Origin of the sequence: Ensifer sp. B1-9 (assembly GCF_050474445.1) — a bacterium.
Classification (GTDB): domain Bacteria; phylum Pseudomonadota; class Alphaproteobacteria; order Rhizobiales; family Rhizobiaceae; genus Ensifer.
Genome location: NZ_JBCHVG010000005.1, coordinates 219,483 through 274,947, shown reverse-complemented (window position 1 = coordinate 274,947; position 55,465 = coordinate 219,483). Strand labels below are relative to the sequence as shown.

At 63.7% G+C, this 55,465-nt stretch carries 56 protein-coding genes (1 of these 56 running past the window's edge); 35 read left to right on the top strand and 21 right to left on the bottom strand.

Annotated features, from left to right (window positions below):
- Positions 1–17: 17 nt before the first annotated feature.
- From cysG to ACQ5BM_RS11270, 9 genes are all read right to left on the bottom strand, one after another.
- Positions 18–1,520, bottom strand: coding sequence for a siroheme synthase CysG (gene cysG / locus ACQ5BM_RS11310; protein WP_429810925.1), 1,503 nt, complete (start codon positions 1,518–1,520; stop codon positions 18–20).
- The gene (locus ACQ5BM_RS11305; RefSeq protein WP_429810923.1) at positions 1,492–4,149 is read right to left on the bottom strand and encodes a molybdopterin-dependent oxidoreductase; all 2,658 of its coding nucleotides are present in this window, start codon (positions 4,147–4,149) and stop codon (positions 1,492–1,494) included. Before ACQ5BM_RS11305 ends, cysG begins: the two co-directional genes overlap by 29 nt.
- Before the next feature lie 2 nt (positions 4,150–4,151).
- Positions 4,152–4,487, bottom strand: coding sequence for a nitrite reductase small subunit NirD (gene nirD, locus ACQ5BM_RS11300; protein ID WP_429810922.1), 336 nt, complete (start codon positions 4,485–4,487; stop codon positions 4,152–4,154).
- A 4-nt stretch (positions 4,488–4,491) separates the two neighbouring features.
- Entirely contained in the window at positions 4,492–6,954 is a 2,463-nt protein-coding gene (gene nirB / locus ACQ5BM_RS11295; RefSeq protein ID WP_429810920.1) for a nitrite reductase large subunit NirB, read from the bottom strand.
- A 4-nt stretch (positions 6,955–6,958) separates the two neighbouring features.
- Positions 6,959–7,759, bottom strand: coding sequence for an ABC transporter ATP-binding protein (locus ACQ5BM_RS11290; protein ID WP_429810918.1), 801 nt, complete (start codon positions 7,757–7,759; stop codon positions 6,959–6,961).
- 14 nt (positions 7,760–7,773) lie between these two features.
- Positions 7,774–8,667 (bottom strand): nitrate ABC transporter permease, encoded by an 894-nt coding sequence (gene ntrB, locus ACQ5BM_RS11285; RefSeq protein WP_429810916.1) that lies wholly within the window; start codon positions 8,665–8,667, stop codon positions 7,774–7,776.
- A gap of 64 nt (positions 8,668–8,731) precedes the next feature.
- The gene (locus tag ACQ5BM_RS11280; protein WP_429810914.1) at positions 8,732–10,024 is read right to left on the bottom strand and encodes a CmpA/NrtA family ABC transporter substrate-binding protein; all 1,293 of its coding nucleotides are present in this window, start codon (positions 10,022–10,024) and stop codon (positions 8,732–8,734) included.
- Between the two features lie 345 nt (positions 10,025–10,369).
- Entirely contained in the window at positions 10,370–11,665 is a 1,296-nt protein-coding gene (locus ACQ5BM_RS11275) for a CmpA/NrtA family ABC transporter substrate-binding protein (protein WP_429811159.1), read from the bottom strand.
- 47 nt (positions 11,666–11,712) lie between these two features.
- A complete protein-coding gene (locus ACQ5BM_RS11270) occupies positions 11,713–12,300 on the bottom strand; it encodes an ANTAR domain-containing response regulator (protein WP_429810912.1) in 588 nt (195 codons plus the stop codon).
- A gap of 175 nt (positions 12,301–12,475) precedes the next feature.
- On the opposite strand from ACQ5BM_RS11270, the gene ACQ5BM_RS11265 reads away from it, so the two are divergent.
- The 3 genes from ACQ5BM_RS11265 to ACQ5BM_RS11255 all read left to right on the top strand — a co-directional run bounded on the left by ACQ5BM_RS11265 (position 12,476) and on the right by ACQ5BM_RS11255 (position 15,026).
- A complete protein-coding gene (locus tag ACQ5BM_RS11265; RefSeq protein ID WP_429810910.1) occupies positions 12,476–13,282 on the top strand; it encodes an AraC family transcriptional regulator in 807 nt (268 codons plus the stop codon).
- A 94-nt stretch (positions 13,283–13,376) separates the two neighbouring features.
- Positions 13,377–14,294, top strand: a complete 918-nt coding sequence (locus tag ACQ5BM_RS11260; RefSeq protein WP_429810908.1) for a DMT family transporter — start codon at positions 13,377–13,379, stop codon at positions 14,292–14,294.
- Positions 14,295–14,327: 33 nt separating this feature from the next.
- The gene (locus tag ACQ5BM_RS11255) at positions 14,328–15,026 is read left to right on the top strand and encodes a B3/B4 domain-containing protein (protein ID WP_429810906.1); all 699 of its coding nucleotides are present in this window, start codon (positions 14,328–14,330) and stop codon (positions 15,024–15,026) included.
- Positions 15,027–15,097: 71 nt separating this feature from the next.
- On the opposite strand, the gene ACQ5BM_RS11250 is transcribed toward ACQ5BM_RS11255, so the two are convergent.
- Positions 15,098–16,681 carry a peptide chain release factor 3 gene (locus ACQ5BM_RS11250; protein ID WP_429810904.1) on the bottom strand — a complete coding sequence of 528 codons (1,584 nt, stop codon included), beginning with the start codon at positions 16,679–16,681 and terminating at the stop codon, positions 15,098–15,100.
- A gap of 91 nt (positions 16,682–16,772) precedes the next feature.
- On the opposite strand from ACQ5BM_RS11250, the gene dut reads away from it, so the two are divergent.
- Positions 16,773–17,246: a dUTP diphosphatase gene (gene dut / locus ACQ5BM_RS11245; RefSeq protein WP_429810902.1), complete on the top strand. Its 474-nt coding sequence runs from the start codon at positions 16,773–16,775 to the stop codon at positions 17,244–17,246.
- A gap of 12 nt (positions 17,247–17,258) precedes the next feature.
- Here the strand turns inward: dut and ACQ5BM_RS11240 are convergent, their stop codons facing one another.
- The gene (locus tag ACQ5BM_RS11240; RefSeq protein WP_429810900.1) at positions 17,259–17,696 is read right to left on the bottom strand and encodes an Lrp/AsnC family transcriptional regulator; all 438 of its coding nucleotides are present in this window, start codon (positions 17,694–17,696) and stop codon (positions 17,259–17,261) included.
- Between the two features lie 131 nt (positions 17,697–17,827).
- Here ACQ5BM_RS11240 and ACQ5BM_RS11235 point away from each other — a divergent pair, with 131 nt between their 5' ends.
- Both ACQ5BM_RS11235 and ACQ5BM_RS11230 read left to right on the top strand, forming a co-directional pair.
- Positions 17,828–18,742, top strand: a complete 915-nt coding sequence (locus ACQ5BM_RS11235; RefSeq protein WP_429810897.1) for a DMT family transporter — start codon at positions 17,828–17,830, stop codon at positions 18,740–18,742.
- Complete coding sequence (locus ACQ5BM_RS11230; RefSeq protein ID WP_429810895.1) at positions 18,739–19,044, top strand: NIPSNAP family protein; 306 nt, start codon at positions 18,739–18,741, stop codon at positions 19,042–19,044. Before ACQ5BM_RS11235 ends, ACQ5BM_RS11230 begins: the two co-directional genes overlap by 4 nt.
- 27 nt (positions 19,045–19,071) lie before the next feature.
- Here the strand turns inward: ACQ5BM_RS11230 and ACQ5BM_RS11225 are convergent, their stop codons facing one another.
- A complete protein-coding gene (locus tag ACQ5BM_RS11225; protein WP_429810893.1) occupies positions 19,072–19,704 on the bottom strand; it encodes a LysE family translocator in 633 nt (210 codons plus the stop codon).
- Between the two features lie 177 nt (positions 19,705–19,881).
- Here ACQ5BM_RS11225 and ACQ5BM_RS11220 point away from each other — a divergent pair, with 177 nt between their 5' ends.
- Complete coding sequence (locus tag ACQ5BM_RS11220; protein WP_429810891.1) at positions 19,882–20,499, top strand: LysE family translocator; 618 nt, start codon at positions 19,882–19,884, stop codon at positions 20,497–20,499.
- 137 nt (positions 20,500–20,636) lie between these two features.
- Positions 20,637–21,605 (top strand): cysteine synthase A, encoded by a 969-nt coding sequence (gene cysK, locus ACQ5BM_RS11215; protein WP_429810889.1) that lies wholly within the window; start codon positions 20,637–20,639, stop codon positions 21,603–21,605.
- Between the two features lie 174 nt (positions 21,606–21,779).
- Here cysK and ACQ5BM_RS11210 read toward each other — a convergent pair whose 3' ends face one another.
- The 5 genes from ACQ5BM_RS11210 to rsmI all read right to left on the bottom strand — a co-directional run bounded on the left by ACQ5BM_RS11210 (position 21,780) and on the right by rsmI (position 26,291).
- Positions 21,780–23,312, bottom strand: coding sequence for a YifB family Mg chelatase-like AAA ATPase (locus tag ACQ5BM_RS11210; RefSeq protein ID WP_429810887.1), 1,533 nt, complete (start codon positions 23,310–23,312; stop codon positions 21,780–21,782).
- Between the two features lie 283 nt (positions 23,313–23,595).
- Positions 23,596–24,543 (bottom strand): glutathione synthase, encoded by a 948-nt coding sequence (gshB, locus tag ACQ5BM_RS11205; RefSeq protein ID WP_429810885.1) that lies wholly within the window; start codon positions 24,541–24,543, stop codon positions 23,596–23,598.
- 145 nt (positions 24,544–24,688) lie between these two features.
- The gene (locus tag ACQ5BM_RS11200) at positions 24,689–24,982 is read right to left on the bottom strand and encodes a hypothetical protein (RefSeq protein WP_429810883.1); all 294 of its coding nucleotides are present in this window, start codon (positions 24,980–24,982) and stop codon (positions 24,689–24,691) included.
- Between the two features lie 21 nt (positions 24,983–25,003).
- Positions 25,004–25,372 carry a YraN family protein gene (locus tag ACQ5BM_RS11195; RefSeq protein WP_429810881.1) on the bottom strand — a complete coding sequence of 123 codons (369 nt, stop codon included), beginning with the start codon at positions 25,370–25,372 and terminating at the stop codon, positions 25,004–25,006.
- On the bottom strand, positions 25,362–26,291 hold the full coding sequence (gene rsmI / locus ACQ5BM_RS11190) for a 16S rRNA (cytidine(1402)-2'-O)-methyltransferase (RefSeq protein ID WP_429810879.1): 930 nt from the start codon (positions 26,289–26,291) through the stop codon (positions 25,362–25,364). The genes ACQ5BM_RS11195 and rsmI overlap by 11 nt, the downstream gene beginning before the upstream one ends.
- A gap of 369 nt (positions 26,292–26,660) precedes the next feature.
- Here rsmI and dnaN point away from each other — a divergent pair, with 369 nt between their 5' ends.
- From dnaN to ACQ5BM_RS11155, 7 genes are all read left to right on the top strand, one after another.
- The gene (gene dnaN / locus ACQ5BM_RS11185; protein WP_173515276.1) at positions 26,661–27,779 is read left to right on the top strand and encodes a DNA polymerase III subunit beta; all 1,119 of its coding nucleotides are present in this window, start codon (positions 26,661–26,663) and stop codon (positions 27,777–27,779) included.
- A gap of 235 nt (positions 27,780–28,014) precedes the next feature.
- Positions 28,015–28,617 (top strand): phospholipid N-methyltransferase PmtA, encoded by a 603-nt coding sequence (pmtA, locus tag ACQ5BM_RS11180; RefSeq protein ID WP_429810876.1) that lies wholly within the window; start codon positions 28,015–28,017, stop codon positions 28,615–28,617.
- A gap of 4 nt (positions 28,618–28,621) precedes the next feature.
- Positions 28,622–29,209, top strand: a complete 588-nt coding sequence (locus ACQ5BM_RS11175) for a histidine phosphatase family protein (RefSeq protein ID WP_429810874.1) — start codon at positions 28,622–28,624, stop codon at positions 29,207–29,209.
- Between the two features lie 3 nt (positions 29,210–29,212).
- Positions 29,213–29,917: an orotidine-5'-phosphate decarboxylase gene (pyrF, locus tag ACQ5BM_RS11170; RefSeq protein ID WP_429810872.1), complete on the top strand. Its 705-nt coding sequence runs from the start codon at positions 29,213–29,215 to the stop codon at positions 29,915–29,917.
- Between the two features lie 114 nt (positions 29,918–30,031).
- The gene (locus ACQ5BM_RS11165) at positions 30,032–30,319 is read left to right on the top strand and encodes a DUF1330 domain-containing protein (RefSeq protein ID WP_247960856.1); all 288 of its coding nucleotides are present in this window, start codon (positions 30,032–30,034) and stop codon (positions 30,317–30,319) included.
- A 121-nt stretch (positions 30,320–30,440) separates the two neighbouring features.
- Complete coding sequence (locus ACQ5BM_RS11160; RefSeq protein WP_429810870.1) at positions 30,441–31,421, top strand: complex I NDUFA9 subunit family protein; 981 nt, start codon at positions 30,441–30,443, stop codon at positions 31,419–31,421.
- 236 nt (positions 31,422–31,657) lie between these two features.
- Positions 31,658–31,819, top strand: coding sequence for a hypothetical protein (locus ACQ5BM_RS11155; protein ID WP_173515271.1), 162 nt, complete (start codon positions 31,658–31,660; stop codon positions 31,817–31,819).
- 236 nt (positions 31,820–32,055) lie between these two features.
- Here ACQ5BM_RS11155 and ACQ5BM_RS11150 read toward each other — a convergent pair whose 3' ends face one another.
- The gene (locus tag ACQ5BM_RS11150) at positions 32,056–32,862 is read right to left on the bottom strand and encodes an undecaprenyl-diphosphate phosphatase (protein WP_429810867.1); all 807 of its coding nucleotides are present in this window, start codon (positions 32,860–32,862) and stop codon (positions 32,056–32,058) included.
- Positions 32,863–33,044: 182 nt separating this feature from the next.
- On the opposite strand from ACQ5BM_RS11150, the gene ACQ5BM_RS11145 reads away from it, so the two are divergent.
- From ACQ5BM_RS11145 to ACQ5BM_RS11100, 10 genes are all read left to right on the top strand, one after another.
- Positions 33,045–33,737, top strand: a complete 693-nt coding sequence (locus ACQ5BM_RS11145) for a glutathione S-transferase family protein (protein WP_173515269.1) — start codon at positions 33,045–33,047, stop codon at positions 33,735–33,737.
- The gene (gene queG, locus ACQ5BM_RS11140) at positions 33,718–34,920 is read left to right on the top strand and encodes a tRNA epoxyqueuosine(34) reductase QueG (protein WP_429810865.1); all 1,203 of its coding nucleotides are present in this window, start codon (positions 33,718–33,720) and stop codon (positions 34,918–34,920) included. The genes ACQ5BM_RS11145 and queG overlap by 20 nt, the downstream gene beginning before the upstream one ends.
- A complete protein-coding gene (locus tag ACQ5BM_RS11135) occupies positions 34,908–35,783 on the top strand; it encodes an SDR family oxidoreductase (RefSeq protein ID WP_429810863.1) in 876 nt (291 codons plus the stop codon). Before queG ends, ACQ5BM_RS11135 begins: the two co-directional genes overlap by 13 nt.
- Before the next feature lie 460 nt (positions 35,784–36,243).
- Positions 36,244–36,618 carry a septal ring lytic transglycosylase RlpA family protein gene (locus tag ACQ5BM_RS11130; RefSeq protein ID WP_429810861.1) on the top strand — a complete coding sequence of 125 codons (375 nt, stop codon included), beginning with the start codon at positions 36,244–36,246 and terminating at the stop codon, positions 36,616–36,618.
- Positions 36,619–36,754: 136 nt separating this feature from the next.
- Positions 36,755–38,044 carry an RsmB/NOP family class I SAM-dependent RNA methyltransferase gene (locus ACQ5BM_RS11125; RefSeq protein ID WP_429810859.1) on the top strand — a complete coding sequence of 430 codons (1,290 nt, stop codon included), beginning with the start codon at positions 36,755–36,757 and terminating at the stop codon, positions 38,042–38,044.
- A 189-nt stretch (positions 38,045–38,233) separates the two neighbouring features.
- Positions 38,234–39,514 carry an imelysin family protein gene (locus ACQ5BM_RS11120; protein ID WP_429810857.1) on the top strand — a complete coding sequence of 427 codons (1,281 nt, stop codon included), beginning with the start codon at positions 38,234–38,236 and terminating at the stop codon, positions 39,512–39,514.
- Between the two features lie 48 nt (positions 39,515–39,562).
- Entirely contained in the window at positions 39,563–41,092 is a 1,530-nt protein-coding gene (locus ACQ5BM_RS11115) for a di-heme oxidoredictase family protein (RefSeq protein WP_429810855.1), read from the top strand.
- Positions 41,089–42,207 (top strand): imelysin family protein, encoded by a 1,119-nt coding sequence (locus ACQ5BM_RS11110; protein ID WP_429811157.1) that lies wholly within the window; start codon positions 41,089–41,091, stop codon positions 42,205–42,207. The genes ACQ5BM_RS11115 and ACQ5BM_RS11110 overlap by 4 nt, the downstream gene beginning before the upstream one ends.
- Before the next feature lie 208 nt (positions 42,208–42,415).
- Complete coding sequence (locus ACQ5BM_RS11105) at positions 42,416–43,405, top strand: magnesium transporter CorA family protein (RefSeq protein ID WP_429810853.1); 990 nt, start codon at positions 42,416–42,418, stop codon at positions 43,403–43,405.
- 78 nt (positions 43,406–43,483) lie between these two features.
- A complete protein-coding gene (locus ACQ5BM_RS11100) occupies positions 43,484–44,569 on the top strand; it encodes a DUF1513 domain-containing protein (protein ID WP_429810852.1) in 1,086 nt (361 codons plus the stop codon).
- Positions 44,570–44,674: 105 nt separating this feature from the next.
- Here the strand turns inward: ACQ5BM_RS11100 and ACQ5BM_RS11095 are convergent, their stop codons facing one another.
- On the bottom strand, positions 44,675–45,229 hold the full coding sequence (locus tag ACQ5BM_RS11095) for an N-acetyltransferase family protein (protein WP_429811155.1): 555 nt from the start codon (positions 45,227–45,229) through the stop codon (positions 44,675–44,677).
- A 196-nt stretch (positions 45,230–45,425) separates the two neighbouring features.
- Here ACQ5BM_RS11095 and ACQ5BM_RS11090 point away from each other — a divergent pair, with 196 nt between their 5' ends.
- The 8 genes from ACQ5BM_RS11090 (at position 45,426) to ACQ5BM_RS11055 (ending at position 52,059) form a co-directional block, all read left to right on the top strand.
- On the top strand, positions 45,426–45,878 hold the full coding sequence (locus tag ACQ5BM_RS11090; RefSeq protein WP_247960846.1) for a PaaI family thioesterase: 453 nt from the start codon (positions 45,426–45,428) through the stop codon (positions 45,876–45,878).
- Positions 45,875–46,513, top strand: coding sequence for a 5'-methylthioadenosine/S-adenosylhomocysteine nucleosidase (locus ACQ5BM_RS11085; protein ID WP_429810850.1), 639 nt, complete (start codon positions 45,875–45,877; stop codon positions 46,511–46,513). The genes ACQ5BM_RS11090 and ACQ5BM_RS11085 overlap by 4 nt, the downstream gene beginning before the upstream one ends.
- 112 nt (positions 46,514–46,625) lie before the next feature.
- Positions 46,626–48,188, top strand: a complete 1,563-nt coding sequence (gene guaA / locus ACQ5BM_RS11080; RefSeq protein WP_429810848.1) for a glutamine-hydrolyzing GMP synthase — start codon at positions 46,626–46,628, stop codon at positions 48,186–48,188.
- Between the two features lie 12 nt (positions 48,189–48,200).
- On the top strand, positions 48,201–48,944 hold the full coding sequence (locus ACQ5BM_RS11075) for a class I SAM-dependent methyltransferase (RefSeq protein ID WP_429810846.1): 744 nt from the start codon (positions 48,201–48,203) through the stop codon (positions 48,942–48,944).
- A gap of 551 nt (positions 48,945–49,495) precedes the next feature.
- Positions 49,496–49,825 carry an ArsR/SmtB family transcription factor gene (locus ACQ5BM_RS11070; protein ID WP_429811153.1) on the top strand — a complete coding sequence of 110 codons (330 nt, stop codon included), beginning with the start codon at positions 49,496–49,498 and terminating at the stop codon, positions 49,823–49,825.
- Positions 49,822–50,289 (top strand): SRPBCC family protein, encoded by a 468-nt coding sequence (locus tag ACQ5BM_RS11065; RefSeq protein WP_429810844.1) that lies wholly within the window; start codon positions 49,822–49,824, stop codon positions 50,287–50,289. Before ACQ5BM_RS11070 ends, ACQ5BM_RS11065 begins: the two co-directional genes overlap by 4 nt.
- A gap of 127 nt (positions 50,290–50,416) precedes the next feature.
- A complete protein-coding gene (locus ACQ5BM_RS11060; RefSeq protein ID WP_429810842.1) occupies positions 50,417–50,827 on the top strand; it encodes a GFA family protein in 411 nt (136 codons plus the stop codon).
- 320 nt (positions 50,828–51,147) lie between these two features.
- A complete protein-coding gene (locus ACQ5BM_RS11055; RefSeq protein ID WP_429810840.1) occupies positions 51,148–52,059 on the top strand; it encodes an alpha/beta fold hydrolase in 912 nt (303 codons plus the stop codon).
- 110 nt (positions 52,060–52,169) lie between these two features.
- On the opposite strand, the gene ACQ5BM_RS11050 is transcribed toward ACQ5BM_RS11055, so the two are convergent.
- Positions 52,170–52,634, bottom strand: coding sequence for a hypothetical protein (locus ACQ5BM_RS11050; protein WP_429810838.1), 465 nt, complete (start codon positions 52,632–52,634; stop codon positions 52,170–52,172).
- A 346-nt stretch (positions 52,635–52,980) separates the two neighbouring features.
- Between ACQ5BM_RS11050 and ACQ5BM_RS11045 the strand changes: the two genes are divergently transcribed.
- On the top strand, positions 52,981–54,039 hold the full coding sequence (locus ACQ5BM_RS11045) for a peptidase M14 (RefSeq protein ID WP_429810836.1): 1,059 nt from the start codon (positions 52,981–52,983) through the stop codon (positions 54,037–54,039).
- A 43-nt stretch (positions 54,040–54,082) separates the two neighbouring features.
- On the opposite strand, the gene ACQ5BM_RS11040 is transcribed toward ACQ5BM_RS11045, so the two are convergent.
- A complete protein-coding gene (locus tag ACQ5BM_RS11040; RefSeq protein ID WP_429810834.1) occupies positions 54,083–54,580 on the bottom strand; it encodes an Lrp/AsnC family transcriptional regulator in 498 nt (165 codons plus the stop codon).
- Positions 54,581–54,774: 194 nt separating this feature from the next.
- Here ACQ5BM_RS11040 and tatA point away from each other — a divergent pair, with 194 nt between their 5' ends.
- On the top strand, positions 54,775–55,465 hold the 5' portion of the coding sequence (tatA, locus tag ACQ5BM_RS11035) for a tyrosine aminotransferase (RefSeq protein WP_429810832.1). The gene runs 479 nt beyond the window's last position; the window shows 691 of its 1,170 coding nt (coding positions 1–691); the start codon lies at positions 54,775–54,777; its stop codon lies off the right edge, out of view.

Below are 55,465 nucleotides of genomic sequence, written 5' to 3'. Positions count from 1 at the left end.
CCGGGCAAGGGAAAACTTCAACTGGCAAGCGAACCTGCGGCAAAAGGTGTAGGCCGGACAGTGACCATCGGCACCCGCCTGACGCCGAAAGCAGCGCCGATGCCGATCAAAACCGGATCATCATAGCCGATCACGGCGATGCCGGCGGCAAGGTCGCGCAAGGTGCCCTGCCAGCGCCGCTCGTTGCCGCGGCTGACATTGGCCGAGATGACGACCGGGGTCTCGCCGGATAACCCCTCCTCCTGGAGGTGCGCGGCGATGGCGGGTGCGGTGCGTCCGCCCATGTAGAAGACCGTCGTGGTCCTCGGGTCGGCAATGGCGCGCCAATCCATATCGGCGGGCAGGCCGCCATGGCGGGAGTGGCCGGTGACGAAGCGCACCGCCTGGGCATGGTCGCGATGGGTGAGCGAAAGACCGAGACGCGCGGCCATGGCGCTCGCGGCGGTGATGCCGGGCACGACATCGACCGGGATGCCTTCCTCTTCCAGCCGCGCGATCTCCTCGCCGGCCCGGCCGAAGATCATGGGATCGCCAGCCTTCAGGCGAACGACGCGTTTGCCGGCGCGCGCCAGCGCCACCATCATGTCGTTGATGTCCTCCTGCCGGCAGCTTTCGCGCCCGCCGCGCTTGCCGACCAGCATACGCTTGGCCTCCCGCCGCGCGAGTTCCAGAACCTCGCTCGATACCAGATCGTCGAACAGAATGACGTCGGCCGCCTGCAGCGCCCGTACCGCCTTCAGCGTCAGATACTCGCTGTCGCCGGGGCCGGCGCCGACAAGCGTCACGCGGCCGGTGGCGGCATGGTTTGCCGACAGGCGCTCCATCTCCGCCACCAGCCGCGTATCGACACCCTCCTCCGGTGTCGCCTGAAAAGCGAGATCGACGAAACGCTCCCAGAAGGCGCGGCGCGGCGCACCGGGCTTCAGCCGTGCGTTGACCTTGTCCCTTAGCGTCTGCGCCAGCGCCGCCCAATCCTTCAGCACCGGCGGCAGCAGCGTCTCGATACGGCGGCGGATCGCCTGGGCGAGGATGGGTGCTGCACCATCGGTCGAGATCGACACGACGACCGGCGAGCGGTTGACGATCGAGCCGAACTGGAACTGGCAGAAGGCGGGCTTGTCGATGACGTTGACCAGCACACCGGCCTGCTGGGCAGCCGCGAAGAAGGTCCGTGCCTCCTCGTCGCTCCCACAATCGGCGATCGCGAGCGCGGCACCGGCCAGCGCATCCGCCTGCCAAGGCTCGCGGTGATGAATGAGGCGACCGGAGGGATGAGCAGCACCTTTCTCGATCAATGCGGTGCAGACTTCGCCGAGCTCTTCCGCCGGCGCATGGATATGTACTTCGGCACCACAGGCGGCCAGCAGCTCCGCCTTCCAGGCGGCGGCGTCGCTGCCGCCTGACACCACGGCACGCTTGCCTTCGAGCGACCAGAAGACCGGCAGCTTGGCGAGCGCGGCCATGCGCGTCGGTTCGGCGCGCGATCGCTCTTCATTCCGCAGCGGCAGCAAGGCATCCATCAATGATCCCCCTGATCTCGGCGCGGCAAGAGCCGCAGTTGGTTCCGGCACTCACGGCCTGTCCGACCGCTTCGACCGAGCGACAGCCGCCGCGGACGGCGGCGACGATCTGGTTGACGCCGAGGTTGAAGCAGGAGCAGACGGTCGCGCCCGGATCCGGCCTGTCGGCACCGGGCCGGCCGGCAACGAGCGCAAAGCGCATGCGCAAATCCGCATGCGAGACGCTGAGCTGCTCGACCGCCCAATTGCGGGCAACCGCCACGGGCTCGGGCGCGAGAAAAAGCGCCAGCAGCAGACGATCGCCGTCGAAGAAGGCAAGGCGGCGCTGACCGGAAAGACCGTCGGCATAACCGATCGGCTCGATGTCTTGCGCAAGGCCAAAGGTCCCGCGGCACCAGCCGATCCAATCCTCCGGCGCCTCTGCCGTGGCAAGCTCCAGGCGCCAACCGCCCTTCGCCTTGGCGACCGCCCAGTAGCCGAGATCAAGACCCGAGGGTTTCGCTGCGCTGACCGCGAAGCCATAGGTCGAGGCGGAAAAGCGGCTGATCGCGACGGCGACATTCTTGGAGGCCGGCTGGCCGGAGACCGGATCGGTTATCGGCGGGACCAGGGCATCGACGCGCGCCTTCGCGGCGAACTGATCATTCCAGTGCATGGGCACGAAGAGATTGCCGCGCGCCTGACGTTCGGTGATAAGCGCGCGGATGATCGCCGAACCGTGGGGGCCTTCGAGCGCGACGAGATCGGCCGGCGCGATTCCGAGGTCCATCGCGTCGCGCGGGTGGATCTCGGCAAAAGGTTCGGCGAGGTGAGCCGAGAGCCGCGCGCTCTTTCCGGTGCGGGTCATCGTATGCCAGTGGTCACGCACGCGGCCGGTATTCAAGGTGAAGGGAAAGGCGTCGCTGACGCGGACCGGAACGCTGCTTGCGACCGCCACGAAGCGGGCGTGCCCATCCGCGTGGAAGAAGCCGCCATCGGCAAAGTAGCGGGTCTCAGCCTTCGGTTTCCCCTGTGGCTGCGGCCACTGGAACGGCGCGAGCGCGTCATAGCCGGCAGCGTCGATCTCAGCATGGGCGCCGATATCGAAATCCCGCCGTCCGTCATTCTCAAAGCCCGAAAGGCCGGCATGCTCGGCAAAAATCTCGGCCGGCGAGGTAAAGGCAAAGGCGCCCTGGAAGCCCATGCGGCGGGCTACCTCGGCAAGCTGCCACCAGTCGGCGCGGGCTGCGCCGGGAGCCGCAAGGAAACCGCGCTGGCGGGAGATGCGGCGCTCGGAGTTGGTGACGGTGCCGTCCTTCTCGCCCCAGCCGAGCGAGGGCAGCAGCACGTGGGCGTGGCGGGTGGTGTCGGTTTCTCGGAGCACATCGGAGACGACCACGAAGGGACAGGCCCTGAGGGCGGCCTCGACGGCATCGGCATCCGGCATGGAGACCACAGGATTGGTCGCCATGATCCAGATCGCTTTGATGCGGCCGTCGGCGACGGCGTCAAACATGTCGACGGCCTTCAGCCCCGGCTTTGCGGCGATCGACGGCGCGCCCCAGAAACGGCGCACCTGATCGCGATGCCCGGCCTTCTCGATATCCATGTGCGCGGCGAGCATGTTGGCGAGGCCGCCGACCTCGCGGCCGCCCATGGCATTGGGCTGGCCGGTGAGCGAAAACGGCCCCATGCCCGGCCGGCCGATGCGGCCGGTGGCGAGGTGACAGTTGATGATCGCATTGACCTTGTCCGTGCCGGAGGAAGACTGGTTGACGCCCTGACTATAGCAGGTGACGACCTTTTCCGTCGTTTCGAACAGGCGGAAGAAGGCGGCGATTTCCGAGACTTCCAGCCCTGTTGCCTGCACCAAAGTGGCCTGGTCGAGCGCATCTGCTGCGGCGAGGGCTTCAGCGAAACCGCTGGTGTGGGCGGCGACGTAGGACTGATCGACAGCAGGGCTTGCCGCCAGATGGGCGAAGAGCGCGTTGAACAGCGCCACGTCGCCATCGGGACGGATTGCCAGATGCAGGTCGGCGATATCGGCAGTCATCGTGCGGCGCGGATCGATCACCACCACCCGCATCTCGGGTCGCGCGGCCTTGGCGGCAGCGAGGCGCTGATAGAGCACCGGGTGGCACCAGGCGAGATTGGAGCCGGTGAGCACCACGAGGTCGGCGAGTTCCAAGTCCTCATAGCAGCCAGGAACCGTATCCGAGCCGAAGGCGCGGCGGTGGCCGGCAACGGACGAGGACATGCAGAGCCGCGAATTGGTGTCGATATTGGCCGAGCCGATGAAGCCCTTCATCAGCTTATTGGCGACGTAATAGTCTTCGGTCAGCAACTGCCCGGAGACATAGAAGGCGACCGAGTCCGATCCGTGTTCGGCGATCGTCTGGGCGAAGCGCGCGGCGACGAGATCGAGCGCCTCGTCCCAGCCGGCCTGCTTGCCGCCGATCTCCGGATGCAGCAGCCGGCCGTCGAGGTCGAGGGTCTCGGCCAGCGCCGAGCCCTTGGAGCAGAGCCTGCCAAAGTTGGCGGGATGATCGGTGTCACCGCGAACAGAGACGGCGCCATCCTCGGTGACCGTTGCGATCACGCCGCAGCCGACGCCGCAATAGGGACAGGTGGTCTTGACCTCCCGCTCCATGGCTATTCCGCCGCAATCAGCAGGCTTTCGAGCGCGATGTAGAGCGCGCCGCTGTCGATGCGCACCGGGACGGTGCGCACCGCGCCCTCGTCCGCCCCAAGCGCCTTGCCGGTTTCGAGCGAGATCACCCAGTTATGCAGGGGGCAGGTCACGGCCGCGCCGTGGACGATGCCCTGCGACAGCGGCCCGCCCTTGTGCGGGCAATGGTCCTCGATGGCGAAGACCTCGTTTTCGGCGGTGCGGAACACGGCGATCTTGCCCTGGGGCGTCTTCACGCAGCGCGCGCCCCTCAGCGGAATGTCGGAGATATCGCCGATTGGATGCCAATTCATATCCATCACCTCACTCTGCAGCTTCAGAAAAACCGACCGTCGCCATCGGCCGGAATTCGTGCTTGTCCTTGCCGGAGACGCGCTCCGACCAAGGGTCGACCTGGGCGAATTTCTGACTGAAGACGAAGCGGTCGAAATAGGCCTTGCGCTTGTCGGCATCACCGATGATCTGGCGGCGGATTTCGTCGAGGCCGACGCGTTTCGCCCATTTGTAGATGCGCTCGAGGTAGCGTGCCTGCTCGCGATACATCTGCGTCAGCGCCACGATATGCTCCAGCGCCTCGTCCTCGGTCTTCACCAGGCCAAGAACTTCCGTGCCCTTGATGTCGAGCCCGGCCGCCCCGGCGAAATGAATCTCGAAGCCCGAATCGACGCAGATGACGCCGATGTCCTTGCAGGTGGCTTCCGCGCAGTTGCGTGGACAGCCGGAGACCGCCATCTTCAGCTTGGCCGGCGTCCAGGAACCCCACATGAACTTCTCGATGCGGATGCCGAGGCCGGTCGAATCCTGGGTGCCGAAGCGGCACCAGTCGGAGCCGACGCAGGTCTTCACCGTGCGCAGCCCCTTGGCATAGGCCTGACCAGAAACGAAGCCCGCCTTGCCGAGATCGGCCCAAACCGCCGGCAGGTTTTCCTTCTCGATGCCGAGCAGGTCGATGCGCTGGCCGCCGGTCACCTTGACCAGCGGGATCTCGAACTTGTCGACGACATCGGCAATGGCGCGCAATTCCTGCGCATTGGTGACGCCGCCCCACATGCGCGGCACGACCGAATAGGTGCCGTCCTTCTGGATATTGGCGTGGACGCGCTCATTGATGAAACGCGACTGGTAGTCGTCGGCATATTCGTCCGGCCAGTCACAGACGAGGTAGTAGTTGAGCGCCGGACGGCATTTGGCGCAGCCGCAAGAGGTCTTCCATTCCAGCTCTTGCATGACGGCGGGAATGGTCTTCAGGCCCTTGGCCTTGATCAGCCGGCGCACGTCGTCATGGCCGAACTCGGTGCAGGTGCACATCGGCTGGACGGCCGCGGGATTGTAGCTGTCGCCGAGTGTCAGCGACATCAGTTGCTCGACAAGGCCGGTGCAGGAGCCGCAGGAGGCGGACGCCTTGGTATGAGCCCGCACGTCATCGAGCGAGCTCAGGCCCTTGGTGCCAATGGTCTCGACGATCTTGCCCTTGCAGACGCCGTTGCAGCCGCAGATCTCCGCATCATCCGGCAAGGCTGCAACGGCCGCCATAGGGTCCAGGGGCGACCCTCCCTGATAGGCCTGGCCGAAGATCAGCGTGTCGCGCATTTCCGAGATGTCGGTGCCACGCTTCATCAGATCGTTGAACCAGGCCCCGTCGGCCGTCTCCCCGTAGAGCACCGTGCCGATGATGCGGTTCTCCTTGAGCACCAGGCGCTTGTAGACGCCGGCGGTCGCGTCGCGCAGCACAATCTCCTCGCGCCCTTCGCCATCAGCGAAATCACCGACCGAATAGAGGTTGATGCCGGTCACCTTCAGTTTTGTCGGTGTATCGGAATGAACAAAAGCACCACTGCGATCGCCGGCCAGGTGGCGGGCGGCAACCCGCGCCATCTCATAGAGCGGCGCCACAAGGCCGTAGACCATGCCGCCGACCTCGGCACATTCGCCAAGCGCCATGATGTGCCCGTCGGAGGTCTGCATGCCGGCGTCGACGACGATGCCGCGGTTGGTGGCAAGTCCGGCCTCCCTGGCAAGGCCGACATTCGGTCGGATGCCGACCGCCATCACGACCAGTGTCGCCGGGATGATGCGGCCGTCATCGAGTTCGATGCCCTCGACTTTTTCTTCGCCGATGATCCGCTTGGTGTTCGCCTTGGTGATGACCTTGATGCCACGCTCTTCGACCGCCTTCTGCAGCAGGTAACCGGCGGCGGGGTCGAGCTGCCGCTCCATCAAGGTCGGCATGACGTGCAGCACGGTAACGTCCATGCCGCGTGCATTGAGGCCGGCCGCCGCTTCGAGGCCGAGAAGACCGCCGCCGATGACGACAGCCTTTTCGCGCGACTGGGCCGCAAGCAACATCGCCTGCACGTCGTCGAGGTCGCGATAGGTGATGACGCCGCGCAGGTCCTTGCCCGGCACAGGAATGATGAAGGGCACCGAGCCCGTCGCGATCACCAGCTTGTCGTAGCTCTCGGTGACGCCATAGTCGGACGTGACGGTCTTGGCGTCACGGTCGATGGCGATGATCTTGTGGCCCTTGTAGAGCGTGATGCCGTGCTTGATGTACCAACCATCGCCATGGATGATGATCTGCTCGTAATCCTTTTCCCCCGACAGCACCGGCGACAGCATGATGCGGTCGTAATTAACGCGCGGCTCGGCGTTGAAGATCGTCACCGCGTAGCGGCCCGGTGCCTTCTCGAAGAGCTCCTCCAGCATGCGGCCCGGCGCCATGCCGTTGCCGATGATCACGAGCTTTTCAGTGGTGTGTTCGGCCATGGGATCACTCCGCAGCTTCGACGAAGCGGTGGCGCTCATAGAGAAATTTGAGCACGGCTTCGCGGCATTTGAGGTAGGTTCGGTCGCCGGCAAGCTCGATGCGCCGGCGCGGGCGGGCGAGCGGCACGTCGAGGATCTCGCCAATGCGGGCCGACGGCCCGTTGGTCATCATCACGATGCGATCGGAGAGCAGCACCGCCTCGTCGACATCGTGCGTGATCATCAACACGGTATTGCCGAGTTCGGCATGGATCTGCATCACCTGGTCCTGCAAATGTGCCCGCGTCAGCGCGTCGAGAGCGCCGAAGGGCTCGTCGAGCAGCAGCACCTTCGGCTCCATCGCAAGCGCGCGGGCGATGCCGACGCGCTGCTTCATGCCGCCGGAGATTTCAGAGGGTCGCTTGTCGGCCGCATGCGCCATCTGCACCAGTTCCAGGTTGCGCATCGTCCAGTCGTGGCGCTCGGCCTTGCTCTTGCTGCCCGCGAAGACCTTGTCGACGCCGAGGCGGACGTTTTCGTAGACCGTCAGCCAGGGCAGCAGAGAATGGTTCTGGAAGACGACGGCGCGATCCGGCCCCGGCTCGTCGGCAACCCGGCCGTCGAGCAGGACGACGCCGGTCGTCGCCTGTGTCAAGCCGGCAACGATGTTGAGCAGGGTCGACTTGCCGCAGCCGGAATGGCCGATGATCGAAATGAACTCGCCCTTGTCGACCGACAGCGAAACCTGCTTCAGCACCTCGGTGCGGCTACCACCGCGCTCGAAGCTCTTATCGATCAGTTCCAGCGAAAGATAGCTCTTGGTCATGGCTTTCCCCTCTCTCAGGCGGTTGCAGTGCCGCGTGTGACGACGCGGCCGACGAGGGCGATGAGGCGATCGAGCAGAAAGCCAACGATGCCGACATAGATGAGCGCAACGATGATGTCGCTGATCAGCGAGGAGTTCCAGGCATCCCAGATGAAGAAGCCGATGCCGACGCCGCCGATCAGCATTTCGGCCGCGACGATCGCGAGCCAGGAAAGGCCGATACCGATGCGCAGGCCGGTGAAGATGTAGGGGGCTGCGGCCGGCAGCATGATCTTGGCGAAATACTCGAGGGCGTTAAGGCGCAGCACCTTGGCGACGTTCTGGTAGTCCTGCGGAATGTTGCGAATGCCGACGGCGGTGTTGATGATGATCGGCCAGATGGCGGTGATGAAGATCACGAAGATCGCCGACGGGTTGCCGTCCTGGAAGGCAGCCAGCGACAGGGGCAGCCAGGCCAGCGGCGGCACGGTGCGCAGCACCTGGAAGATCGGATCGAGGCCACGCATGGCAAGCTGGCTCTGGCCGACCAGCGCGCCGAGCGCGATGCCGACGACGGCGGCGAGCGCATAGCCGATTGCGACGCGCTGCAGGCTCGCCGCTATGTGCCAGAAGAGCCCCTGGTCGACGCCCTGGCCGGCATAGAAGGGATGGGCGATCAGGTCCCAGCTTTCCTCCAGCACCCGCGTCGGCGACGGCAGGCTGGAATCAGGCGCCGAACAGGCGACCTGCCAGGCGACGAGGATCAGCGCCAGCGTGACGAGAAGCGGCAAGACGTTCGTGGCTGCAGCAACGAGCCTCGCGGTAAGCGGCCGGCTACTGCCGACGCTCGCCGAGCGGGTGAAGGCGATGACGCGCGCGGCTGGTCGAGGCATAGCGTCCCGCTTGAGTTTGAGATTGGTGACGGTCATGCCGTTCTCCTTGGAATTCGGAACGGATGGTCGCGAAGCACTCTGGCCGCGACCATCGCAATGGTCAGGCGACGCGCGAGATCGAAAGGCTCTTGAGGTAGGCCAGCGGATCCGCGGGATCGAAAACCTTGCCGTCGAAGAAGTTTTCGACGCCGCGCGAGGTGGATGCCGGCATGTCGGTCACCCCCAGATCCTTGGCGGCCTCGCGCCAGATATCCTCACGGTTGACCTTGGCGACGAGTGCCTTGATGTCGGTATCGGGCGCGAACTTGCCCCAGCGGATGTTCTCGGTGAGGAACCAGGCGTCGTGGCTCTGGAACGGATAGGAGGCGTGATCGCGCCAGAACTTCATGAAGTGCGGGCTCTGCTCGACGACCTTGCCGTTGCCGTAGTCGTATTCGCCCTTGAGACGATCGACGATGTCCTTTGGCGGCACATTGAACCAGCTGCGCTTGCCGACGATCCTCGCCAGCTCGTCCTTGTTGGCCATGTCGTCGCACCATTGCGCCGCTTCCTGGATCGCCATGGTGAGCGCCTTGGCCGCGCGCGGGTTTTTCTCCACCCAATCGGCGCGCATGGCGAAGGACTTTTCCGGATGCTCGTTCCAGATCTCGGCGGTGTTGGCGGCGGTGTAACCGATCTTCTGATTGACGAGCTGCTCGTTCCAGGGCTCGCCGACGCAGAAACAGTCCATGGTGCCGACCTTCATGTTGGCGACCATCTGCGGCGGCGGCACGACGATGGTTTCGACATCCGTGTCCGGATCGATGCCGCCGGCGGCGAGCCAATAGCGGATCCAGAGATCATGGGTGCCGCCGGGGAAGGTCATCGCCACCTTGGCGGCGGCACCTTCGGCCTTCTTTTTGGCGAACGCTTCCTTGAGCGCCGATGCATCGAGGCCGACCTTGAGATCGGCATAGGCCTGGCCGACCGAGATCGCCTGCGCATCGAGATTGAGGCGGGCAAGAATTGCCATCGGCAGCGGCTGGTTGTTCTGAGTGACCTTGCCGGTCGAGATCAGATAGGGCATCGGCGTCAGGATATGGGCGCCATCGATGCCGGAACCGGCGGAACCCAGCACCAGGTTGTCGCGTGTCGTACCCCAGGAGGCCTGCTTGACGACCTCGACTTCGGTCATCCCGTATTTGTCGAAGAGACCCTTTTCCTTGGCGATGATCAGCGGTGCCGAGTCGGTGAGCGCGATGAAGCCGAGCACGGCCTTGGTGGTTTCCGGACCGGAGCTTTGCGCGAAGGCACCGGATGGGAAGGCCGACTTGACCGCGCCAAACAGGGCGGCGGTTGCCGTGGTCTTCAGCAGGCTGCGGCGGGTCAGGCCGCCGGTCGAAAACTTGGTCATGCGCAGGTTCCTCTGCTGGCCGGATAACCGGACATAAAAAAACGCCGCTCGGTGATTGCGTCCGGGATCGGGAGGAATCCTCGGAACAAAAACCTTGCGACGTCGGTGTCTTCGGCAAACGCGATCTGGCGTTTGATCTCGCTTCGATCGCCATTGACCGAAGCATTTCTAGAAAAGCAAAGGCCGTGCCAGTTCGCTGACTTGACCTTTAGATACTTGAATTCAAAACGTAATTTTCGGACTCAGGTGCAGCGCACATAAATTCGCCTATTGTAGAGTCTGCTGAATTATTGTGCGGCGCACATATTTCGCATCCGGAGTCTGCACAAACATGGTGCGTCATCCTCAGCTCTCCTGCTCAACCGAAACGCTCGCCATGGAAGCGCGAACGGGGAAAGAGCGGACATAAGCCTCGATATCCGCGGGATCGAAAACCTGTCCGTCCATGAAGCGGTCGCCCGGCCTGTCGCCCTCGATACGAATGGCGGTATCGGCGGGAATGGCGGCCTCGCCGAGCGCCTGGCGATAGAGGTCGGGGCGATAGGCGGCAGCGGCCAGCGCCTGCATCTCGGGCGACAATCGCGCCTGCCCCCAGCGCACCATCTGGCTGTAGAGCCAGAGCGCCTGGCCGGGACGGGGATAGTTGGCGTGCTCGCGATGGAAGACGAAGTAGTTGTCAATCACGCGCCTGTTGCCGGCCGCATCGATGGTGAACTCGCCGGCGAGAACCCGGCGGATGATTTCGACCGGGGCGCCCACGTAGCGGGGGGCGGCAAGCAGTTCGGCAAGCATGCCGCGATTGTCGGGCTCGTCGCACCAGCGCGCCGCCCGGTCGAGTGCCACGATCAGACGCGATACGGTCTCGGCGTTGGTCTCCGCCCATTCCGGCCGCATGCCGATCACCTTTTCCGGTGCCGAAGGCCAGATGTCCTGCTTGGCGGCGACGATGCGCCCGAGGCCGCGCTCGGAGGCCACCATGTTCCAGGGCGCGCCGACGCAGAAACCGTCGATGGCGCCGGCGGCGAGCGCATCGGAGGTCAAGGGTGGCGGCACGACCACGAGCTTCACATCGCGATCCGGATCGATACCGCCTGCAGCCAGCCAGTAGCGGACCTCGTAGTTGTGCGAGGAGAACGGATAGGTGACGCCGAGCCTTGGCGCCGGCTCGCCGCCGTTGCGCATCCGGCCGAGCACCGCAGCGAGTGCACGTGCATGGGCGAGCGCATTCTCCACCTCGCCAAGATCACCCTCCTCCTGCATACGGGCGAACAGCCGGTTGGAAAGCGTGATCGCATTGCCGCCGCGCCCGAGCGAGAAAGGCGCGATCGTTGGCGAGGGATTGGAACCGAGGCCGAGCATGGCCGCGACCGGCATCGGCGAGAGCATGTGGGCGATATCGAACTGACGAAAGGCGAGGCGGTCGCGCACATTGGCCCAGGAGACATCCTTGACGAGATCGAGCGTCAGCCCCTCCTTGCGAGCGAAGCCGAGTTCCGCCGCTGCGATCAGCACGGCGGCATCGACCAGCGGAATGAAGCCGGCGCGGATCGTTCGTGCCCCCTCGCCACCCAGTCTCACCGGCGCGGGCAGACCCTCGCCCATCGCCGCGCCGGGTCGCGAATTGTCGATGGTCGTCGTCATGATGTTCACTCCGGTATCTCCTTCCGACAGCATCGGAAACCGCGCCCTCACATCAGCAGGCCTGCGGCCGTCACCACGCTTTGCGCGATCTCCGACATCTTCTTCTTTTCGTTCATCGCCGTCTGGCGCAGCAGCGCGAAGGCCTCATCCTCGGAGAGACCCCGCATCTTCATCAGGATGCCCTTGGCGCGCTCGATCACCTTGCGCTCTTCCAGCGCCGATTTCGCATCGGCAAGCTCACGCTGCAGCCGGCTGAAGGCGTTGAAGCGGCTGACGGCCATGTCGAGGATCGGCTTGACGCGCTCCTTCTTCAGTCCGTCAACCACATAGGCGGAGACGCCCGCCTCCACCGCGGCCTCGATCGAGGCCGTATCGGAGCGGTCGACGAACATGGCGATCGGCCGCCCGACGGTGCGGGTCAGCTGGAACAGATGCTCCATCATGTCGCGGTTGGGGTTTTCGATATCGATGACGATGACATCTGGCCTCAGCGTCTCGATGGTGCGGACCATGCCCTGGACTTCGTGGATGACCGTGACCTTGCGATGGCCGGCCTCATGCAGCCCCTCCTCGATGATCGAGGCGCGGATGGCGTTCTCGTCGATCACGAGAATGGTGAGGTCCCGATGCGTCATGCGCCGATCATGATGCAGCGCAGCATTTTTCGCAACAGGATTTGCCTAATGTTTTGACAATCTTTCAATATGCATAAATTTTACTCAACTCGCCGATTGCATTGGCAAGGCCAGGACGATAGCGGGATGCACCTGGACGATGTAGAAGACAGGAAGCAAGGGGATCGGCGCGCGGATGGCAAAGGGTCAGTTCAGGATGCTGCATAGCGCGACCGCGGGCATAGACGCGGTCGAGGCGCAAACGCGCCATTCCTTCGCCCGCCACACCCATGAGCAGTTCGGCATCGGGCTCATCTACCAGGGCGCCCAGAAATCGCTCAGCGGCCGTGGCATGGTGGAAGCCGGCGCCGGCGATATGATCACCGTCAATCCCGGCGAGGTGCATGACGGCGTGCCGATTGGCGACGCCGGGCGCTCTTGGCGCATGCTTTACTTCGATCCTGCCGTCATCTCCGCCGCCGCCGAGGATATCGGCCAGGGCCGCTCGGATGCCGACGAGTTCGCCTCACCCGCTTTCAGGGACGCGGACACGGCAAACGAATTCCGCGCGCTGTTTGCGGCAATCACAGACCCCACGGCACAGGACGAGGCGATCCGGCGCGAGGAACGGCTTCTGCTGCTGCTGGCGAGCGTTCTTGCCACCGGCAGGGCGCGGCACCACGAAAGACCGGCAATGATCACCGCCGCGAAGACGATGATCGACGACGATCCGACCGCCGCGATCACCCTTGCCGACCTCGCCGCGGAGGCAGGGCTCAGCCGCTTTCAACTGGTACGCAACTTCGCCAAATCGGTCGGCCTGACGCCGCATGCCTATATCGTCCAGCGCCGCATCGATCTCGCCCGCCGCCTGATCGGCGAAGGCATGCCGTTGGCAGAGGCCGCATTCGCCGCCGGTTTCGCCGACCAGAGCCACATGACTCGCATCTTCGTCAGCAAATACGGGCTGTCGCCGGGTGCTTACGCCGAGGCAAGAAAGTAGCACCCGCAATTCCGTTCAAGACCCGAAATCCTCTCCGGCGCATTGCTGCACCCACTGCGCGTCGAAAAGCGCGGCACTGCAACGGAGGACGGACATGTCGGAAAAATTTCGGGGCTATTTCTATCTGTCAGTGGCGATGATCCTCGTCGGCAGCACGGTGATCGCCAGCAAGATCATTGCTGCTGGTCTGGCCCCTTTCACCGCGACGGCTCTGCGCTTCGCCATCGCCTTCCCGCTCTTCCTGCTGCTGATGAAGTTCGCCGGGACGTCGTGGCCGAAACTCACGTCGCGGGACTGGCTGATCCTCATCGCCCAGGCCGGCGCCGGCAGCGTCGGCTACACCACCCTGCTGATCACCGGCCTGAGCCTGACGGCGGCAACCGACGCCGGCGTGGTGATTGGCACCCTGCCGGTCGTTTCCGCCGCCATCGCCATCCTCATACTCGGCGAGCACCCCGACCGACGGATGCTTGCGGCGATCGCGCTCGCCGCCGTCGGCGTGCTCACGATCGTCTTCAAGCCCGGCGAAGGCGCCGGCCATTCTCCGCTCGGCATCGCCCTCATCTTCGGTGCCGTCGTCTGCGAGGGCCTGTTCATCCTTCTCAACAAACGCGTCAGGGCCGAGATCTCGCCGCTGGCGCTTTCGACGCTGATGGCCGGCCTCGGCTTCGCCGTCGCTCTCATCCCCGCCCTCTTCGAACCACACGCGACTGTAGGGATCGACAAGGGCGCGATCTTTGCGGTCCTCTATTATGCGCTCGTTCCGACGGTGGCGGGCTTCGTGCTCTGGTATGCCGGCTCCGCACGGGTGAGCGGCACCGAGGCCTCCGTCTTTACGGCATTGGCGCCGGTTTCGGCCGTGCTCTTCGCCTTCCTGCTGCTCGGTGAACCGGTCGGCGTCCACCAGCTTCTCGGCATCGGCTGCGTGCTCGGCGCCATTCTTGGACTGACCGTGCCTCAGATCCGCTCCAGCCGAAGGACAGCGGGCGCCTTTCCCGCAAAGGAGGCTTGAGCCAGAATGAACCCACAGGCTTCGAGGATCTCCATGCATTTCCAACACGCAGACGATATCTGGCGCGACTTCCCGGAGCTCAGCGCCGGCGCCATCTTCATCAACGGCGTATGCAGCGATGTCTCGGTCGAGGACGATATTCGTCGCCTCCACGCGATCGCAGACGACCGCCTCGGCACGGGATCGGAAAGCGACTTGCCGGAAATCCAGGCCTGGCGCCGGACCTTTGCGAAAATGGGGCTGAAGCCGACGCAATATCGTTCGGCCTCCGAGGCGCTGCTCAGGCGCTTCCGGAAGGAAGGCGGCCTGCCGGCGATCCACCCGCTGATCGATCTCTGCAACGCCGCCTCGCTCGCCTTCGCGATCCCGATTGCGGTCTTCGACCTGTCACGCATCGCCGATTTTCTGCAGGTCCGCCGGGCGCTTGGTAAAGAAACCTATCTGACCTTCTCGGGAGAAGTGGAAAGCCCGGAACCCGGCGAGGTGATCTTTGCCGATGGCGAAGGGCGGGCGCATGCGCGGCGCTGGACCAACCGGCAGAGCGGCCATTCCGCGATCCGGCCGCAGACCACACGTGCACTGATCGTTGCCGAAGCCCTGCACGAGACGGCGCGCGACGATGTCGAGCGTTTGATGATCGCGCTTTCGGGGGCGATCGCGGCAGCCTGGGATGTTCGCCCGAACATGGCCGTGCTCGATCGCTCGTCACCGCGTTTCGATTTTTCGATTTAGGGGATCAGCCACGGCGCATCAGCGCCGAATTGCCGGCCGGTGCCGTTAGGCACCGGCCGGACGGAAAACAATCAGGCCGCCTTGGCGACGTGATATTCCTTGATCGCGACCATTTTGATCGCCGGGTAGCGCTCCGCCTCGTAGCGCAGCGAGAAGCTGTCCTGCGCCAGGAAGACCGGGTCGCCGTCGAGATCGCGGGCGATGTCGCCGCGGCGCGCCGTGACGAACTTGTCGAGATCGGCGGCTTGATCGGCCGAAATCCAGCGGCAGACGGAGAAGCGCGACATTTCGAAGGAGACCGGCAGGCCGTATTCGGCGCTGAGGCGCTCCTTCAACACGTCGAGCTGCAGCGCGCCGACAACGCCGACGATCGCCGGCGAGCCGTCTTCGGGCGAGAAGAGCTGGACGACGCCCTCTTCCGCCATCTGCTGCAGCGCTTCCTTCAGCTTCTTCGCCTTCATCGCATCCTCCAGCCGCACGCGGCGCAGGATTTCCGGCGAGAAGTTCGGCACGCCCTGGAACACCAGCGGCTCACCCTCGGTCAGCGTGTCGCCGATACGAAGCGTTCCGTGGTTCGGGATGCCGACGACGTCGCCCGCATAGGCGGTGTCGGCAAGCTGGCGCTGCGACGCGAAGAAGAACTGCGGGGCGCTGAGGCCCAGTTGCTTGCCGGTGCGCGACAGGCGCGCCTTCATGCCGCGCTCGAGCTTGCCGGAGCAGACGCGGGCAAAGGCGATGCGGTCGCGATGGTTCGGATCCATGTTGGCCTGGATCTTGAAGACGAAGGCCGTCATCTTGTCGTCGGTCGCATGCACTGTGCGGATATCCGCCACCTGGTCACGCGGCGGCGGCGCCATGTCGCCGAGCGCGTTGATGAGGTCGCGCACACCGAAGTTGCGCAGCGCCGAGCCGAAGAAGACCGGAGTCAGGTGACCTTCGAGAAAGGCCTTCTTGTCGAAGGGCTTGCAGGCCTCGATCGCCAGCGTCAGCTCGTCGGTGAAGGCGTCGCGCTCGTTTTCCGGCAGGCGATGGGAGGCCATTTCCGGACCATTGACCTTGGTCGGGATTTCCTGCGTATCAGAACCGCGCACGGTGTTGTCGGCCAGATGATAGGAACCGCAGAAGGTCTTGGACCGGCCGATCGGCCAGGTCACCGGCGCGCAATCGAGCGCCAGCTTTTCCTCGACTTCATCCAGGATCTCGAACGGATCGCGGCTCTCGCGGTCCATCTTGTTGACGAAGGTGATGATCGGGATATCGCGCATGCGGCAGACTTCGAAGAGCTTCAGCGTGCGCGGCTCGATACCCTTGGCGGCGTCGATGACCATGACCGCGGCATCCACCGCCGTCAGCGTGCGATAGGTGTCGTCGGCGAAGTCTTCGTGGCCGGGCGTATCGAGAATGTTGAAGACGTTGCCGCCATATTCGAAGGTCATCACCGAGGTGACGACCGAGATGCCGCGTTCGCGCTCGATCTTCATCCAGTCCGAACGGGTCTGGATGCGATCCTTCTTCGCCTTGACCTCGCCGGCGAGCTGGATGGCGCCGCCGAACAGCAGTAGCTTTTCGGTGAGCGTGGTCTTACCGGCGTCCGGGTGCGCAATGATCGCAAATGTGCGGCGGCGGGAGACCGCCTCGGCGAGAGTTTCAGCCATGTCGTAGAATCCTGTGAGTTGCCGCGTCCTTTACAGGCTCGGCCCCGATTATGCAATTGACCGAGACACCCACGCGCCGGCTTATGCGACCATGAGCACACATCTGTCCGAATCCCGCCCGACCCTCAACCTCGTTCGCCTGCCGCACGGCGAGGGCCTTGAGCTGCCCGCCTACGAGACATCCGGCGCCGCCGGCATGGATTTGCGCGCGGCCGTTCCCGCCGATCGCCCGCTGATGCTCACTCCGGGCAAGCGCGCGCTGGTGCCGACGGGCTTCGTCTTCGAGGTTCCGGCGGGCTATGAGGCACAGATCCGGCCGCGCTCGGGGCTCGCCTTCAAGCACGGCATCACCTGCCTCAACACGCCCGGCACGATCGACAGCGACTATCGCGGCGAGGTGAAGGTGCTGCTCGTCAATCTCGGCGACGAAGATTTCCTCATCGAGCGCGGCATGCGCATTGCCCAGATGGTGATCGCGCCGGTCACGCAGGTCACGGTCCGCGAGGCTGACGGTGCGAGCGAGACGGCCCGCGGCGCCGGCGGCTTCGGCTCCACCGGCGTTTAAACGAGATTTTTCCTAAACCAGGGGCGGAAGGCGGCGCTTGACCGGCGACGACTTGACGATCGAAGTGTTGGTCTGCGCCTTCTCGGCGATCCGGTCGAGGATCATGTCGAGCTGCGCCATGTCGCGCACGAAGAGCTTGGCGATGAAACAATCGTCGCCGGTGACCTTGTCGCATTCGACGATTTCGGGCGTGTCCTGGATCAGTCGCTCGACGATGTGCAGCATGCCCGGCATCGGCCGCACGCGGATGACCGCCTGCAGGGGATAGCCGACTTTCACCGGGTTCAGCGCGATGGTGAAGCCATCGAGGATACCGCGCTCTTCCAGCTTGCGGAGACGATCCGCAGCACTCGGAGAGGACAATCCCGCCTCCTGCGCCAGTTCCTTCAGCGAGACCCGGGCATTGGCTGCCAGAATGTCGAGGATTCGTCGGTCAATCTCGTCCAGCATCACGACACCATAAGCCACAGCAACAAACATAACTTCGATAATTAGGCAATCTAGCACGATTGCCTTTGTTCATCCATGGGAATGGCCGCAAGCACCGGCTATTCTCCGATCACCAAGATGGAGCAGTGATCATGAACATCGAACTCAAACGCGGCAGTATCGAGATGACGGCGGCCATGCTGATCTCCGGAACCATCGGCTGGTTCGTGCTGATGTCGGGGCAGCCGGTGACGAGCGTGGTGTTCTGGCGCTGCGTCTTTGGGGCCTTCACTCTCGTGGCCATCGCCTGGGCGCTCGGGCTTCTCGAGCGTCGTCACTTCAGCCGCCGGATGCTGTTGCTCTCGGTTGCCGGCGGCATCGCGATCGTCGTCAACTGGCTGTTGCTCTTCGCCGCCTATTCCCATGCGTCGATCTCGATCGCTACCATGGTCTACAATACGCAACCCTTCATGCTGCTGGGCCTCGGCGCGCTGTTCCTCGGCGAGAAGATCACCGCCACCAAGATCTTCTGGCTAACCGTCTCCTTCGCCGGCATGCTGGCGATCGTCGCGGCCAAGCCCGGCCATGGCTTCGCCCCGGAAAGCTATCTGACCGGCATTGTGCTCGCGGTCGGTGCCGCCTTCTTCTATGCGATCGCAGCGATCACAGCGAAGCTGCTCAAGGGCACGCCGCCGCATCTGATCGCACTGGTGCAGGTGATCACCGGGACCGTGATGCTCGCGCCGATGGCGCTCGCCGCCCCCGCACCGTCAGGGGCCGCACAGTGGTCGATCCTCCTCACCCTCGGTGTCATCCACAGCGGGCTGATGTATGTGCTGCTCTATGGCGCGATCCAGCGGCTGCCGACGCATATGACCGGCGCGCTCTCCTTCATTTACCCGATCGCCGCCATCGTGGTGGACCGCGTCGCCTTCGGCCATCAATTGCAGCCGGTCCAGATCCTCGGCTCCGTGGCGATCCTCGTTGCCGCCGCCGGCATGAATCTCGGCTGGAAACTTCGCCTTCCCTCTTCTATCAAGCGGCAACGCGAAGGGAGCGCCGCATGATCACCTGCTACCTGAAATACGTCATCGATCCCTACAAGGCCGCCGAGTTCGAGCACTACGCCAAGCTCTGGATTCCGCTCGTCAATCGGCTGGGCGGCACGCATCACGGCTATTTCATGCCGCACGAGGGCGCAAACAACATCGCACTGGCTCTCTTCAGCTTTCCGAGCCTTGCGGCCTATGAAAGCTACCGCAAGGAAATGGCCGCGGATGCGGAGTGTCGGGAAGCCTTCGCCTATGCCGAGAAGACGCGCTGCATCGTCAGCTATGAGCGCAGCTTCATGCGGCCGGTTTTCGAATAATCCTCTGCGGAGAGAGCAAGCGCTGGCTCAACGCCGCGCCTCCGACGCCATGCTGAGCGCAAAGCCGAAGAGCGCCGTGCCCATGGCCCAGCGCTGGGCCGCCATGAACAGCGGCCGCCCCGCGAGGAAGGCGGCGATGCCGCTGGCGGCAAGTGCGATCATCGCATTGACAGAGACGCTGGTCACAATCTGGATCGAGCCGAACACCAGCGACTGGCCGAGCACGTTGCCAAGCTCCGGCCGGATGAACTGGGGCAGCAGCGAAAGATAGAGCACCGCCACCTTCGGATTGAGCAGGCTCGTCAGAAACCCCATGACGAAGAGCTTCTTCGGACCGTCCTCCGGCAGTTGGCGGACCTGAAAAGGCGACCGACCGCCCGGTCTGACCGCCTGCCAGGCGAGGTAAAGAAGGTAGCCGGCGCCTGCGAGACGCAGCACATCATAGGCGAAGGGCACGGCCAGAAGCAGCGCGGTGATGCCGAGCGCGGCAGAGACCATGTAGACGACGAAACCGAGTGCGACGCCGCCAAGCGAGATCAAGCCGGCGCCCGGCCCCTGGCTGATCGAGCGCGAGATCAGGTAGATCATGTTCGGCCCCGGCGTCAGCACCATGCCGAGTGCCAGCAGGGCAAAGCCGATGAGATCCTTCAATTCGGGCATGGAAACGCGCCTTTCGCTCGTTTTTCAGCAAGCTCTACCGATCCGGCGTCGAGGGGCAATGCCGGACTTGTCACCCGGTCAATTTTGCCGACCGGCGGGCACATTGGCCGCCGTTCCGTGATTTCCTTTTTTAGCGGTTTGCGTTAAAAGCCCGCACCACCATTGGAAGGAACGTCCATGACGCTCGCGGCCCTCATCGCCTATAGCGGTGCCCTTTTCATCGCGGCGGCCATCCCCGGTCCTGGCGTGACCGCGCTGGTCGCGCGGGCGCTCGGCTCCGGCTTTCGCGAAACCTTCTTCATGGGCCTCGGCGTGATCCTCGGCGACATGATCTATCTCACGGCTGTCGTCCTCGGGCTGGCGCTGATCGCGCAGACCTTCACCGCCATCTTCCTCGTGGTGAAGGTCGCCGGCGTGCTCTATCTCGGCTATATCGCCTGGAAGCTCTGGACCGCGGGGCTGCTGCCGGAGGACATCAAGGCAAAGCCATCGACGAATGCGGCAATGTCGTTCCTCTCCGGCCTGCTCGTCACCCTCGGCAACCCGAAGACGATGCTGTTCTATGTGGCGCTGGTGCCGACGCTGATCGACATTGCCGTGATCGGCCCACGCGACTATGGCCTGCTGCTGACGGCAACCTTCCTGGCGCTCTTGACGGTGCTGGTTCCCTACATGCTGCTCGCAGCGCGGGCGCGCTTGCTGCTCAAGCAACCCAAGGCGCTGAAGGCGCTGAACCGTGTTGCAGCCAGCGTGCTTGCGGGAACGGCCGCCTATATCGCGGTTCGCGCGGGCTGAAAGAACTTTTCCCGAACAACGACTTCGCCGGTGATTTTTCCTTCGGCAGGTCATCCTGTCGCGTTCGCCGTTCTGGAATTGGACGGCCGTTGTTCCTATGCTCAGAGACGAACAATCTACGCCCAAGGGAGAGCCTCATGTCCGACACACGCAAGCCCGGCCGCGGCCGCGTCTATTCCTCGATCACGGAAACGATCGGCGATACGCCCATCGTACGGCTGGACAAGCTTGCCAAGGAGAAGGGCGTGAAGGCGAACCTGCTCGCCAAGCTCGAATTCTTCAATCCGATCGCCTCGGTCAAGGACCGCATCGGCGTGGCGATGATCGAGAGCCTGGAAGCCCAGGGCAAGATCGTTCCCGGCCGCACGACCCTGATCGAACCGACCTCGGGCAACACCGGCATCGCGCTCGCCTTCGTCGCCGCTGCCAAGGGCTACAAGCTGATCCTCACCATGCCGGAGACCATGTCGGTCGAGCGGCGCAAGATGCTGGCGCTGCTCGGTGCCGAACTGGTGCTGACGGAAGGCGCAAAGGGCATGAAGGGCGCGATCGCCAAGGCACAGGAACTGGTCGAGACCCTGCCCGACGCGATCATCCCGCAGCAGTTCGAAAATCCGGCCAACCCGGAAATCCACCGCAAGACGACGGCCGAGGAGATCTGGAACGATACCGACGGCGCGGTCGACATCTTCGTGTCCGGTATCGGCACCGGCGGCACGATCACCGGCGCCGGCCAGGTGCTGAAGGCGCGCAAGCCGTCGATCAAGGTGATCGCCGTCGAGCCGGAGGAATCGCCGGTCCTGTCGGGAGGCAACCCCGGGCCGCACAAGATCCAGGGTATCGGCGCAGGCTTTGCCCCGGCGATCCTCGACACCACGGTTTATGACGAGATCGTCACGGTCAACAGCGCGGAGGCGATCGAGGCCGCTCGCCTCGTCGCCAGGCTCGAAGGCGTGCCGGTCGGCATCTCCGCCGGCGCGGCGCTCACCGCCGCGATCGAGGTTGGCCAGCGCGAGGAAAACGCCGGCAAGACCATCGTCGTCATCATCCCGTCCTTTGCCGAACGCTACCTCTCGACGGCACTGTTCGAGGGCCTCGGCGGCTGATCGGCCTGCGTCTCCGGTCAAAGGGCGCCGCGGGGCGCCCTTTCCTTGTTCCCCGATCGAACAGCGATGTCGCGTCAGGCTCCCTGCTCCGTAAAGCCCGCAAGGTTGGCGAGTGTCGAGCCCAGGCCGGCGCCGTGAAACACATGGATCGGGTACCGCAGAGCCGACCGTCCGCTATGCTGCCGCTTGCAGCCTTTCGCCGGCGATGCGATAGGAAATCGCTTCGGCCAGATGAATGCGCCCGACCGTTACGGCACCGTCGAGATCGGCGAGCGTGCGCGCAACCTTCAGCACACGATGGTAGCCGCGGGCGGAGAATTTCATCTTTTCGGCGGCGTCCCTGAGGAGCTGCAGGCCGGCCGCGTCGGGCTCGGCGATTTTCTCGATCATCGACGTCGATGAGCGGGCATTGCTCGTCAGTTCCGCATGGCCAAGGCCGGCGAAGCGGTCGATCTGCAAGGCCCGGGCGCGGGCAACCCGGCGGGCCACGACCTCGCTGCTTTCGGCGGCCGCCGGCTTCAGGAGATCGGCGGCGCTGACGGCCGGAACGTCGATGCGGATATCGATGCGATCCATCAGCGGACCGGAGATGCGCGCCTGGTAGTCGGCCATGCAGCGGGGGCCACGGGCGCAGGTGCGGCCGGGCTCACCGGCCATGCCGCAGCGGCAGGGGTTCATGGCGGCGACGAGCTGGATCGCGGCGGGATAGCTGACGCGATGATTGGCGCGGGCGATGATGCATTCGGCCGTTTCGAGCGGCTGGCGGAGCGCATCCAGCACCTGCGGCGAGAACTCCGGAAACTCGTCGAGGAACAGCACGCCATGGTGGGCGAGCGACGCCTCGCCGGGTCTGGCACGCAAGCCGCCGCCAACCATGGCGGCCATGGTGGCGGAGTGATGCGGCGTGCGGAACGGCCGCCGGTCCGAAAGTTTGCCGCCCGGCAATTGCCCGGCGATCGAATGGATCATCGACACTTCGAGAAGCTCCGCCGGATTGAGTGGCGGCAGGATCGAGGGCAGGCGTGCCGCGAGCATCGACTTGCCCGATCCGGGTGGGCCGACCATCAGCAGATTGTGGTTGCCGGCGGCCGCCACCTCGAGCGCCCGCTTGGCGCTCTCCTGGCCCTTGATGTCGGCGAGATCGGGCAGGTCGGCGGCCCCGGAGCGGATCGCCGCTTGAGGCCGCGAAAGCACCTGCGTGCCGCGGAAATGGTTGGCGATCGCGATCAGGCTGCGAGGCGCGAGAATATCGATGTCGGCCCCGGCCCAGGCGGCCTCCGCCCCGCTTTCGGCTGGGCAGATCAGCCCCTTGCCGAGCGCATTGGCGCCGATCGCTGCCGGCAGCGCGCCGGCGACCGCGGCGATGGTGCCATCGAGATTGAGCTCACCGATCACGACATAGGGTGCCAGAGCATCGCCGGGAATGGCGCCGAGCGCCGCCATCAAGCCTAGTGCGATCGCCAGATCGAAGTGGCTGCCTTCCTTGGGCAGATCGGCAGGTGCGAGATTGACGGTGACGCGCTTGGCCGGCAACGCCAGACCGGAAGCATGAAGCGCCGCCTGCACCCGCTCACGGCTTTCGGCGACCGCCTTGTCCGGCAGGCCGACGATCTGCATGCCGACCTTGCCCGGCGCTACCATCACCTGAACGTCGACCGGCAGACCCTCGATACCCTGAAATGCGACCGTGCTGACACGCGCGACCATGATTATCCCCTCGCCCGGGCAGCCCATATTCATGGGCGCCGCAACCGCCTTGGGTTGCAAGACGGAGCCTTGCACGGTTCACGCACAAAAACAAGAACAATTACAGAACATCTGACGACAGGAGGCCGCTCACTGTAGTCGACAAGGACGCACGAGCGAGCGGCCGCGGGCAGAGCCGCGGCAATCGCTATTGGCCGGAAGTACTCTACAGCGCCGCGCGTCTTAGCAGACGCGCAAAGATCGAGGTCGATTCAAGGAGACACGCAGTAGGAAGAGCGCCGGATCAGGCGCGCTTGCGCTCGATCGCGTCCCAGAGCAGGCTCGCTATGTCTGCACCGCCGAATTTCTTCACTTCGCGGATGCCGGTCGGCGAGGTCACGTTGATCTCGGTCATATAGTCGCCGATGACGTCGATGCCGACGAAGAGGAAGCCGCGGGCTTTGAGCGCAGGCGCGATACGGGCGCAGATTTCCTTTTCGCGGGCCGTCAGTTCGGTCGGCTCGGGGCGGCCGCCGGCATGCATGTTGGAGCGGGCGTCGTGCTCGGCCGGAACGCGATTGATGGCGCCGACCGGCTCGCCATCGACGAGCAGGATGCGCTTGTCGCCCTTGCGCACCGCCGGCAGGTATTCCTGGGCAATGAAGGGCTCGCGGAACATCTGGCCGAACATTTCGAGCAGCGACGACAGGTTGCGGTCGTCACGGGTCGAGTGGAAAACGCCAGCACCGCCATTGCCGTAGAGCGGCTTCAGGATGATATCGCCCATCTCCTGGCGGAAGCTTGCGATCTCGGCGGGGTCGCGGGTGATCAGCGTCTTCGGCATCAGGTCGGCGAATTCGGTGACGAAGATCTTCTCCGGCGAGTTGCGCACCCAGGCCGGATCGTTGACGACCAGCGTCTTCGGATGCAGGCGCTCCAGAAGGTGGGTCGAAGTGATGTAGGCCATGTCGAAGGGCGGGTCCTGACGGAGCAGGATGACGTCCATGGTCGAAAGATCGACGCGTTCGGCCTCGCCAAGTGTGAAGTGGTCGCCCTTGACGTCGCGCAGTGTCATCTGCTGAACGCTTGCATAGACCTTACCGTCGCGCAGCGACAGTTTCTCGGGCGTGTAGTGGAAGAGGCGATAGCCGCGCGACTGTGCCTCGAGGCTCATCGCAAAGGTGGAATCACCTGCAATGTTGATGCCTGACACATGGTCCATCTGGACCCCGACATTGACGATTTTCGCCATCTTCCCGTCCCCATTGCATCACGGAAACCCGCGATCGATTTCAAACCGCCAGAGCGGAGTGGCCGCGGAAATCGCGCGCCATTCTACTCTGGAAAAGTCCGCAACATGTAGAATGTGGGCGGGCCTTAGGCAAGGCGAGGCGGAGCTATTCGAAGCCTTCGACGAGGGAGGTGATGAGATCGTGATCCGAGAGCGGCCGACCGGACTGATCGAGCGAGGGAATGATCCTGCTTTCGCCGATCTTCAGCCCCCGCGAAAGGAACCAGTCGAGCTTCATCGCAGCTCCGGCCAGCGGGTGATCAGGCTTCCTCTCCACCGGATTTCGGATGGCTGTGGACCAGTGACCGTCAATGACAGGCTGGTTACCCTTTTGTGTCGGAACGATTACAAATTCGGGAATATGCTCCAAGACGGAGTTCTGGCGGAGCACCGCGATCATTTTCCCTGATCCCGCCTCGGTTCAGAAGGCATCCGGCAGATGCCGCGGCCAGCCCCACGGCGTCACCGTGACGATGTCGTAACGCACTGAAAGCCTGTTGTAATCCGGTTGTTTGGCCAGCCAGAGATCGCTCGCCGCGCGAATGCGCCTTTGCGCCGTGGCCGTCACCGCGAAGACACCGGCTTCGGCCGAGCGGCGCGCCTTGACCTCGACGCAGGCAATGAGGTCGCCGCGCCGGGCGATGATGTCGATCTCGCCGAGCTTGGTGCGATGGCGCATGGCGACGATGCGGTAACCCTTGAGCAACAGGCAGAGCGCCGCGCGATACTCGGCGAGGTATCCGCGCCTCAGCGCCTTCAGTCTCCGCCGATCACCCGCATCAGTCGCCATGGCGCTCCTTCAATTGCAGCAGGCGGTCATAGAGTTCCCTGCGCGGCAGGCCTGTCTGGCGGGCAGCTTCAGTCGCCGCCTTGCCGGCCGGCATGTCGGCGACGAGGCTTAGCAGCAGCGCGTCGACATCGGCCGGTTCCGGCTCGGGTGCCGTATCCGGCGGACCGATGACGAGCACGATCTCGCCTTTGACGGCACCTGCCTCCTCATAATGGGCGGCAAGCTCGCCGAGCGTGCCGCGGCGAAACTCCTCGAAGGTCTTGGTGAGCTCGCGGCAGACGGCAGCCCGTCTCCCCTCTCCGAGCACCTCGGCCGCGGCCGCTGCCGTCGCGGCAATCCGGTGCGGCGATTCAAAGAACATGATCGTCGCCGGCACCGTCGCGAATTCCTTGAGGCGATCGCGCTTCGCCTTATCCTTGGTCGGCAGGAAACCGGCAAAGAGGAAGGCGTCGTTCGGCAGTCCGGAGCCGACGAGGGCGGCGAGCGGCGCCGAGGCACCGGGGATCGGCACGACGCGGTGTCCCGCCTCGATCGCAAGCTGGGCCAGGCGGTAACCGGGATCGGAAACCAACGGCGTACCGGCATCGGAGACGAGTGCGACCGATCGCCCTTCGGCGAGCGCTGCCAGCAACCGTGGCCCGACCTCGTCGGCATTGTGTTCGTGGTACGCGTAAGGCCGGTTCACGACGCCGTAGCGGTCGAGCAGCACGCGCGTGACCCGCGTGTCCTCGCAGGCGAGCACATCGGCGCCGGCGAGCGTTTCCAGCGCCCGCAGCGTGATATCGCCGAGATTGCCGATCGGGGTTGCCACCAGATAGAGCGCGGCATCGAGCGGACGGGCCGGGACGCAGACATTGTGGAGGCGATAGCTGCGCTCTCTCTGCCCGCCCGATGGTTCCGATGTCTTCTGTTTTTCCACCTGCAACGTCCTGATCGTGCCCGCCGAAGCGCTGTACTCAAGTTTATGATTTCGGATCGGGTCGGCCTGAAATCATAAACGTGATCGTTTCTCGTAAGTTAGAGCGAGATGCGGGCGGAAAGCCGCAAACACCATTCCGCATCTCGCTCTGGTCTCGCCTTTATGAGCGAGCCGGCATGTCGGAGCAAGGGCACGAGGGCGGGGCAGCGCGCCGCACCTGGGGACAGAAGCCCTCAAACCCCTTGCTTTCCGGGCGCTGTTTCTGCCATTTTGCCGGTCCACATCTTTCCGGTCGGTCGGCCGGGACACTCGCAGTTGACGCTCAGGCGGGCGCCTCGTCCGCCGGGCAATGGTTGAAAGCGGCATCCCATGCGCATTACTCTCGAGCGGTCCAACCTCCTGAAATCGCTGAACCACGTACACCGCGTGGTCGAGCGGCGAAACACGATCCCGATCCTCTCGAACGTGCTCCTGCGTTCCGACGGCGCGAGCCTGGAAATGAAGGCGACCGACCTCGACCTCGAAATCACCGAGGCGACGCCGGCGCAGGTGGAACAGTCGGGCGCGACCACGGTGCCGGCGCATCTGCTCTACGACATCGTGCGCAAGCTGCCCGACGGTTCGGAGGTGCTGCTCGCCACCAATGCCGAGGGCACGGCAATGACCGTTGCCTCGGGCCGTTCGAAATTCTCGCTGCAGTGCCTGCCGCAGTCCGACTTCCCGGATCTCACCGCCGGCAGCTTCTCGCACTCCTTCCGCCTCAAGGCGACCGACCTCAAGATGTTGATCGATCGCACCCAGTTTGCGATCTCGACCGAGGAAACCCGCTACTATCTCAACGGTATCTTCATGCACACCGTCGAGAGCAAGGGCGAACTGAAGCTGCGCGCTGTCGCCACCGACGGCCACCGTCTGGCCCGCGCCGACGTGGAGGCGCCGTCCGGCTCCGAGGGCATGCCGGGCATCATCATCCCGCGCAAGACCGTCAGCGAATTGCAGAAGCTGCTCGACAATCCGGACCTCGTCGTCACCGTCGAAGTGTCCGATGCCAAGATCCGCCTGACCATCGGCTCGATCGTCATGACCTCGAAGCTGATCGACGGCACCTTCCCGGACTACCAGCGCGTGATCCCGGCCAACAACGACAAGGAACTGCGCGTCGATTGCCAGTCCTTCGCCCAGGCCGTCGACCGCGTCTCGACGATCTCGTCCGAACGCGGCCGCGCCGTCAAGCTGGCGCTGAGCGAGGGCCAGATGACGCTGACGGTCAACAATCCGGATTCCGGCAGTGCTACCGAAGAACTGCCCGTCGGTTACGAACACGACCCACTCGAAATCGGCTTCAACGCCAAGTACCTGCTGGACATCACCTCGCAGCTGACCGGCACCGATGCGATCTTCATGCTGGCCGATCCGGGCTCGCCGACGCTCGTTCGCGATCTTGCTGCCGAAGACGCGCTTTACGTGCTCATGCCAATGCGCGTGTAACCAGGCCTGACGTGGTGCGAATGCCAACCCGTCACGCCTGCGCGTGACGGGTTTTTTATTGGTCGATCCATCCGGCGGCTGTTGATAAGCGGACGCTTTCAGGCGCAGATAGACTTGTTTTTGCCGCAGATGGGGACACATTATTGTTGCCGCCGCCGCGACCGGCTCGAATCAGCGAGCGAGGATCAATCGCGGGCGGCCGTATGAGGAGAGGACGACGGTTTTGAGGGGTTCAATGAATTTGCGCGTGAAGGTGAAGGAACGGCTCGGACGGAAGTTCGACGAGGAAATTCGCTTTTTCAAGGGATGGATGAGCAATGCCAAGGCTGTCGGCGCAATCCTGCCGACCTCTTCCGTTACCGCGCGCCGCATGGCGAGCGTCATCAATCCCGCTTCGGGCCTGCCGGTTCTGGAGCTGGGCCCGGGCACCGGCGTCATTACCAAGGCAATTCTGGAACGCGGCCTGCCCGCATCGAGCCTGGTCTCGGTCGAATATTCCACCGACTTCTATAACCAGCTCAAGGCCAACTTCGCCGGCGTCAACTTTGTCAATGGCGACGCCTTCGATCTGGAACATACGCTCGGCGAACTGAAGGGGCAGACGTTCGACAGCGTCGTCTCGGCGGTGCCGCTTCTGAACTTTCCGATGCACCGGCGCGTCGAACTGATCGAGGATCTGCTGTCACGCATCCCGGCCGGCCGGCCGGTCGTGCAGATTTCCTACGGGCCGCTGTCGCCCGTCGTCGCCATGCCGGACCGCTACAGCATCCAGCACCTCGACTTCGTCGTGCGCAACATCCCGCCGGCTCAGCTTTGGGTCTATCGTCGGGCACACTGACGGAATGTTCGGCGTCTACGTCACCCATCCGCAGGTCCAGATCGATCCAGACGTGCCCGTTCCGCAATGGGGACTTTCCTCGGTTGGCCGCGAGCGCGCGGCCAGGACCGCGACCTTGCCCTGGGTGCGTTCGCTCGGCAGGATCGTCTCGAGTGACGAGACCAAGGCGATCGAGACGGCGCAACGGCTTGCCGATGCGGCTGGGCTGACGGTCGAAATCCACCACGAGATGGGCGAGAACGACCGCTCCGCCACCGGCTTCCTGCCGCCGCCGGAATTCGAGGCGGCGGCCGACTGGTTCTTCGCCCATCCGACGGAAAGCTTTAAGGGCTGGGAGCGCGCGATCGACGCCCAGGCCCGCATATCGGATGCAGTCTTGCGTGTTCTCGACAATCACGATCCCAAGATTCCGATCGCCTTCGTCGGCCACGGCGGCGTCGGCACCCTCTTGAAGTGCCGGCTGCTCGGCGCACCGATTGCCCGCAGTTCCGACCAGAAGGGCGGTGGCGGCGGCAACGTCTTCGCTTTCCGCCTTGCGGATCGCGCCGTCGCATGCGACTGGACCGCCATGGAAAACTGGCAGGGGATCTAGACGATGACCGAAACCGCGCGCGACAGACTGATCGTAGGCCTCGACCTTCCGACGATCGCCGATGCCGAGAGGATCGTGTCGACGCTCGGGGACGAGGTCTCCTTCTACAAGATCGGTTATCAGTTGGTCTTTGCCGGCGGGCTCGAATTCGCGCGCGACCTTGCCAAGAGCGGCAAGAAGGTCTTCCTCGACATGAAGCTGCTCGACATCGACAACACGGTTGCCAAGGGCGTCGAGAACATCGTCAAGATGGGCATGTCGATGCTGACCCTGCACGCCTATCCGAAGGCGATGAAGGCGGCCGTCGAGGCTGCCAGGGGTTCCGACCTCTGCCTGCTCGGCGTCACCGTGCTCACCTCGATGGACGAGCAGGACGTGATCGATGCCGGTTATGAGTACGATCCGCATACGCTGGTGCTGCGCCGGGCCGAACAGGCGCGCGCGGCCGGCATGGGCGGCATCGTCTGCTCGGCCGAGGAATCCGCCGCGGTGCGCAAGATCATCGGGCCGGACATGGCGCTGGTCACCCCGGGGATCCGCCCGGCCGGCGCCGACAAGGGCGACCAGAAGCGGGTGATGACGCCCGCCGAAGCGCTGAAGGCCGGATCCAGCCATCTCGTCGTCGCGCGCCCAATCGTCGCAGCCGCCGAACCGCTTGCCGCCGCCCGCGCCATTCTGGCGGAGATGGACGGGGCTCTCCCGCGCTGAGACGGGCAGTCTTCCTGACGCCGAAGCGATCCCATGTTGAGCCGCTTGACCTCGACCAAAATTTGCCGGAAGTAACTGCCGTCGGCCCCGGTGCCGAAAGACGAGGAGCTCAACATGGCCAAGGGATACTGGATCGCACGGGTCGATGTCCGCGACCCCGAGCGCTACAAGGATTATGTGGCGGCAGCAAAGCCGGCCTTCGAGAAATACGGCGCGAATTTTCTCGCGCGCGGCGGCGAACATCATCGCCTCGAGGGCGGCGTTCGTGCGCGCAACGTCGTCATCGAATTTCCGTCGCTGCAGGCAGCGGTCGATTGTTACAACTCGCCCGAATATCAGATTGCCGCTGCGATCCGCCAGGAAGTCGCCGACGCGGAGATGGTCGTCGTCGAAGGCATCTGACGGCCCGGCATCCCCATCTTCCTATAGGTCCTGCAAGCCGCGTGGATTGGCCTTCACCTCTCGCGGCTGTTGGGCTATGTAGCAATCAATTCTTTCCTCTGCGATCAGGAGTGCGTTTCCCATGACCTTGTCCAACCTTCCGCCGCTGGTGACGATTTTCGGCGGATCCGGGTTCGTCGGCCGTCATGTCGTGCGCGCGCTTGCCAAGCGCGGCTACCGCATTCGTGTTGCCGTTCGCCGGCCGGACCTTGCCGGCCACCTGCAGCCGCTCGGCAATGTCGGCCAGATCTCCTTCGTCCAGGCGAACCTGCGTTATCGCAAATCCGTCGACCGCGCCGTCGAAGGCGCCGACCACGTCATCAACTGCGTCGGCGTGCTGTTTGAAAGCGGCCGCAACACCTTTGACGCCGTCCAGGATTTCGGCGCGCGCGCCGTGGCGGAAGCGGCGCGCAGCGTCGGCGCGACGCTGACGCACATTTCGGCAATCGGCGCGGACGCTTCCTCGCCGTCGCAATATGCCCGCAGCAAGGGTCGCGCCGAGGCGGCGATCCTGGAAACGAAGCCTGACGCGATCATCCTGCGTCCTTCGATCATCTTCGGACCCGAGGACGGCTTCTTCAACAAGTTCGCCAGCATGGCCCGTTCTTCGCCGATCCTGCCGCTGATCGGTGGTGGTCACACCAAATTCCAGCCGGTCTACGTGACCGACGTGGCCGAGGCCGTCGCGCGCGCCGTCGACGGCAAGATCGCCAAGGGCAAGATCTATGAGCTCGGCGGCCCGGATGTCTTAAGCTTCCGCGACTGTCTTGAGATCATGCTGAACACGATCGACCGCAAGCGTACGCTGGTGTCGCTGCCCTTCGGCGTTGCGTCCCTTGTCGGCAGCATCGCATCGATGGTCCCCTTCGTCACGCCGCCGCTCACGGCGGACCAGGTGGTGTTGCTGAAATCCGACAATGTCGTCTCGGCAAAGGCGGTTTCGGAGGGACGCACGCTCGCCGGCATCGGCATCGAGCCGACCATGCTGGAATCGATCCTGCCGACCTATCTGGTGCGCTATCGCCCGCAGGGCCAGTACACCCGCAGCGGCCGCGCCGCCTGATCGCTGCGAAGCCCATCTTCTTTTGAACGGCCGCCGGCACCCGCCGGCGGCCGTTTGCTGTGGTATCCGGGCAACAGCGTTGCAGTTCTGCCGCAGTTAATAAAGCGAATGGCATTTACCGCAAATTCAACATGTCCTGATATTGATCATGTCATATCCAGCGACTAAACACCGCCTCGCGCCCCGATCGCAAGGCACGGCGGGCGGCAGCAGCAATCTCGAAAGGCATAGCGTCCATGGGCAAGTCGATCGCAATCTTTTTTGCGTCTGCGGCACTGATCATTCTGGCTGGCTCATTCATCGCGCCGAACACGGTCGCGAGCAGCGGCAAGGATTGCGCGCCGGCCTATGGCGTCGATCCGTGCACGACGGCATCGATCGATCTTTCCGGCCACTAAGGCCGGCGCCCTTCAGATCACGCAATTCCGGACGGAAGGCCGCTTCGCGCTTTTTCCCGGAATTGCTGCGAGGGGCATATTTAGAGTTATTGGCGGGGGCCAGTAGCCGCGTGCGTTTCACCTTGAGACGCACGCGGCTTAGTTTTTGAGACCCGGTCAGAGATCAAGGAAAACTGAGGCCAAAGAAAAAGGCGCGTCCGAGAACGCGCCTTCGTTTGGGGATCGTTGATCCCGGTTCAGCCAAGCAGCCAGAGGCCGATCAGGCCGGCCGTGCCGACGAGGATGCGCCAGATGGCGAACGGCGTGAAGCCGCGCCGCGAGACGAAGTCCAAGAGCGAACGCACGACGAAGATGCCGGCAACGAAAGCCGCGATGAAGCCGACGGCGATCAGCGTGAAATCATCGAAGGAAAGCGCGTCGCGGTTCTTGTAAAGATCCAGCGTGAAAGCGCCGACCATGGTCGGCATCGCCAGGAAGAACGAGAACTCCGCGGCCGAGCGCTTGTCCGTCCCCATCAGCAGGGCGCCAGCGATCGTGGCGCCGGAGCGCGAAGTACCGGGGATCATCGCCAGGCACTGAAACAGGCCGATCTTCAGCGCCAGCGACGGCGGATAGTCCATCACGTCGGTATAGCGCGGCTTCAGCGGCAGATGGTCGATCGCATAGAGGATGACACCGCCGACGATCAGCACGACGCAGATCAGGGCAGGTGTCTCGAACAGCACCGCCTTGATGAAATCATGGGCGATTGCACCGATGACGGCCGCCGGCAGGAAGGCGATCAGAACGGACAGGACGAAGCGGCGCGCCTTGATGCTCGTCGGCAGCGCCAGCGCGATCGACAGAAGCTTCTGGAAATAGACGAGCAGGATCGCCAGAATGGCGCCGAGCTGGATGAGGACGGCGAAGGTGTTACCCGGCGACTTGAAGCCGAGAAAGTGGCCGGCGAGAAGGACGTGCGCCGTCGACGAGACGGGGATGAACTCCGTCAAGCCCTCGATGAGCCCGAGGACGAGCGCGCTGATGATCGATTGATCCGCCATATATGAGATTTTCCTGACAAGTTTTGGAGTGGGAGGAAAAGGCTGATTCGCTTGTGTTTACCACCACAAATTTCTATAGCTCTATCACAGGAGCCGTGGCCAGACGCTTGCGCCGCCACGCTGACGCCCCCTGCAAAAAGCCGACGCCCCCTGCAAAAAGACTCTGAGAAGCAAGATCATCGATGCCGACACTGTATCATCACCCCATGTCCGCCGCTTCACGGTTCGTACGCCTTATCCTCTCGGAATATGGCTATCAGACGGAATTGTCCGAGGAGCAGCCCTGGGAGAACCGGCGCGACTTCCTGGCCTTGAATCCGGCCGGGACGTTACCGGTCTATGTTGACGACAGTATGAGAGCACTTTGTGGCGCCACGATCATCTCGGAATATCTCGACGAGACGAACGGCATCATGAAGCGGGATCGTCGGCTTCTGGCGGAAGACCCGTTCCAGCGCGCGGAAATCCGCCGCCTTGTCGAGTGGTTCCTGCAGAAGATGGAAGCGGACGTCACCCGGCCGCTGGTGCGCGAGCGGATCTTCAAGCTGCAGATGACGCCGGACCAGGGTGGCGGTGCGCCCGACAGCAAGATCCTGCGCACCTCGCGCGCCAATATCCGCCAGCATATGAAGTATCTCTCCTGGCTCGCGGGTTCGCGCACCTGGCTTGCCGGCGACCGCATCTCCTATGCAGACCTCGCGGCGGCTGCGACGGTGTCCGTGCTCGACTATCTCGGCGAGATCGACTGGTCGGATGCCCCGACCGCCAAGGAGTGGTACCAGCGGCTGAAGTCCCGCCCCTCCTTCCGCCCGCTGCTTTCCGAGCGCGTGCGCGGCGTAACCCCGGTTCCGCATTATGCGGACCTCGACTTCTGAGGCTGAAACCGTGCCCGGCATCGCTGCCAAGGCTGACAGTGGGGATAGACGGCGGCTGAAGCTGACCGAATTCCTGAAGGCCGAGGCGGCAGACAAGGGCTTCGATCTCTGTCGCATCACCCGGCCGGACGCCATTCCCGAGGCGCCGGCACGGCTGCAGGACTTCCTCGACGACGGCTTCCACGGAACGATGGACTGGCTCGCCGAAACTGCCGCGCGACGCTCCGACCCGCGAACGCTCTGGAGCGACGTGCGCTCGGTCGTGATGTTCGCGATGAATTACGGGCCGGAAGAGGATCCGCGCGGAATTCTCGAAAAGACCGATCTCGGCGCGATCTCGGTCTACGCCCAGAATCGCGACTATCACGACATCATCAAGGGCAAGCTCAAGGAAGTCGCGACGCGGTTTGCCGCGCGCGCCGGCGAGGACGTCAAGGTCTTTGTCGACACCGCCCCGGTGATGGAGAAACCACTCTCGGAAAAGGCCGGCCTCGGCTGGCAGGGCAAGCACACCAATCTCGTCAGTCGCGAATTCGGCTCCTGGCTGTTTCTCGGCAGCCTGTTCACCACCGCGGAACTCATCATCGACGAGCCGGAGCGCGACCATTGCGGCTCCTGCCGCGCCTGCCTCGATGCCTGCCCGACCGGCGCTTTCCCCGCACCCTATCAGATCGACGCGCGGCGCTGCATTTCCTACCTGACGATCGAGCACAAGGGGCCGATCGACCCGGAACTGCGGCCGCTGATGGGCAACCGTATCTATGGCTGCGACGACTGTCTCGCCGTCTGTCCCTGGAACAAGTTCGCCCAGGCGGCTTCCGAAATGAAGCTGAAGGCGCGCGAGGATCTGAAGGCCCCGTCGCTGGAAACCTTGCTCGACCTCGACGACCCGACCTTCCGCAGCCTGTTCTCGGGCTCGCCGGTCAAGCGCATCGGCCGCGATCGTTTCGTGCGCAACGTGCTGATCGCGGCCGGCAACTCCGGCGATCCGGCGCTTGCGCCCGCGGTCAAGGCACGCATCGATGATCCCTCGCCTGTGGTACGGGCGATGGCGGTCTGGGCCCTGTCACGATTGGTCGCGCCGGCAGCGCTTGCAGAATTTGCCGAACAATGCGAGCCAGAGACGGACGAAGACGTCCTCAACGAATGGCAGATGGCGGGAGTGAGCCGATGCATGTCCTGATCCTTGGCGCCGGCTACTCCGGTACGGCAATCGCGCAGGCCATGGCTCCGGCGGCGGCAAGCGTTGTCGGCACGACCCGCACCGCGGAGAAGGCGGTGAAGCTTGAAAGGGCCGGAATCCATCCGATCCTGTTCGATGGAGAAACGATCTCCGACGAACTCGCAGCCGCGCTTGGCCAGGCGACGCACCTGGTCCAGTCGATCGCGCCCGGCCGCGACGGCGATCCGATGTTCCGCGCTTCCAGCCCGGATCTCGCGCAACTGGCTCCGAACCTCACGTGGATCGGCTATCTGTCGACGGTCGGCGTCTATGGCGACCATGGCGGGGCATGGGTCACCGAGGACATGCTGCGCAAACCGGTTTCGGCGCGCTCGGTCGAGCGGGTGGAAGCGGAAGACGGCTGGATCGCCTTCGGCGCCAGGCAGACCATCCCGGTCGCGGTGCTCAGACTTGCGGGCATATACGGCCCGGGACGCAATGCCTTCTGCAATCTCGCAAACGGCACGGCCCGACGCCTGATCAAGCCGGGGCAGGTGTTCAACCGCATCCGCGTCGAGGACATCGGCGCGGCGACCTTGTTCCTCGCCAGCAACGGTACGAGCGGCGTCTTCAACATTACCGACAACGAGCCGGCGCCGCCGCAGGACGTTGTGGCCGAAGCCGCGCGGCTGATGGGTGTGGAGCCGCCACCGGAGATCCCGTTTGAACAGGCGGAACTCTCGCCAATGGCCCGCTCCTTCTATGGCGAGAACAAGCGCGTTTCGAACGCCCGCATGCGCGCCACCGGCTTCGAGTTCGCGTATCCCGATTATCGCGTTTCGCTTGCGCAGCTCTGGCAATCCGGCGCGTGGCGCAACGCCTGAAACGCAACGCGGCGTTCAATCAACAACATAATCCCAAATGCTTATAGAAAGCCGATAGTCTGTTCATCAGTAATGGCGATGGAAACGCCGCCCGAATTGTGACATTCTCTGGATATTCCTTCGATACTTGATGAATTAAATACAACCTAGGCGCTAGTGTAGAATTTTCGACCATCCGGATTCCGGAATTTTCGTCCAATTCGAAATTTTTAATGAATTTTTTCGTTTACCACCGAGTTGCGCCTGCGTGCGGAAGGCCGACAGCGTTCAACCGCTGATTCCAAAGAACTTCCCGACTTCATTTAAACTATTTCAAACGATCTTCGTTTTTGAATTTTCGTCCTTTTTTAATAATTCCTAATAGAACGTAAATGGTTGAAGCACGGTTTTGCCATTTTTCGCCCCAATTAGCGTTTCTCAGAAGATTTTTACCAATCGTTTGACCAGGGGGATCGCCAGTTTGACGCCAGCGAAGATCAAGGCGGCTGCCGCTGCAGCGCTGTTCACGACCGCTATCGGTCTCGTTTCCGTTTCCGATAGCCATGCAGCCGGCGCCGGCTGCGGCGGCGCATCCTGGTATGCGCTGAGTTCCAGGACCGCCTCCGGCGAGCGCATGAATGCGGCACACCTGACCGCCGCCCACCGCAGCCTGAAATTCGGAACCAAAGTTCAGGTCACCAACAAACGCAACGGCAAGAGCGTGATCGTTCGCATCAACGATCGTGGGCCATTTATTCGCGGACGCGTCATGGATCTTTCCAAGGCCGCGGCCTCGCAGATCGGCATGGTACGCTCCGGCACCGCCAGCGTCTGTTATCGCGTCGTCAATTCCTGATCTTGAAATACTGCCGTCCGACCAATCGTCGGGTGGGTTTACTTGAGAAAGACCGTTCTTAAGCGGTTAATCTTCTCCGCCGTCTTGCTCTTCGATGCCATCGCCGCTACCACGGCGAAAAAGGAGTTGATCGAAGATGCGTTTGGGCGGCAGGCTCGCTGGAGCCATTGAGGTTCTTGAGGATATCGAAAAGCGGAAGCGCCCGGTCGCCGACGCGCTCAAGGATTGGGGCCTTTCCCATCGCTTCGCCGGATCCGGCGATCGCTCCGCGATCGGCAACATCGTCTACGACGCCCTTCGCATGAAACTCTCGCACGCCTATCTGATGGACAGCGACAGCGCCGCAGCACTCGGTCATGCCGTCATGTACCGCCAATGGGGCTTCACCCCGGAAGCGCTCGCCGCCGAACTCGACGGCGATAGGTTCGCACCGGAAGCCCCTTCCGCCGAGCGCATGCAGGCCTTCACGACGCGACGTCTCGAAGACGCGCCGGCCTATGTCCAGGGCGATATCCCCGAATGGGTTCAGGCCTCCTTCGAGGAAAACTTCTCCGACGACTGGCTCGAGGAAGCCAAGGCGCTCGCCGGCCGACCGACGCTCGACCTGCGCGCCAATACGCTGAAAGCCTCGCGCGCCAAGGTGCTGAAAGCGCTGGAGCGCAGCGGTGCGGAACCGGCGACGATCGCCCGCAACGGCATTCGCATTCCCGCCGGAGAAGGCGCCTCGCGCCTGCCGAACGTGACGGCGGAACTTTCCTTTCAGAAGGGTTGGTTCGAAGTCCAGGACGAGGGCTCGCAGATCGTTGCCGATCTCGCCTTTCCCCAGGAAGGCGAACAGGTGCTCGACTATTGCGCCGGCGGCGGCGGCAAGACGCTCGCCATGTCGGCGGCGATGAACAACAAGGGCCAGGTGCACGCCTACGACACCGACCGCAAGCGCCTCGCCCCGATCATCGAGCGGCTGAAGCGCGCTGGCACCCGCAATGTCCAGGTGCATGAATCGACCGAAAGCCTGGCGCCGCTCGCCGGCCGCTTCGACCGCGTGCTGGTCGATGCGCCCTGCACCGGCACCGGCACCTGGCGCCGGCGGCCGGACACCAAGTGGCGGCTCAACCAGAAGAACCTCGAAGAGCGCATCTCCCAGCAGGAGGAAGCGCTGGCAAGTGCTGCCCAGTTCGTCCGGCCGGGCGGCCACCTCATCTATGTCACCTGCTCGGTACTGCCTGAGGAAAACGAAGCCCAGGTCTACGGCTTCTGCGAAGACAATCCGGAATTCGAGATCCTCTCGGCTGCCGACATCTGGGCGACGCTCTTCGGGACCGACAAGCCGCAGCCCTGGTCGGCCGACATGAAGACGGTGACGCTGACGCCCGCTTCCACCGGCACGGACGGCTTCTTCTTCTGCCTGATGCAACGCAAGGGCTGAGCCCTTCGCCGGCCACCGAACGCCCGGCATCAGATTGAAAGGTTCTAAACTATACACTTTGACACAAGTTTGCTTTTGGTTCATGAGAGGCGGGCCCGGCCGGGGCCTTTTCTCATGGCCCGACGCCTGAACGACACCCGTGTCTGCGGGCTCGCTCGGCTGCGCCGAAGGAAGCAACAGGAGAGGGTCATGACCAAGAAATTCATCCGTGGCGCCGCGCTGGCGTTGATGACGGCAACGTCGGCGCTGGCCCTGCAGCCGGCCCACGCCGCCACCGATGCCGCCGCCGTGGTGAAGCATTACACCGCTGTCGCCCATGCCAAGTTCGAAGATGCGCTGACGACGGCCGAGGCACTCGACAAGGCAGTCGACGCGCTGATCGCGACGCCGAGCGAAGAAACGCTGAAGGCAGCGCGCGACGCCTGGCTCAAGGCCCGCAATCCCTATCAGGAAACCGAAGTCTACCGTTTCGGCAACGCGATCGTCGACGAGTGGGAAGGCAAGATCAACGCCTGGCCGCTCGACGAGGGCCTGATCGACTATGTCGATCCGAGCTACGGCAGCGAGAGCGACGAGAACGCTCTCTTCACCGCCAACGTCATCGCCAACAAGACGATCAAGATCGACGGCAAGGACGTCGATGCCAGCAACATCACGCCGGAATTCCTGGCGGGCACGCTGCAGGAAGCCGGCGGCATCGAGGCTAACGTCGCGACCGGCTACCATGCGATCGAGTTCCTGCTGTGGGGCCAGGACCTGAACGGCACCAAGGCCGGCGCCGGAAACCGCCCCTATACGGACTACGACCCCAAGGCCTGCACCGGCGGCAATTGCGACCGCCGCGCCGCCTATCTGAAGGCCGCGACCGAGCTGCTCGTTTCCGACCTCAAGGAAATGGTCGCCAACTGGACACCGGACGGTGCTGCGACCAAGGCCGTCGAGGCCGATCCGAAGGCCGGCCTCGTCGCCATCCTCACCGGCATGGGCTCGCTCTCCTATGGCGAGCTTGCCGGCGAGCGCATGAAGCTCGGCCTGCTCTTGCATGATCCGGAAGAAGAGCACGACTGCTTCTCCGACAACACGCACAACTCCCACCTTCATGACGCGATCGGCATCCAGTCGGCCTATACGGGCGAATACACCCGCGTCGACGGTACGAAGATGACGGGCGCCTCGCTCTCCGAACTCGTCGCCGCCAAGGATGCGGCTCTCGACAAGGAAATGACGGCCAATCTCGCCACCACGGTCGAGAAGATGCAGGCGATGGCGAAGCGGGCGGAAACGACCGAGGCCTACGACCAGATGATCGGCGAAGGCAATGCCGAGGGCAACGCCACGGTTCAGGCGGCGATCGACGGTCTGATCGCCCAGGCGAAGACCGTGCAGCGCGTCATTGCGTCGCTGGATCTCGGCACGATCGAGCTTGAAGGTTCGGACAGCCTGGACAATCCTAACGCCGTCTTCCAATAAGCTGAAAAGGCGGGCCGCCCGGCATAGGTGCGGCCCGATCCTCCGTAGATGAAACCTGGCGTCCCCGGCCTCTTCGCGCTTCTTCTCGTTCAAGCGCTTTCTACGGCCCTGCCCGCTCTTGGCGGCGACGGTCTTCCGACCGAACGCACCGATCTCGACAGCAAGGACCGCGCCCGCGTCGAAGCGGTGACGCGGCCGACGACGGATTTCTCCAAGGCAGAGACCTTCGAGGCGATGTCCGGGGGTGCAGCGACTTCGATCGCGCCCGTCAACGCCGACAGTTTCTCGCAGTTCTCGGCCAATCTCACGTTCCAGGAGGAAGAGGGCTTCAAGCTCGGCAATGCGCTCTTCCGCAAGCTCTGGGTTTCCTCACCCTCCTCGACCCAAGCGTCCGACGGGCTCGGTCCGCTCTACAACGCCCGCGCCTGCCAGAGCTGTCACCTGAAGGACGGGCGCGGCCGCCCGCCCGAAGGCTCCACCGATACGACTTCGATGTTCTTCCGCCTGGCGCGCCCGCCGCGCGACGACGAGGAACGTCGGCTGCTCGAAGCCCTTAAGGTCGTCAATTTTCCGGATCCGGTCTATGGCGCCCAGCTTCAGGACAGCGCCGTGCCCGGGCTTACGGCCGAGGGCCGCCTGAAGGTCAGCTACACCGAGGAGCCCTTCACCTTTGCCGACGGCGAGACCGTGTCGCTGCGCAAGCCGAGCTATTCCATTGCCGACCTCGCCTACGGGCCACTCGATCCGGCGACGACGCTTTCGCCACGCGTGGCCCAGCCGATGATCGGGCTCGGCCTGATCGAGGCGATCCACGAGGCCGATATCCTGGCGCTGGCCGATCCCGACGACGCCGAGGGCGACGGAATCAGCGGCCGGCCGGCGCTGACGCGCGATGCCAGGAGCGGCAAGCCGATGCTCGGACGTTTCGGCTGGAAGGCGCAGAACGCAACCGTGCGGCAACAGAGCGCCGACGCTTTCGCCACCGATATCGGCATCTCCTCCCCTGACGCCGACCGGCCGCATGGCGACTGCACCGCGGCGCAGGCAAAATGTCTTGCCATGCCGACCGGCGAGCAGGCGCGTCTCGGACCGACAGAAGCTCCGGACCCGGTGCTCGATCTCGTTTCCTTCTACTCCAAGAACCTCGCCGTGCCGGCGCGACGCAAGGCGAGCTTCGCCGAGACGCTCCGCGGCAAGAAGGTCTTCTACGATCTCGGCTGCACGAGCTGCCACACGCCGAAATTCGTCACCCGCCGCGATGCGGACAACAAGGCGCAATCGTTCCAGCTCATCTGGCCCTATTCCGATTTCCTGCTGCACGACATGGGCGAGGAGCTTGCGGATGGTCAGCAGGTCGGTATCGCCAGCGGCCGCGAATGGCGCACGCCACCGCTTTGGGGCATCGGCTTGACGAAGACCGTCAGCGGGCACACCTTCCTGCTGCACGACGGACGCGCCCGCAATTTCACCGAAGCGATCCTCTGGCACGGCGGCGAAGGGCGAAAGGCCCGCGACGCTTTCGCCGCCCTTGCCGCGAGCGATCGCCGCGATCTCCTTGCCTTCCTGGAGTCACTCTGATGTCCCCTACGCATATGCTCACCCTCGCATTCTCCCTGGCGCTGACGACCGCATTGCCGGCAATGGCCCAGGAAGGGAGCGCGCTCTCGCCGCGCGTCGTCAACGAGGCCGCCATCCCGACCGTCATGGCCAAGGCCGTCGACGCGTTCATCGTTCCCGGCTATCGCAACCTCACGGAAAAGACCGCCGCCGCAAGGCAAGCGACAGCCAAGCTCTGCGCGGCGCCGTCGCAACCGGCACTCAAGAGCGCACAGAGTGCGTTCTCCGATCTGGTTGGCGCCTGGTCGGCGATCGAGGTCGTGAGGCTTGGCCCGGCTCTCGAACAAAACCGGTTCGAACGCTTCCTGTTCTACCCCGATCGCAAGAGCACCGGGCTGAAGCAAGTGCAGGCGATCCTTGCGAAAGAGGATGAAAGCGCAACGGACGAAGCCAAGCTCAAGGGCAAGAGCGTCGCAGCCCAGGGATTGGGCGCGCTCGAATACGTGCTCTATGGCACCGGCGCCGAGGCGCTTTCGAGCAAGGCGGGGAACTTCCGCTGCCGCTACGGCCTGGCGATCACCGCGAATCTCGACACGATCGCCGGCGAGTTCCTGGCGGCGTGGCAGAAGCCGGACGGCATCCAGGCGGCCTGGAAACATCCGGGCCCGGACAATCCCGAGTTCCGCGACAGCCGCGAGGCGGCCACCGAGCTGCTCGGCATTCTCGTCCACGGAGTCGAGACGGTGAAGGACCAGCGGCTGAAACCGTTCTACGAAGGCAAGGACGACAAGGGCCACCCGAAGCTTGCGATCTACTGGCGCTCCGGCAACACCATGGCCTCGATCGCCGGGAATGTCCGTGGCCTCAAGACACTGTTCGACGTTGCCGACATGCAAAGTCTGCTGCCGGAAGACAGCCGCTCCGTCGCAGGCTCGGCCGACTTCGTGTTCAAGTCGGTGATCGGCGCGGCCGGGAACATCGATGGACCGATCGACGCGGCCCTTGCCGATGACAACAAGCGCGGCAAGCTCGCCTTCCTGTCGCTCAACACCAACGACCTTCTCGACCGCCTCAACAAGGATTTCGGCGGCGCGATCGGACTTGGCGCCGGCTTCTCCTTTGCCGACGGCGACTGACCAAAACCCCGCTCGGACAGGGTGTTGACAATTCCGGCTTTTAGGCGCAAAGCGCTTTTCGTGTCCGCTTTCGCGGGCACGTTTCACCACAAGGACCAACTCACAATGAACCCCGACAGTCGAAGTCGAGCCTTCACGCTCACGACCGTCCGGTCCTGATTGATCAGGGCTTCATGGCGGTCGGATGACTCGCCCTATGGAGCCCCAAATGCTGCGCATCTACAAAAGCCAGAACAGCCACCTCGTGCTCGTCGACATGCTCGACGGCATCGCCTCCCAGACGCCGGCGATCTGGTTCGATCTCTTCAATCCGTCCGTCGAGGAAACGCGCCTTGTCGAGGGTCAACTCGGCATCGCGATCCCGACCCGCGACGAGATGCAGGAGATCGAGCTTTCCGACCGGCTCTACCAGGAGGATGGCGCCGAATTCATGACGATGACGGCAACCGCGAAGCTCGACAGCGACTACCCGGTCAAGGTGCCGGTGACCTTCATTCTCAAGGGCACGACGCTGGTCACGGTCCGCCATGCCGACCCGAAGCCGTTTCAGACCTTTTCCAATCGCATCCAGAAGGCGAACGGCCAGATCTGTGAGAGCGGCGAACTGGTGATGCTCGGCCTTCTCGAAGCGATCATCGACCGCACGGCGGACGCGCTCGAGCGCGCTGGCAGCGAGGTCGACGCGATTTCACGGGAAGTGTTCCGCAAGACCAATGCCAGCGCCACCAAGAAGACGCGCGACCTGCAGTCGCTGATCGAGCAGATCGGCCAGAAGGGCGACCTCTTGACGGTGATCCGGGAAAGCCTCGTCAGCATCGGCCGGCTTGTCGCCTATCATGTGGCGCTCGAAGGCATGGGACCGCGCAAGGCTGGAAAGGAAAGCCGGCAGCGGATCAAGCTGATCCAGCGCGACGCGACCTCGCTTGGCGATCACGCGCTGTTCCTGTCGAACAAGATCAACTTCCTGCTCGACGCGACGCTCGGTCTCATCAATCTCGAGCAGAACCAGATCATCAAGATCTTCTCGGTTGCCGCAGTCGTCTTCCTGCCGCCGACGCTGGTCGCCTCGATCTATGGCATGAACTTCGGCGTGATGCCGGAGTTGCAATGGGAGTTCGGCTATCCTGCGGCACTTATGCTGATGGTGATCTCGGCAATCGTGCCGTATTTCTACTTCAAGCGCCGGGGCTGGCTCTGAGCGCGCAACCCGGTATATCGCGGCCCTGAATGGCGCCTCCGTTCAGGGCTGCGGGTTTCCACGACGAGCGAGGATGGCATGAGAGCCGCCACGGGCCTGATCGACCGGCGCAGTTTCATGAAAATGGCGGGTGCGGCCTGGGTAGCAAGCCTTGCGCCCGAGCGGGCATTCGCCTTGAGACGAGCGGATGCCGTCTTCGCGTCCGCCTTCATGGCGCCCGATGGAAGCTACGGCGTCGCGACGCTGACGGAAACGGGCGAGATCATCGAGCGCACCGCACTGCCGGCCCGCGCCCATGGCATGGCCTATTCGCCGGTCAGTCGCCGGGCAGTCGCCTTTGCCCGTCGACCGGGCACCTATGCAATGATCCTTGCGACGGACGGCACGGCGGAACCGGTGGTCATCGCCGCGGCGGAGGGCCGGCATTTCTACGGCCACGGCTGCTTCTCCGCGGATGGCAGGCTGCTCTATGCCACCGAGAACGACTTTGCCGCCAACCGCGGCATGGTCGGCATCTATGACGGCACCGACAACTTCGCCCGTATCGGCGAGGTCCCGACCTATGGCATCGGCCCGCACGACATGACGCTTGCCGCCGATGGACGCCTGCTGGCGATTGCCAATGGCGGTATCGAGACGCACCCGGATTTCGGCCGCACCAAGCTCAATCTCGACCATATGGAGCCGAGCCTGACGCTGGTCGACACGCGAACCGGAGCGCTCGTGCAGAAACACGGACTTCCTGATGACCTCAGCCGGCTATCGATCCGCCATGTCGATATCGGCCCGAAAGGCGAGATCTGGTTTGCCTGCCAGTACGAAGGCGCGCGCAACGACCTGCCGCCGCTCGTCGGGCATTTTTCCAGGGGGGAGGACCTCCAGTTCCTATCACTGCCCGAGCGCACGACGGAAGCGCTGGCAAATTATGTCGGCGCGATCGCGGTCAACCGGCACGAGGGGTTGATCGGCCTGACCTCGCCCAAGGGCAACGTGGCCGTAACGCTCGATGTCCGGACCGGAGCGGTGCTGAAGGAGGAGCGCGTCGTTGATGCAGCAGGGGTTGCCGCTGCCGATCACGGCTTTGCCGTCTCCTCCTATGATGGCCACTTCAAGCGGCAGCAAAGCCGCGTCGCCTGGGACCAGCACATCGTGCGATTGAAGTAGTCCGAAAGAGACGAGGCGCCGCGCGTCTAGACGCGCAAAGGTCGCTCTGACACCTGTTTCCAGGCATCTTTCCGATTCCAGCGATTCCACCTGAAAGCGGGATCTCTAGGCGGCGAGATCCGCAGCACCAGAGAGCCGCGCCAGGTCATTCCAGCGATAGGCGACCTGCTCATGCGTCTCGTCGCCGAGCGCGACCTGTCCCTGGGCGACCGGCACTGCGCCCAGACGCTCGTAGAAGGATCGGTTCGGATTGGTCGACAGAACCCAGGCGAACAGCGAAGAGCCCCCCATCTCGCGGCTGTGCGCCGCGACGCTTCGCACCAGCGCCGAACCGATGCCGGCACGCTGGAACTCTTCGAGAATGTAGAGCGCGTAGAGCTCCCGGTCGAAGCGCGGCGGCATGGAGCGCGCCTTGCCATAGTTCGCAAAGCCGATCACCTTGTCCGCGTTCATATCGACCGCCACCAGATGAAAGACCCCGGCAACGCGCATTCGCCTGGCGTGGCGCAGCGCCTGCTGCTCGATCGTCATGGCGTCGAGAAACTGATCGGCGATCAGGCCACGAAACGTCGTTCGCCAGGTTTCGACGATGACAGAAGCGATCATCATGATGTCATCCGGAACGGCCGGGCGAATTTCGATGCGGCGGAAGCTGTTCATGAAGGAGATATAGGTGCGACAAGCGGGCTTAAAAACGGCACGAACGGGAGTGGCGAGGATTTTTCGCGAGCGGGCGCAAACACCGTCCAAGGCCGGTCTCTTCCGTCTTTCCGTCTTGTCGTCCTGGGAAGGCCGTGCGACTGTCCGCCGACCGGGGCCGGTAGGCCCGTAGACATTATGCAGGGCCTTTTCATTGATGGACGACCGTGATCCCCCCGATTTCCGAAAGCGCATTCGCGAGAGTTTCGCGCGGCAGGCGGCGATGCGCACGATCGGCGCAGAACTGACCCTCGTGGAACAGGGCACCGTCGAGATCGAGCTACCATTCGACGAGAAGCTGACACAGCAGCATGGCTTCCTGCATGCGGGCGTGATCTCGGCGGCGCTGGATTCGGCCGGCACCTATGCGGCCTATTCAGTGATCGACCCCGATGCCTCGATCCTGACGATCGAGTTCAAGGTCAACCTGCTTTCGCCGGGGCGCGGCGAGCGCTTTCTGTTCCGCGGCGAAGTGACCAAGCCCGGATCGACGATCATCGTTTCCGACGGGCGCGGCTATGCGATCCGCGCGGACGGGCCGGCGAAGCTGATCGCGTCGATGACGGGAACGATGATGGTGGTGCGGGGACGCGAGGGGATCGAAGGATGAGTTTTGCCGTCAAGGACGTCGCCGGGCGCAGGATCCTCCACGTGATGGCCGTGGATGCCGAATACGGGCCACATCTCAAGGAGCGGATCAAGCCGCTGATGACCGGCGTCGGCCCGGTCGAAGCGGCCGTCGTGCTGACGCGGACGCTTGCCGAACTCGCCGCGGAGCGTGCGCTGCCCGATCTCGTCGTTTCGCTCGGCTCGGCCGGCGCCGCCAAGCTCGAACAGACCGAAGTCTACCAGGCGGTTTCGGTCGGCTACCGCGACATGGATGCCTCGCCGCTCGGTTTCGAGAAGGGCAGGACGCCGTTTCTCGACCTGCCGGCGATAGTGCCGCTACCGCTCAGGATTCCAGGCGTGCCGGAAGCCCGGCTTTCGACCGGCGCCAACATCGTCTCGGGTGCTGCCTATGAGGCTGTTGACGCCGACATGGTCGAGATGGAGACCTTTGCGGTCCTGCGCGCCTGTCAGTCCTTCGGGGTTCCGCTGATTGCGCTTCGCGGTATTTCCGACGGCAAGGCCGAGCTCAAGCACGTCAGCGACTGGACCGAATATCTTCACATCATCGACGAGAAGCTTGCTGATGCGATCGACCGGCTGGAGAATGGGGTTTCGACCGGCGAGATCCGGCTCTAGACGCTCATCCCGCCCTGAAACCCCGGAATTGTCGGGGTGCAATTGAATCGTTGCGCTGATGGCGGGCTTTCATTAAAGGCTCGCCATGATCAAGCTTGTTTGAAGGCCCCAAATGACCCAGACAGCCCATCCCGACACCGTCCTCATCGTCGACTTCGGCAGCCAGGTGACGCAGCTCATCGCCCGGCGCGTGCGTGAATCCGGTGTCTATTGCGAAATCGTGCCGTTCCAGTCGGCGGAAGAAGGCTTCCGCCAGCTTAAGCCGAAAGCCGTCATTCTCTCCGGCAGCCCGGCCTCGACGCTCGAGATCGGCTCGCCGCGCGCCCCCCAGGTGATCTTCGATTCCGGCCTGCCGGTCTTCGGCATCTGCTATGGCCAGCAGACCATCTGCGCCCAACTCGGCGGCAAGGTCGAGAGCGGCCATCACCGCGAATTCGGCCGCGCCTTCCTGGAGGTCGAAAAGGACTGCCCGCTGTTCGAAGGCCTCTGGTCGGTCGGCTCACGCCACCAGGTCTGGATGTCGCATGGCGACCGCGTCACCGCGATCCCCGAGGGCTTCGAGGTCGTGGCAACCTCGGCCAATGCGCCCTTCGCCTTCATCGCCGACGAGAAGCGCAAGTATTACGCCGTGCAGTTCCACCCGGAAGTGGTGCACACCCCCGATGGCGCCAAGCTGATTTCCAACTTCGTGCACAAGATCGCCGGCATCAAGGGCGACTGGTCGATGTCGGCCTACCGCGCCAAGGCGGTCGAGGCGATCCGCAAGCAGGTCGGTGACAAGAAGGTCATCTGCGCGCTCTCCGGCGGCGTCGACAGCTCGGTCGCAGCACTGCTCATCCACGAGGCCGTCGGCGACCAGCTCACCTGCATCCTCGTCGACCACGGCCTGATGCGCAAGGACGAGGCGAAGAACGTCGTTGCGATGTTCCAGGAGCACTACAACCTCCACCTCCTGCACATCGACGCGTCCGATCGCTTCATCGGCGAGCTCGAAGGCGTCAGCGACCCCGAAACCAAGCGCAAGATCATCGGCCGCCTGTTCATCGAAGTGTTCGAGGAAGAGGCGAAGAAGCTCGGCGGCGCCGACTTCCTCGCCCAGGGCACGCTCTACCCCGACGTGATCGAAAGCGTCTCCTTCACCGGCGGCCCGTCGGTGACGATCAAGTCGCACCACAATGTCGGCGGCCTGCCGGAGCGCATGAACATGCAGCTCGTCGAGCCGCTGCGCGAACTGTTCAAGGACGAAGTGCGCGTGCTCGGCCGCGAACTCGGCCTGCCCGACAGCTTCATCGGCCGCCATCCCTTCCCGGGGCCGGGCCTTGCCATCCGCTGCCCGGGCGGCATCAGCCGCGAGAAGCTCGAGATTCTGCGCGAAGCGGACGCGATCTATCTCGACGAGATCCGCAAGGCCGGCCTCTACGACGCCATCTGGCAGGCCTTCGCCGTGCTGCTGCCGGTGCAGACCGTCGGCGTCATGGGCGACGGCCGCACCTACGAGTTCGTCTGTGCGCTGCGCGCCGTCACCTCGGTCGACGGCATGACGGCGGACTTCTACCACTACGACATGGAGTTCCTCGGCCGCGCGGCAACGCGCATCATCAACGAGGTCCGCGGCATCAACCGCGTCGTCTACGACGTGACCTCGAAGCCGCCGGGCACGATCGAGTGGGAATAACCAGTCATCTCGATGCCATCGGACAAACTCTATAACGATCCAAAGCTTGTAGAGTTCTACGACATCGAGAACGGCTGGGCCGCCGATTCCGAATATCTGAAGTCCATCTCCGCTGGCCACACCTCGATCCTCGATCTCGGGTGCGGCACCGGCCTGCTGACTTCTGCTCTGGCAGCGACGGGCAAACGGGTCGTCGGCGTCGATCCGGCAGTCGCGATGCTGGATGTCGCGAGGTTAAGACCGGGCGGCGACCGGGTACGCTGGGTCGAAGGCGACGGGCGAACGATCCGCCTTAACGAGAGCTTCGATCTGGTGCTGCTCAGCGGCCATGCTTTCCAGGTCTTCCTCACCCGGGAAGATCAGCTTTCCGTTCTTCAGACCATCGCCGTGCATCTGGCTCCTGAAGGGAGTTTCATTTTCGATAGCCGCAATCCACGGATGGAAGAATGGCGAAAGTGGACGCCGGCCGAATCCGAACGGGACATCGTTCATACAGTGCTCGGCAAGATTCTCGCGTGGAACGATGTGCGGCATGACGCGGAGACGGATATCGTGGAGTACGGAACCTTCTACCGGATCGCAAAGGACGGATGCACTTACGCGGCCCAGTCGAAAATCGCTTTTCCCTCCTATGAAGACCTCGTCTCGATGATGGATGAAGTCGGACTCGTCGTCGAACGGTGGCTTGGCGGCTGGGATGGCAGACCGTTCGAAATCTCCGCGCCGGAGATCATCCCGATCGGCCGGCGGCGATAGATACGCCTGATATCCGTCGCCGAGATTTGCGGAGTTCTTGGGGCGCGTACGGTCGGAACTCCCTTGTCGATCAAGTCAGTCCCCGGGCAGCGGCGCGCAGGATGATCGCGCGCGCCTGCCGGCCTTCCGGCGTCGGCAGTCCCGGATAATTGTGCGGCTGACCCCGTCGCAGATGAAGTGACGTCGATAGAGGCGCTGGCCCATACGGCCGTTCTACACCGCTCCGAAGTGCTCACGGATCAGGCGTTTGCGGCGCTCGTCGACGAGAGCACACATCTGGTGGTCGGATACTTGCAGTAGCTTTTGGATGGCTATCGTGAGCGAAATCTCGACCGGTTGCGACGGTACTTTTTGCTGCTTCAAGCGCATTCGAGGGATTGCTGAGCGAACCTCGTACAGTCACTCCCGATAGCCCTGAAGCCCAATTCGCCGCTGCCAACACGATAGCGGCCGCTTGCAAAACAAGGGGCGGATCAGACGGTCCGCCTTTTTCGCACGCGAATTAAATAGTGTTGACTAATCAATCAGCATACACTAATGATTTTTGCATGATGATCGAAACCACTCCCATCACCGCCGTCATGCGCGCCCTTGCCGACCCCACCCGGCGGGCCGTCTTCGAGCGCATCGCCAATGCCGACGAGATCACCGTGGTGGAACTGACGCGCGGCAGCGGGGTGACGCAGGGCGCAATCTCGCAGCACCTCAAGTCGCTGAAACAGGCAGGTCTGGTCGTCGAGCGACCCGAAGGCCGTAACGTCTACTACCGCGCCGAGCCCGAGGGGCTGGCGCCGCTCGTCGACTGGATGAGCCACTACGGCGCCTTCTGGCGCGACCGCTTTGCCAACCTGCGCAATCTTCTCAAGGAGATCGACCCATGAACGATGCAGCAGCCCTGAAATTCGAGACGCAAGACATCGTCGTCGACGAGATCTTTCCCCATGCACCGGAGACGATCTGGAAAACGCTCACGAACGGCGAATTGATGGGCCGCTGGATCATGCCGCCTTCAGGTTTTGAAGCCGTGGAGGGCACCCGCTTCACCTTCCAGACGACGCCGGCCGGCGCCTGGGACGGAACAATCCGCTGCCAGGTGCTGGAGGTGCGCCCGCATGAGCGCTTCGTCTACTCGTGGCAGGGCGGAGACGAAGGCAATGTCGGCTACGGCTCGCGCCTCGATACGGTCGTCACCTGGACACTGACGAAGGTCGACAACGGCACGCGCCTTCGCCTCGTTCATTCGGGCTTCGTCACCCCCAAGAACGACACGGCGTTCAGCAACATGAGCAACGGCTGGCCGAAGGTCCTGTCGCGCCTCGGCTCCGTCACCGACGAGCAGAACTAGCATCGACGCCGGATCGATCGTCGCGACGATCCGGCACCTCACAGACCCGAAACGAGCAAGGAGAAGGGTCGGCGCCACGCTTGTCGTCGCGCACCGGGCTTTGCCGTGCCCTTAACAGGAGGAATGGATGAGCAAGTCCTATATAGGCGGATGCGCCTGCGGTGCGCTTCGCTATCAGATTTTCGGAGAACCGGTTTTCTCGAACGACTGCCAGTGCCGCGACTGCCAACACGAGAGCGGCACCGGGCATGGATCGCATATGACGTTCCGGCGCGACGGGGTGAAGCTCGAAGGCGAAGCCAAGCACTGGGACATGGTCGCCGACAGCGGCAATGTGAAGACGCGCGGCTTCTGCCCCACCTGCGGCTCGCCCGTCTACATGACCTTTGCCGCCATGCCGGAGTTCTTTACCATTCGCGCCGCAAGCCTCGATGATCCAGGCCGCTACAAGCCTCAAGCAGTGACCTACACTGTTCGCGGGTACGACTGGGACCAACTCGATCCGGCTCTGCCGAAATTCGAGAAAATGCCGATCTAGGACGGCTATGAAGGTTGCGCAGGACTTGCCTTGGCATGCCCTGCACGCGCCCACCTTTTCCCAGACGCCCCACAATCCGCCGTGTCGCGATCATCGACTTGGAGTTGGTCAAGATGCTTGCCAGCTCGCGCGTTTTGCCCGAACGTGGTGCCACCGCCGGGCCGCATCTGCCGCCATCCCGGCGACGATGAACACGGCTGCAGCGTTCGACAACGGCGAACAATAGCTTCGCTTTTCGACCACTAGTTCGAACACCGACCCAATGTCATCTTCTGCCCATCGAAATGCCTTTCGGCACGCCCGACAAACAGGAGAGACAGATGCTTCGTTCCCTCATGACCAGCGCAGCCATTGCTTTTGCCGCCCCGGCGCTCGCCGATGTTCAACCCTATCCGTCGTCCTTCACGACGCAGGAGATCGCCACCAACGGCACGACCCTTCACGTCCGCATCGGCGGATCCGGACCGACCGTCGTGCTGCTGCACGGCTATGGAGAGACGGGCGACATGTGGGCGCCGCTTGCCGCCGAACTGGCGCGCGACCATCGCGTCATCGTGCCCGATCTCAGGGGCATGGGGCTCTCGGCAAAGCCTGAAGCCGGCTACGGCAAGAAGAATGAAGCCAGGGATATCGCCGGCGTGCTGGACGCCCTGCAGGCGGACAAGGTCGACGTCGTCGCGCATGACATCGGCAACATGGTCGGCTATTCGTTCGCCGCGCAGTATCCGTCGAGGACGACAAAGCTCGTGCTGATGGACGCACCTTTGCCCGGCGTCGGCCCGTGGGACGAAATCCTCAAGAATCCGCTGCTCTGGCACTTCCGTTTCGGCGGACCCGACATGGAGCGGCTGGTCGCGGGCCGCGAACGCATCTACCTCGACCGCTTCTGGAACGAATTCTCCGCCGACCCGAAGAAATGGGATGAAGCATCGCGCGAGCACTACGCGAAGCTCTATGCCCAGCCCGGGGCGATGCGCGCCGGTTTCGCGCAATTCGCAGCCTTCGACCAGGATGCGATCGATGACCAGGCGCTTCTGAAGAAGGGAAAGCTCACCATGCCGGTTCTGGCTGTTGGCGGCGAAAAATCCTTCGGGCCGACAATGGCCGTCGTTGCCCGCGCCGCCGCCGACAATGTCACGGAGGTGGTCATTCCAGCTTCAGGCCACTGGCTGATGGAAGAACAACCTGAAGCCACGGTGAATGCGATCCGCAGCTTTCTCGATGCGGAGTAGTCAAAGCACCTGACGCCCAAGTCGGGCTCAGCGCCTCGTTGCCGTTCGCAATCGCCGCGCGTCCTGTCGGACGCGCGGCGGGGCCACGCGCCGATGCCGGCCACGCGAGCTCAGGAATGTTTCAACTGCGTGTTGCAGATGCTGTAGTAACCGCCACCCTTCTTGATCCAAGTAAGGTCACCCAAGGTGTTGTTTGCCTTGTCGGCCTTGTACTGATCGAGGCAGGTATGCATGCGTGCTTTTCCTGCGGTTTCATTTGAGTATTTCGGGTCGACCTTCTTCGGGAAAACCACGCCTTTCGGCGCCTTTGCAGTCGTCGCCGCCGGCTCTGGCGCATTGTCGGTGTTGGCGGCCGTCGGTTCTTCATTTGTCATGGCCGCCGGTTTGGCAGCAGTGCTGGTTCCGCATTGCGATTTGCGGAAGTCGTTCCATTTCATGCCATTGAGCGAGCCGGCAGCTTGCGCGGCCTTATATTTCGCACTGCATTCCGTCATGCTTAAAGCGTGTGCGGGAGATATGAAAATGAACGGGGAAAATGCGAGGGCAGCAATGGCTGCAATTCGGGTGATCTTCATGGGGATTCCCCTTATTCAAGAAGCATCAAACGCCCAAGAGGCTCTTGAACGCCAGCCTCGCCCCAAGAATCCGCCGCGTTTGTGACCCGATGATGGAGTTGCGCGCAGCCGGCGCCGCGAAGCCATCACGCCTCGGTGAAGTGTCGGCCTCGCTCACGCAAATCGGCAAACGTCTCTGGCCGGCGGAACGAAGGGCTGGCTGATTGCCTGGAGTGCGGGGCGCTTCCAGCTTCTCCGCTTGGGCCTGCTCCGGCGCAATCCGTGCCGCCCCCCAGTTCTTAGCGACTTGCGGAGCGCCGTCGGAATGCCGATAAGCGCCACCAGCATAACGATACGGGAGGAGCCCATGGACATTTCCGAAATCATCATCGCCGGCGATACGCCCGGCATCGAATGGCGCCTGCCCGTCTTCCGCTTCAAGGGCCGGAGCGCTGCGGCACCCAAGACCTATATCCAGGCGGCATTGCACGCCAACGAGCTGCCGGGCACGGCACTGGCGCATTTCCTTCTGCAAAGGCTGCAGCAGGCGGACAAGGACGGCGGCATCCTCGGCGATATCACCATCGTGCCGCAGGCGAATCCGATCGGCACCGCGCAGTCGCATTTCGGCGAGTTGCAGGGCCGCTTCGATCTGGGATCGCGCACCAATTTCAACCGCGATTTTCCGCTGATCTCGCTTACCGACCGCGACACCCTCATCGATGATCTCGACCGCCATTCGGCCACCGATCGGCTGAAGCGCCAGTTGCTGCACATGGCGCTTGGCGCCGACTTGATGCTCGACCTTCACTGCGACGACGAGGCGCTGCAATACGCCTATATCGACGACGCCTTCTGGCCGGAGGCGGGAGACCTCGCCTCCGCGCTCGATATGGAGGCAGTCTTCCTCTCGGATGGCGAAAGCTCCGCCTTCGAGGAGGCTGTCGCCTACGCCTGGAAATATGAGACCGGGCAGAAGAAGGCGCGCCTCCCCGGACGCCTCTCGGTCACCGTCGAGCTTCGCGGCACGCGCGACGTTTATCCGGAGCTTGCCCGCAAGGATGCTGAGGGCGTCTTCCGCTTCCTCGTCGCCCGTGGCGTCGTGGCCGGTGACGAAGAGCCGATCGCACCCTTCGCCGGCATCGTCGCGCCGCTCGACAATATCGAGATGATCCGCGCGCCGGAGGCAGGCGCCATCCTGTTCCATCGCGACATCGGCGAAACCGTGAAGGCCGGAGACCTGCTCGCGACCATTCTCACCCGTCCGGGCCGAGCCGACGGCGCGCTGGAGGTGCGCGCGCCGCAGGACGGGCTGATCGTCACCCGCGTCTCGACCCGCCTTGCACGCCGACGCTCGGACCTGATGAAGATCGCCTGCGCCGCGCCCTCCGGCGCCGGGCGCAAGCCGGGCCCGCTCGAGGCCTAGCAGACATTCCGGGAAAGCGTAAATCCGTCCCGGCTCACCTGACTCAGCGGCCGTCACCCAAGGTGGCGGCCGTCATCTTCGGGCTGTCGAGAAGTATGGTCGAGCGCAGCGTCTTGATCTCGGCAATCTGCTCGAACTCGCTCCAGAGCAGGCGCTTGTAGTCCGCGACGTCGCGCACGGCGATCTTCAGGAGAAAGTCGAAATCGCCGGCGACGGTGTGGCATTCCACCACCTCCGGCATACGTGAGATCAACTCGATGAAGCGGTGGCCGACCTTGCTGGCGGTACGCTCCAATGTCACCTCGACAAAGGCCTGGAAGCCGATGCCAGCGGCCTTCGGATCGACCACGACCGTCTGGCGGATGACGCCGGCCGCATAGAGCCTGGTGAGCCGGCGCGACAGCGGCGCCGGCGATAGACCGACGCGGGCTGCGAGCTCGTTGTTGCTCAACGACGCATCCTCGACCAGCAAGCGGATGATCCGCCGGTCGACCTGATCCAGCTCCAGCGATACCTTCTCGACCACGTTTGAACCCCGCATGCGCAAATCAGCAAATGATATGCAGGATTTTGCGCAAAACGCACGATGTCAACATTGTCTCCGTGGCAAAAATCGCATCGATTTTGCGCTGATCCTGACCTAAGAAGGAAGCCGCAGGGCAGCCGGAGAAACGCGGCCGGCTGGCTTTTCGACAGACAAACGCAATCGCTGCCACGCCAAGGGGGAATTCCGGCATGTTCGACGCACTGACCCGCCAACCCGACGATCCGTTGCTCGCCCTGATCGGGCTTTATCGCAAGGACGAACGCCCCGGAAAGGTCGATCTCGGCGTCGGCGTCTACCGCGACGAGACCGGTCACACGCCGATCTTCCGCGCCGTCAAGGCAGCGGAAAAGCGGCTCCTCGAAACCCAGGACAGCAAGGCCTATGTCGGCCCCGAGGGCGACCTCGTCTTCATCGATCATCTGTGGACGCTGGTCGGCGGCGACACCATCGATCGCAGCCACATTGCCGGCGTGCAGACGCCGGGCGGTTCCGGCGCGCTGAGACTTGCAGCCGACCTCATCCACCAGATGGGCGGCAGGCGCATCTGGATCGGCCTGCCGAGCTGGCCCAACCATGCGAGCATTTTCAAGACGGCCGGCCTCGAGCCCGCCGGCTACCCGTTCTTCGACGTGCCGTCGCAGACGGTGCTCTTCGACAACATGATGACCGCGCTGCAGGGCGCTGCCGCCGGCGATGCCGTTCTCCTGCATGCGAGCTGCCACAACCCGACGGGCGGTGTCATCACCGAAGCGCAGTGGATGGAGCTTGCCGCGGTCATCGCCGAGCGCGGGCTGCTGCCGCTCGTCGACCTCGCCTATCAGGGCTTCGGCCGCGGTCTCGACGAGGATGTCGCCGGTCTTCGCCACCTGATCGGCGTCG

Coding starts and splice junctions, on each gene's coding strand:
- ACQ5BM_RS11255 (WP_429810906.1), top strand. CDS start 14,328: ATGCATTTCCAACACGCAGACGATATCTGGCGCGACTTCCCGGAGCTC.
- ACQ5BM_RS11240 (WP_429810900.1), bottom strand. CDS start 17,696: ATGCTGGACGAGATTGACCGACGAATCCTCGACATTCTGGCAGCCAAT.
- dnaN (WP_173515276.1), top strand. CDS start 26,661: ATGCGCATTACTCTCGAGCGGTCCAACCTCCTGAAATCGCTGAACCAC.
- ACQ5BM_RS11265 (WP_429810910.1), top strand. CDS start 12,476: ATGGCAAAGGGTCAGTTCAGGATGCTGCATAGCGCGACCGCGGGCATA.
- nirD (WP_429810922.1), bottom strand. CDS start 4,487: ATGGATATGAATTGGCATCCAATCGGCGATATCTCCGACATTCCGCTG.
- ACQ5BM_RS11160 (WP_429810870.1), top strand. CDS start 30,441: ATGACCTTGTCCAACCTTCCGCCGCTGGTGACGATTTTCGGCGGATCC.
- ACQ5BM_RS11305 (WP_429810923.1), bottom strand. CDS start 4,149: ATGGAGCGGGAGGTCAAGACCACCTGTCCCTATTGCGGCGTCGGCTGC.
- pyrF (WP_429810872.1), top strand. CDS start 29,213: ATGACCGAAACCGCGCGCGACAGACTGATCGTAGGCCTCGACCTTCCG.
- ACQ5BM_RS11155 (WP_173515271.1), top strand. CDS start 31,658: ATGGGCAAGTCGATCGCAATCTTTTTTGCGTCTGCGGCACTGATCATT.
- ACQ5BM_RS11175 (WP_429810874.1), top strand. CDS start 28,622: ATGTTCGGCGTCTACGTCACCCATCCGCAGGTCCAGATCGATCCAGAC.
- ACQ5BM_RS11250 (WP_429810904.1), bottom strand. CDS start 16,681: ATGGCTGAAACTCTCGCCGAGGCGGTCTCCCGCCGCCGCACATTTGCG.
- ACQ5BM_RS11045 (WP_429810836.1), top strand. CDS start 52,981: ATGGACATTTCCGAAATCATCATCGCCGGCGATACGCCCGGCATCGAA.
- cysG (WP_429810925.1), bottom strand. CDS start 1,520: ATGGATGCCTTGCTGCCGCTGCGGAATGAAGAGCGATCGCGCGCCGAA.
- dut (WP_429810902.1), top strand. CDS start 16,773: ATGAGCACACATCTGTCCGAATCCCGCCCGACCCTCAACCTCGTTCGC.
- pmtA (WP_429810876.1), top strand. CDS start 28,015: ATGAATTTGCGCGTGAAGGTGAAGGAACGGCTCGGACGGAAGTTCGAC.
- ACQ5BM_RS11235 (WP_429810897.1), top strand. CDS start 17,828: ATGAACATCGAACTCAAACGCGGCAGTATCGAGATGACGGCGGCCATG.
- ACQ5BM_RS11230 (WP_429810895.1), top strand. CDS start 18,739: ATGATCACCTGCTACCTGAAATACGTCATCGATCCCTACAAGGCCGCC.
- ACQ5BM_RS11290 (WP_429810918.1), bottom strand. CDS start 7,759: ATGACCAAGAGCTATCTTTCGCTGGAACTGATCGATAAGAGCTTCGAG.
- ACQ5BM_RS11165 (WP_247960856.1), top strand. CDS start 30,032: ATGGCCAAGGGATACTGGATCGCACGGGTCGATGTCCGCGACCCCGAG.
- ACQ5BM_RS11220 (WP_429810891.1), top strand. CDS start 19,882: ATGACGCTCGCGGCCCTCATCGCCTATAGCGGTGCCCTTTTCATCGCG.
- cysK (WP_429810889.1), top strand. CDS start 20,637: ATGTCCGACACACGCAAGCCCGGCCGCGGCCGCGTCTATTCCTCGATC.
- ACQ5BM_RS11100 (WP_429810852.1), top strand. CDS start 43,484: ATGAGAGCCGCCACGGGCCTGATCGACCGGCGCAGTTTCATGAAAATG.
- ACQ5BM_RS11055 (WP_429810840.1), top strand. CDS start 51,148: ATGCTTCGTTCCCTCATGACCAGCGCAGCCATTGCTTTTGCCGCCCCG.
- ACQ5BM_RS11225 (WP_429810893.1), bottom strand. CDS start 19,704: ATGCCCGAATTGAAGGATCTCATCGGCTTTGCCCTGCTGGCACTCGGC.
- ACQ5BM_RS11050 (WP_429810838.1), bottom strand. CDS start 52,634: ATGAAGATCACCCGAATTGCAGCCATTGCTGCCCTCGCATTTTCCCCG.
- ACQ5BM_RS11040 (WP_429810834.1), bottom strand. CDS start 54,580: ATGCGGGGTTCAAACGTGGTCGAGAAGGTATCGCTGGAGCTGGATCAG.
- guaA (WP_429810848.1), top strand. CDS start 46,626: ATGACCCAGACAGCCCATCCCGACACCGTCCTCATCGTCGACTTCGGC.
- nirB (WP_429810920.1), bottom strand. CDS start 6,954: ATGGCCGAACACACCACTGAAAAGCTCGTGATCATCGGCAACGGCATG.
- ACQ5BM_RS11060 (WP_429810842.1), top strand. CDS start 50,417: ATGAGCAAGTCCTATATAGGCGGATGCGCCTGCGGTGCGCTTCGCTAT.
- ACQ5BM_RS11085 (WP_429810850.1), top strand. CDS start 45,875: ATGAGTTTTGCCGTCAAGGACGTCGCCGGGCGCAGGATCCTCCACGTG.
- ACQ5BM_RS11270 (WP_429810912.1), bottom strand. CDS start 12,300: ATGACGCATCGGGACCTCACCATTCTCGTGATCGACGAGAACGCCATC.
- ACQ5BM_RS11260 (WP_429810908.1), top strand. CDS start 13,377: ATGTCGGAAAAATTTCGGGGCTATTTCTATCTGTCAGTGGCGATGATC.
- ACQ5BM_RS11075 (WP_429810846.1), top strand. CDS start 48,201: ATGCCATCGGACAAACTCTATAACGATCCAAAGCTTGTAGAGTTCTAC.
- ACQ5BM_RS11200 (WP_429810883.1), bottom strand. CDS start 24,982: ATGATCGCGGTGCTCCGCCAGAACTCCGTCTTGGAGCATATTCCCGAA.
- ACQ5BM_RS11275 (WP_429811159.1), bottom strand. CDS start 11,665: ATGACGACGACCATCGACAATTCGCGACCCGGCGCGGCGATGGGCGAG.
- ACQ5BM_RS11150 (WP_429810867.1), bottom strand. CDS start 32,862: ATGGCGGATCAATCGATCATCAGCGCGCTCGTCCTCGGGCTCATCGAG.
- queG (WP_429810865.1), top strand. CDS start 33,718: ATGCGGACCTCGACTTCTGAGGCTGAAACCGTGCCCGGCATCGCTGCC.
- ACQ5BM_RS11065 (WP_429810844.1), top strand. CDS start 49,822: ATGAACGATGCAGCAGCCCTGAAATTCGAGACGCAAGACATCGTCGTC.
- ACQ5BM_RS11105 (WP_429810853.1), top strand. CDS start 42,416: ATGCTGCGCATCTACAAAAGCCAGAACAGCCACCTCGTGCTCGTCGAC.
- ACQ5BM_RS11135 (WP_429810863.1), top strand. CDS start 34,908: ATGCATGTCCTGATCCTTGGCGCCGGCTACTCCGGTACGGCAATCGCG.
- ACQ5BM_RS11120 (WP_429810857.1), top strand. CDS start 38,234: ATGACCAAGAAATTCATCCGTGGCGCCGCGCTGGCGTTGATGACGGCA.
- ACQ5BM_RS11145 (WP_173515269.1), top strand. CDS start 33,045: ATGCCGACACTGTATCATCACCCCATGTCCGCCGCTTCACGGTTCGTA.
- ACQ5BM_RS11115 (WP_429810855.1), top strand. CDS start 39,563: ATGAAACCTGGCGTCCCCGGCCTCTTCGCGCTTCTTCTCGTTCAAGCG.
- ACQ5BM_RS11210 (WP_429810887.1), bottom strand. CDS start 23,312: ATGGTCGCGCGTGTCAGCACGGTCGCATTTCAGGGTATCGAGGGTCTG.
- ACQ5BM_RS11280 (WP_429810914.1), bottom strand. CDS start 10,024: ATGACCAAGTTTTCGACCGGCGGCCTGACCCGCCGCAGCCTGCTGAAG.
- gshB (WP_429810885.1), bottom strand. CDS start 24,543: ATGGCGAAAATCGTCAATGTCGGGGTCCAGATGGACCATGTGTCAGGC.
- ACQ5BM_RS11125 (WP_429810859.1), top strand. CDS start 36,755: ATGCGTTTGGGCGGCAGGCTCGCTGGAGCCATTGAGGTTCTTGAGGAT.
- ACQ5BM_RS11095 (WP_429811155.1), bottom strand. CDS start 45,229: ATGAACAGCTTCCGCCGCATCGAAATTCGCCCGGCCGTTCCGGATGAC.
- ntrB (WP_429810916.1), bottom strand. CDS start 8,667: ATGACCGTCACCAATCTCAAACTCAAGCGGGACGCTATGCCTCGACCA.
- ACQ5BM_RS11090 (WP_247960846.1), top strand. CDS start 45,426: ATGGACGACCGTGATCCCCCCGATTTCCGAAAGCGCATTCGCGAGAGT.
- ACQ5BM_RS11070 (WP_429811153.1), top strand. CDS start 49,496: ATGATCGAAACCACTCCCATCACCGCCGTCATGCGCGCCCTTGCCGAC.
- ACQ5BM_RS11195 (WP_429810881.1), bottom strand. CDS start 25,372: ATGGCGACTGATGCGGGTGATCGGCGGAGACTGAAGGCGCTGAGGCGC.